Source organism: Candidatus Taylorbacteria bacterium (assembly GCA_039934295.1).
Lineage (GTDB): Bacteria > Patescibacteriota > Minisyncoccia > Phycocordibacterales > HO2-43-120 > HO2-43-120.
Genome location: JBDTMN010000004.1, coordinates 1 through 56,500, shown reverse-complemented (window position 1 = coordinate 56,500; position 56,500 = coordinate 1). Strand labels below are relative to the sequence as shown.

64 protein-coding genes, 2 tRNA genes and 1 pseudogene (1 of these 67 cut by a window edge) are annotated in these 56,500 nt (G+C 44.4%); 60 read left to right on the top strand and 7 right to left on the bottom strand.

All coding sequences use genetic code 11. The annotated features are described in order from the left end of the window. A protein-coding gene (locus ABI430_01880; GenBank protein MEO8637630.1) for a PD-(D/E)XK nuclease family protein crosses the window boundary here: on the top strand, positions 1-681 show its 3' portion. It extends 171 nt beyond the left edge of the window; only the last 681 of its 852 coding nucleotides appear in the window; its start codon lies off the left edge, out of view; the stop codon is at positions 679-681. A gap of 117 nt (positions 682-798) precedes the next feature. After that, positions 799-1,431 (top strand): uracil-DNA glycosylase, encoded by a 633-nt coding sequence (locus ABI430_01875; protein ID MEO8637629.1) that lies wholly within the window; start codon positions 799-801, stop codon positions 1,429-1,431. Positions 1,432-1,676: 245 nt separating this feature from the next. On the opposite strand, the gene ABI430_01870 is transcribed toward ABI430_01875, so the two are convergent. Together ABI430_01870 and ABI430_01865 are read right to left on the bottom strand one after the other, a co-directional pair. Beyond that, positions 1,677-2,045 carry a hypothetical protein gene (locus ABI430_01870; GenBank protein ID MEO8637628.1) on the bottom strand — a complete coding sequence of 123 codons (369 nt, stop codon included), beginning with the start codon at positions 2,043-2,045 and terminating at the stop codon, positions 1,677-1,679. Between the two features lie 220 nt (positions 2,046-2,265). Continuing rightward, entirely contained in the window at positions 2,266-2,685 is a 420-nt protein-coding gene (locus ABI430_01865; protein MEO8637627.1) for a hypothetical protein, read from the bottom strand. A 287-nt stretch (positions 2,686-2,972) separates the two neighbouring features. Between ABI430_01865 and ABI430_01860 the strand changes: the two genes are divergently transcribed. The 17 genes and pseudogenes from ABI430_01860 to atpC all read left to right on the top strand — a co-directional run bounded on the left by ABI430_01860 (position 2,973) and on the right by atpC (position 13,132). After that, positions 2,973-3,269: an AtpZ/AtpI family protein gene (locus ABI430_01860; protein ID MEO8637626.1), complete on the top strand. Its 297-nt coding sequence runs from the start codon at positions 2,973-2,975 to the stop codon at positions 3,267-3,269. Next, on the top strand, positions 3,229-4,140 hold the full coding sequence (locus tag ABI430_01855) for a FoF1 ATP synthase subunit a (GenBank protein ID MEO8637625.1): 912 nt from the start codon (positions 3,229-3,231) through the stop codon (positions 4,138-4,140). Before ABI430_01860 ends, ABI430_01855 begins: the two co-directional genes overlap by 41 nt. 205 nt (positions 4,141-4,345) lie before the next feature. After that, positions 4,346-4,555: an ATP synthase F0 subunit C gene (gene atpE / locus ABI430_01850; GenBank protein MEO8637624.1), complete on the top strand. Its 210-nt coding sequence runs from the start codon at positions 4,346-4,348 to the stop codon at positions 4,553-4,555. 181 nt (positions 4,556-4,736) lie between these two features. Continuing rightward, entirely contained in the window at positions 4,737-5,204 is a 468-nt protein-coding gene (gene atpF / locus ABI430_01845; GenBank protein ID MEO8637623.1) for a F0F1 ATP synthase subunit B, read from the top strand. 9 nt (positions 5,205-5,213) lie between these two features. Beyond that, positions 5,214-5,618 carry an ATP synthase F1 subunit delta gene (atpH, locus tag ABI430_01840; GenBank protein ID MEO8637622.1) on the top strand — a complete coding sequence of 135 codons (405 nt, stop codon included), beginning with the start codon at positions 5,214-5,216 and terminating at the stop codon, positions 5,616-5,618. Continuing rightward, positions 5,615-7,114, top strand: a complete 1,500-nt coding sequence (gene atpA, locus ABI430_01835) for a F0F1 ATP synthase subunit alpha (GenBank protein MEO8637621.1) — start codon at positions 5,615-5,617, stop codon at positions 7,112-7,114. Before atpH ends, atpA begins: the two co-directional genes overlap by 4 nt. Positions 7,115-7,154: 40 nt before the next feature. Continuing rightward, positions 7,155-7,871, top strand: a complete 717-nt coding sequence (locus tag ABI430_01830; GenBank protein MEO8637620.1) for a hypothetical protein — start codon at positions 7,155-7,157, stop codon at positions 7,869-7,871. A gap of 86 nt (positions 7,872-7,957) precedes the next feature. Beyond that, a pseudogene (locus tag ABI430_01825) lies at positions 7,958-8,044 on the top strand (F0F1 ATP synthase subunit gamma). 43 nt (positions 8,045-8,087) lie between these two features. Next, complete coding sequence (locus tag ABI430_01820; protein MEO8637619.1) at positions 8,088-8,321, top strand: type II toxin-antitoxin system HicB family antitoxin; 234 nt, start codon at positions 8,088-8,090, stop codon at positions 8,319-8,321. A gap of 6 nt (positions 8,322-8,327) precedes the next feature. After that, the gene (locus ABI430_01815; protein MEO8637618.1) at positions 8,328-8,558 is read left to right on the top strand and encodes a type II toxin-antitoxin system HicA family toxin; all 231 of its coding nucleotides are present in this window, start codon (positions 8,328-8,330) and stop codon (positions 8,556-8,558) included. Positions 8,559-8,672: 114 nt separating this feature from the next. Continuing rightward, positions 8,673-9,323 carry a PsbP-related protein gene (locus ABI430_01810; protein ID MEO8637617.1) on the top strand — a complete coding sequence of 217 codons (651 nt, stop codon included), beginning with the start codon at positions 8,673-8,675 and terminating at the stop codon, positions 9,321-9,323. Between the two features lie 86 nt (positions 9,324-9,409). Further along, the gene (gene atpG / locus ABI430_01805) at positions 9,410-10,366 is read left to right on the top strand and encodes an ATP synthase F1 subunit gamma (GenBank protein ID MEO8637616.1); all 957 of its coding nucleotides are present in this window, start codon (positions 9,410-9,412) and stop codon (positions 10,364-10,366) included. A gap of 58 nt (positions 10,367-10,424) precedes the next feature. Then, positions 10,425-11,771: a F0F1 ATP synthase subunit beta gene (gene atpD / locus ABI430_01800; protein ID MEO8637615.1), complete on the top strand. Its 1,347-nt coding sequence runs from the start codon at positions 10,425-10,427 to the stop codon at positions 11,769-11,771. Between the two features lie 96 nt (positions 11,772-11,867). Beyond that, positions 11,868-12,080, top strand: a complete 213-nt coding sequence (locus tag ABI430_01795) for a hypothetical protein (GenBank protein MEO8637614.1) — start codon at positions 11,868-11,870, stop codon at positions 12,078-12,080. A gap of 139 nt (positions 12,081-12,219) precedes the next feature. After that, entirely contained in the window at positions 12,220-12,438 is a 219-nt protein-coding gene (locus tag ABI430_01790; protein ID MEO8637613.1) for a type II toxin-antitoxin system HicB family antitoxin, read from the top strand. Then, entirely contained in the window at positions 12,431-12,643 is a 213-nt protein-coding gene (locus ABI430_01785) for a type II toxin-antitoxin system HicA family toxin (protein MEO8637612.1), read from the top strand. Before ABI430_01790 ends, ABI430_01785 begins: the two co-directional genes overlap by 8 nt. A 45-nt stretch (positions 12,644-12,688) precedes the next feature. Beyond that, complete coding sequence (gene atpC, locus ABI430_01780; protein MEO8637611.1) at positions 12,689-13,132, top strand: ATP synthase F1 subunit epsilon; 444 nt, start codon at positions 12,689-12,691, stop codon at positions 13,130-13,132. 183 nt (positions 13,133-13,315) lie between these two features. Here the strand turns inward: atpC and ABI430_01775 are convergent, their stop codons facing one another. Beyond that, the gene (locus ABI430_01775; protein MEO8637610.1) at positions 13,316-13,732 is read right to left on the bottom strand and encodes a hypothetical protein; all 417 of its coding nucleotides are present in this window, start codon (positions 13,730-13,732) and stop codon (positions 13,316-13,318) included. A 78-nt stretch (positions 13,733-13,810) separates the two neighbouring features. Here ABI430_01775 and ABI430_01770 point away from each other — a divergent pair, with 78 nt between their 5' ends. From ABI430_01770 to ABI430_01620, 31 genes are all read left to right on the top strand, one after another. Beyond that, positions 13,811-15,625, top strand: coding sequence for an alanine--tRNA ligase (locus ABI430_01770; GenBank protein MEO8637609.1), 1,815 nt, complete (start codon positions 13,811-13,813; stop codon positions 15,623-15,625). 92 nt (positions 15,626-15,717) lie between these two features. Next, positions 15,718-16,920 carry a hypothetical protein gene (locus ABI430_01765; protein MEO8637608.1) on the top strand — a complete coding sequence of 401 codons (1,203 nt, stop codon included), beginning with the start codon at positions 15,718-15,720 and terminating at the stop codon, positions 16,918-16,920. 75 nt (positions 16,921-16,995) lie between these two features. Beyond that, positions 16,996-18,327: a hypothetical protein gene (locus tag ABI430_01760; GenBank protein MEO8637607.1), complete on the top strand. Its 1,332-nt coding sequence runs from the start codon at positions 16,996-16,998 to the stop codon at positions 18,325-18,327. Positions 18,328-18,409: 82 nt separating this feature from the next. Then, positions 18,410-18,631: a translation initiation factor IF-1 gene (gene infA, locus ABI430_01755; GenBank protein ID MEO8637606.1), complete on the top strand. Its 222-nt coding sequence runs from the start codon at positions 18,410-18,412 to the stop codon at positions 18,629-18,631. Positions 18,632-18,687: 56 nt separating this feature from the next. Then, positions 18,688-18,804 (top strand): 50S ribosomal protein L36, encoded by a 117-nt coding sequence (gene rpmJ / locus ABI430_01750; protein MEO8637605.1) that lies wholly within the window; start codon positions 18,688-18,690, stop codon positions 18,802-18,804. Between the two features lie 88 nt (positions 18,805-18,892). Continuing rightward, complete coding sequence (gene rpsM, locus ABI430_01745; protein MEO8637604.1) at positions 18,893-19,273, top strand: 30S ribosomal protein S13; 381 nt, start codon at positions 18,893-18,895, stop codon at positions 19,271-19,273. 86 nt (positions 19,274-19,359) lie between these two features. Then, positions 19,360-19,794 carry a 30S ribosomal protein S11 gene (gene rpsK, locus ABI430_01740; protein MEO8637603.1) on the top strand — a complete coding sequence of 145 codons (435 nt, stop codon included), beginning with the start codon at positions 19,360-19,362 and terminating at the stop codon, positions 19,792-19,794. A 90-nt stretch (positions 19,795-19,884) separates the two neighbouring features. Beyond that, the gene (rpsD, locus tag ABI430_01735) at positions 19,885-20,496 is read left to right on the top strand and encodes a 30S ribosomal protein S4 (GenBank protein MEO8637602.1); all 612 of its coding nucleotides are present in this window, start codon (positions 19,885-19,887) and stop codon (positions 20,494-20,496) included. A 93-nt stretch (positions 20,497-20,589) separates the two neighbouring features. After that, positions 20,590-21,561 (top strand): DNA-directed RNA polymerase subunit alpha, encoded by a 972-nt coding sequence (locus ABI430_01730; protein MEO8637601.1) that lies wholly within the window; start codon positions 20,590-20,592, stop codon positions 21,559-21,561. A gap of 82 nt (positions 21,562-21,643) precedes the next feature. Continuing rightward, positions 21,644-21,991, top strand: a complete 348-nt coding sequence (gene rplQ, locus ABI430_01725) for a 50S ribosomal protein L17 (protein ID MEO8637600.1) — start codon at positions 21,644-21,646, stop codon at positions 21,989-21,991. Between the two features lie 91 nt (positions 21,992-22,082). Next, the gene (locus ABI430_01720; GenBank protein MEO8637599.1) at positions 22,083-22,430 is read left to right on the top strand and encodes an uL13 family ribosomal protein; all 348 of its coding nucleotides are present in this window, start codon (positions 22,083-22,085) and stop codon (positions 22,428-22,430) included. Positions 22,431-22,557: 127 nt separating this feature from the next. After that, the gene (gene rpsI, locus ABI430_01715; protein ID MEO8637598.1) at positions 22,558-22,998 is read left to right on the top strand and encodes a 30S ribosomal protein S9; all 441 of its coding nucleotides are present in this window, start codon (positions 22,558-22,560) and stop codon (positions 22,996-22,998) included. A 69-nt stretch (positions 22,999-23,067) separates the two neighbouring features. Beyond that, positions 23,068-23,706, top strand: coding sequence for a nucleotide exchange factor GrpE (locus tag ABI430_01710; protein ID MEO8637597.1), 639 nt, complete (start codon positions 23,068-23,070; stop codon positions 23,704-23,706). A gap of 36 nt (positions 23,707-23,742) precedes the next feature. Then, a complete protein-coding gene (locus ABI430_01705) occupies positions 23,743-24,087 on the top strand; it encodes a hypothetical protein (GenBank protein ID MEO8637596.1) in 345 nt (114 codons plus the stop codon). 106 nt (positions 24,088-24,193) lie between these two features. Continuing rightward, on the top strand, positions 24,194-26,101 hold the full coding sequence (dnaK, locus tag ABI430_01700) for a molecular chaperone DnaK (protein MEO8637595.1): 1,908 nt from the start codon (positions 24,194-24,196) through the stop codon (positions 26,099-26,101). Between the two features lie 105 nt (positions 26,102-26,206). Beyond that, a complete protein-coding gene (locus ABI430_01695) occupies positions 26,207-26,950 on the top strand; it encodes a cytochrome c biogenesis protein CcdA (GenBank protein MEO8637594.1) in 744 nt (247 codons plus the stop codon). Between the two features lie 76 nt (positions 26,951-27,026). Continuing rightward, positions 27,027-28,208, top strand: a complete 1,182-nt coding sequence (locus ABI430_01690) for a redoxin family protein (protein MEO8637593.1) — start codon at positions 27,027-27,029, stop codon at positions 28,206-28,208. A gap of 19 nt (positions 28,209-28,227) precedes the next feature. Next, on the top strand, positions 28,228-28,779 hold the full coding sequence (gene msrA / locus ABI430_01685) for a peptide-methionine (S)-S-oxide reductase MsrA (GenBank protein MEO8637592.1): 552 nt from the start codon (positions 28,228-28,230) through the stop codon (positions 28,777-28,779). Between the two features lie 10 nt (positions 28,780-28,789). Further along, a complete protein-coding gene (locus ABI430_01680) occupies positions 28,790-29,248 on the top strand; it encodes a hypothetical protein (protein ID MEO8637591.1) in 459 nt (152 codons plus the stop codon). Between the two features lie 4 nt (positions 29,249-29,252). Then, on the top strand, positions 29,253-29,663 hold the full coding sequence (msrB, locus tag ABI430_01675; protein ID MEO8637590.1) for a peptide-methionine (R)-S-oxide reductase MsrB: 411 nt from the start codon (positions 29,253-29,255) through the stop codon (positions 29,661-29,663). Between the two features lie 16 nt (positions 29,664-29,679). Continuing rightward, positions 29,680-30,231, top strand: a complete 552-nt coding sequence (locus ABI430_01670; protein ID MEO8637589.1) for an alpha/beta fold hydrolase — start codon at positions 29,680-29,682, stop codon at positions 30,229-30,231. Positions 30,232-30,235: 4 nt separating this feature from the next. Beyond that, the gene (locus tag ABI430_01665; protein MEO8637588.1) at positions 30,236-30,679 is read left to right on the top strand and encodes an NUDIX domain-containing protein; all 444 of its coding nucleotides are present in this window, start codon (positions 30,236-30,238) and stop codon (positions 30,677-30,679) included. Between the two features lie 763 nt (positions 30,680-31,442). Then, complete coding sequence (locus ABI430_01660) at positions 31,443-31,835, top strand: nucleoside 2-deoxyribosyltransferase (protein ID MEO8637587.1); 393 nt, start codon at positions 31,443-31,445, stop codon at positions 31,833-31,835. A gap of 147 nt (positions 31,836-31,982) precedes the next feature. Beyond that, complete coding sequence (pyrH, locus tag ABI430_01655) at positions 31,983-32,693, top strand: UMP kinase (protein ID MEO8637586.1); 711 nt, start codon at positions 31,983-31,985, stop codon at positions 32,691-32,693. Positions 32,694-33,153: 460 nt separating this feature from the next. Next, a complete protein-coding gene (locus ABI430_01650; GenBank protein MEO8637585.1) occupies positions 33,154-33,516 on the top strand; it encodes a hypothetical protein in 363 nt (120 codons plus the stop codon). A 27-nt stretch (positions 33,517-33,543) separates the two neighbouring features. Further along, complete coding sequence (locus tag ABI430_01645; protein MEO8637584.1) at positions 33,544-33,810, top strand: hypothetical protein; 267 nt, start codon at positions 33,544-33,546, stop codon at positions 33,808-33,810. 53 nt (positions 33,811-33,863) lie between these two features. Continuing rightward, a complete protein-coding gene (locus tag ABI430_01640; GenBank protein MEO8637583.1) occupies positions 33,864-34,211 on the top strand; it encodes a hypothetical protein in 348 nt (115 codons plus the stop codon). 135 nt (positions 34,212-34,346) lie between these two features. Then, positions 34,347-34,583, top strand: a complete 237-nt coding sequence (locus ABI430_01635; GenBank protein MEO8637582.1) for a glutaredoxin family protein — start codon at positions 34,347-34,349, stop codon at positions 34,581-34,583. Between the two features lie 66 nt (positions 34,584-34,649). Further along, positions 34,650-34,721: transfer RNA gene (locus ABI430_01630), tRNA-Arg, on the top strand. A 5-nt stretch (positions 34,722-34,726) separates the two neighbouring features. Beyond that, positions 34,727-35,290, top strand: coding sequence for a hypothetical protein (locus ABI430_01625; GenBank protein ID MEO8637581.1), 564 nt, complete (start codon positions 34,727-34,729; stop codon positions 35,288-35,290). Next, a complete protein-coding gene (locus ABI430_01620) occupies positions 35,287-37,926 on the top strand; it encodes an HAD-IC family P-type ATPase (GenBank protein MEO8637580.1) in 2,640 nt (879 codons plus the stop codon). Before ABI430_01625 ends, ABI430_01620 begins: the two co-directional genes overlap by 4 nt. Positions 37,927-37,943: 17 nt before the next feature. Here ABI430_01620 and ABI430_01615 read toward each other — a convergent pair whose 3' ends face one another. Then, positions 37,944-38,735, bottom strand: coding sequence for a hypothetical protein (locus ABI430_01615; protein MEO8637579.1), 792 nt, complete (start codon positions 38,733-38,735; stop codon positions 37,944-37,946). A gap of 143 nt (positions 38,736-38,878) precedes the next feature. Here ABI430_01615 and ABI430_01610 point away from each other — a divergent pair, with 143 nt between their 5' ends. The 8 genes from ABI430_01610 to ABI430_01575 all read left to right on the top strand — a co-directional run bounded on the left by ABI430_01610 (position 38,879) and on the right by ABI430_01575 (position 50,018). Continuing rightward, a complete protein-coding gene (locus tag ABI430_01610) occupies positions 38,879-42,580 on the top strand; it encodes a CotH kinase family protein (GenBank protein MEO8637578.1) in 3,702 nt (1,233 codons plus the stop codon). A 592-nt stretch (positions 42,581-43,172) separates the two neighbouring features. Further along, positions 43,173-43,790, top strand: coding sequence for a sigma factor-like helix-turn-helix DNA-binding protein (locus tag ABI430_01605; protein MEO8637577.1), 618 nt, complete (start codon positions 43,173-43,175; stop codon positions 43,788-43,790). A 12-nt stretch (positions 43,791-43,802) separates the two neighbouring features. Beyond that, positions 43,803-44,069 carry a hypothetical protein gene (locus tag ABI430_01600; GenBank protein ID MEO8637576.1) on the top strand — a complete coding sequence of 89 codons (267 nt, stop codon included), beginning with the start codon at positions 43,803-43,805 and terminating at the stop codon, positions 44,067-44,069. Positions 44,070-44,187: 118 nt separating this feature from the next. Further along, positions 44,188-44,260: transfer RNA gene (locus tag ABI430_01595), tRNA-Phe, on the top strand. A gap of 487 nt (positions 44,261-44,747) precedes the next feature. Further along, entirely contained in the window at positions 44,748-46,289 is a 1,542-nt protein-coding gene (locus ABI430_01590; GenBank protein ID MEO8637575.1) for an ice-binding family protein, read from the top strand. Positions 46,290-46,422: 133 nt separating this feature from the next. Continuing rightward, the gene (locus tag ABI430_01585) at positions 46,423-46,818 is read left to right on the top strand and encodes a cupin domain-containing protein (protein ID MEO8637574.1); all 396 of its coding nucleotides are present in this window, start codon (positions 46,423-46,425) and stop codon (positions 46,816-46,818) included. A 4-nt stretch (positions 46,819-46,822) separates the two neighbouring features. After that, positions 46,823-49,327, top strand: coding sequence for an ice-binding family protein (locus ABI430_01580; protein MEO8637573.1), 2,505 nt, complete (start codon positions 46,823-46,825; stop codon positions 49,325-49,327). Between the two features lie 112 nt (positions 49,328-49,439). Continuing rightward, positions 49,440-50,018: a class F sortase gene (locus tag ABI430_01575; GenBank protein ID MEO8637572.1), complete on the top strand. Its 579-nt coding sequence runs from the start codon at positions 49,440-49,442 to the stop codon at positions 50,016-50,018. 106 nt (positions 50,019-50,124) lie between these two features. On the opposite strand, the gene ABI430_01570 is transcribed toward ABI430_01575, so the two are convergent. The 3 genes from ABI430_01570 to ABI430_01560 form a co-directional block, all read right to left on the bottom strand. Continuing rightward, complete coding sequence (locus tag ABI430_01570; protein ID MEO8637571.1) at positions 50,125-50,586, bottom strand: Hsp20/alpha crystallin family protein; 462 nt, start codon at positions 50,584-50,586, stop codon at positions 50,125-50,127. A 13-nt stretch (positions 50,587-50,599) separates the two neighbouring features. After that, positions 50,600-51,400 carry a PrsW family glutamic-type intramembrane protease gene (locus ABI430_01565; protein ID MEO8637570.1) on the bottom strand — a complete coding sequence of 267 codons (801 nt, stop codon included), beginning with the start codon at positions 51,398-51,400 and terminating at the stop codon, positions 50,600-50,602. Positions 51,401-51,500: 100 nt separating this feature from the next. Further along, positions 51,501-53,666, bottom strand: coding sequence for a valine--tRNA ligase (locus tag ABI430_01560; GenBank protein MEO8637569.1), 2,166 nt, complete (start codon positions 53,664-53,666; stop codon positions 51,501-51,503). Positions 53,667-53,930: 264 nt separating this feature from the next. On the opposite strand from ABI430_01560, the gene ABI430_01555 reads away from it, so the two are divergent. Beyond that, positions 53,931-54,983, top strand: a complete 1,053-nt coding sequence (locus tag ABI430_01555; GenBank protein ID MEO8637568.1) for a hypothetical protein — start codon at positions 53,931-53,933, stop codon at positions 54,981-54,983. Positions 54,984-55,134: 151 nt separating this feature from the next. After that, complete coding sequence (locus tag ABI430_01550) at positions 55,135-56,184, top strand: peptidoglycan-binding domain-containing protein (GenBank protein ID MEO8637567.1); 1,050 nt, start codon at positions 55,135-55,137, stop codon at positions 56,182-56,184. Positions 56,185-56,500: the final 316 nt, after the last annotated feature.

Here is a 56,500-nt window from a genome sequence, read left to right as displayed (position 1 = left end):
GCGGTGGACAAACTTTTGAAAAAAGAGTTTGACATCCATCGGGCAAAAAAGACGGCGCATCCTTTGATGAAGCAATACAAAATTGACGCAGTTCCCTTCAGCCATCCACAGATGGAAGACTGGAGAGATTCTTTGCGACACGGCGTGAGTATTCTTCATAAGCCAACCAATCTTTTTGTGCGCGGGGGAGTTGATGACGTTTGGGTCAAGCCTTCCGGAGAACTCATCGTTGTCGACTACAAAGCCACGAGCAAGGACGGTGAAGTGAGTTTGGATGCTCTCTGGCAGGACGGATACAAACGCCAGATGGAAGTGTATCAATGGCTCTTTCGACAGAATGGTTTCAAAGTTGATGATCTCGGTTATTTTGTCTATGCAAACGGAAAAACGGATAGAGTTGCTTTTGACGGAAAGCTTGAATTCGATGTGTCCGTCATTCCCTATACTGGAAGCGATAAATGGGTTGAAAAAACGTTGGGAGATATTAAAAAGTGTTTAGTAAGCGACATCTTGCCCAAGGAGAGCACGGACTGTGATTATTGCAGTTACCGCCAGTCGGCGGGTGTTGCCATCGAGATAGTATTCGAAAAAAATTCGTCTGAAGCAAAATCAGCGGAGAGAGACATTCCAAAAACAAAAAAAGTTAAACCAGACGATCACCAAGAGAGCACTTTGTTTTAAGTTCATGTCAAAGACCGACGAAATGAAAAAATGACAGAATTCATATTCTGTCATCCCCGCGAAGGCGGGGAACCAGATTAATTTCTAGAGTCCCTCATCCGCGGGAGTAACAATACTATGTCAAAGATCGACGAAATGAAAAAAATCAAAGACGAGGTTTTGGACTTGAAAGAGTCGCCTCTCTTTGCCTATCGCACCGAAAACAACTATTTTCCGGTAATCGGAGAGGGGAGCCATGAGTCAAAAATAATGTTTGTGGGCGAAGCGCCCGGCCGAAACGAAGCAAAGACGGGAAAACCTTTCTGTGGAGCGGCAGGTAAGATTTTAGACTCTCTTTTGTTATCTGCGGGAATTCCACGAGCTGAAGTGTACATCACAAACATTGTTAAAGATCGTCCCCAAGAAAATCGTGATCCTCTGCCAAATGAAATTGAATTGTACGGGCCATTTTTGGATAGACAGATAAATATCATTCAGCCTGAAATCATTGCCACGCTTGGCCGATATTCAATGGGCTATATCATGAAAAAATTCGACAAGGAACTTGAGCTTGAACCCATTTCCCAAGCTCACGGCAAAGCATACGAAGCAGAAGCGTCCTACGGCGCAATCAAAATCGTCGCCCTCTACCACCCTGCCGCCGCAATCTACAATCAGCATCTTTTGGAAACTCTCAAAAAAGATTTCTCAGTTCTTGGCGACCAATATAAAAAATTTGCGAAGAAAACTATTTACCCTTTTAAAGGGTAGAAAGGGCACTATTCTATCAAGTTCCTTTTTTGATTTTGGCTCCTCGAACTCTGTGAATAAGGTTTATTTTTTGAATATGATATAGCGAAATCATCTCGCGTACCGTCCGCTAGGCGAGATTCATTTTAAAAAAGTTTTACCATATCATGGTAAGTAACAAGCAACGTGAGTAATATCACAATACTGAAGGTAACCATGTTGGCAGTATTAATTTTAGCAAGGATTTAAGTAAGAAGTATTCTTGGTTATTTTAGAAAACTACCATCTTCCATACTCCTGATTTTCGCAACCAATTCTCGTGATTTACTACCAGCTCCGAAACTACCACGACTGTCCAGAGAAGCCTGCAAAGACATTATGTCTCCTTTAAGTTGTAAATCCACCCCATATGTAACCTCAAACTCTTTTACTCGCCTAAGCATTACCTTAGTATTCTCTATACCGTTTGTAACAAGATCCGAGTTAATAGATCCACTATCATAGAGAGGACCAGTAGCATTAAGAATATATAATGCATCAACATCGTCTTTGGCAGACTTAAAAATTTCCTTAAATTCTTTTATAGCTTGTTCCTTATCAATTTGTTTTTCTACTTGTGGTTGATCAAAATTCATAAATTTAAAATAAAATTAATTACAAAACCATAATAATATCTCTATCGTGACATAACCTATGTCGCAATACAAACATTCTAACACGGTTACTCAACTTTTATTTGCTGGAACAAATAAAAGTAGGATAGATTTACGTCCAATCAATTTCACGACCATCCACGTTGCTTCGATTCAATAAAAAACCCACCGAAGCGGGTCTCGCGTTTGGCAGGTTGAAAATTCATTCCGAATTGCTTTGCGGACCCTGCTTATTCTTTTTTGATAGCAAGTCCGTTAGCAAGGATAATAAAGAGGCTAAGGCCACTGTTCCTCCGAAAGCTAAAGTGACTATTGCGAAACTTTTCCATGGCTGCCTGATCCCAATTGACCAAATTGCTGCACCCAAAATGGCCAATAATGAACCCCTGACCAAAATTGAGATTAAGTTCCGTCTGTTCACCTCGAAACTTTTAAAGGAGACCCTTGCCCCATAGAGCAACATGGAACCCAAATAGGTGGCGAAAAATCCAATCACCCTCCACTCTTCGGTCTTTCCGAAAATCGTAGCGTTGATTCCTGCGATAAATATCAAGGCCGAGGACAGCGTAAGTAAAAGAAAAAGTGGTCCAACTGCACTCATCCGGCTAATCAGTTTTTTCATTCTGGTTGTGATTTTGAGGTTGAAATTTGTTGAATCAAGTTCCATCGTCAAAGAACGACTTCACTTTTTTTATAGTACCACTCTAGACAGAGCGTGTCTATGTATGACTGAAATTAGATAGATGTTGTTGGAGAAGTTTATTCCACCATTCGCGCGAATGGTGGAATAAACAGGATTCTCTGGTTCTCTAATTTTCTGTGCCAAGTTAACCATTTTCGCGCACAAGAGCCAATTCTTGCGAAAAAACGATTTTTTTTCTATACTTTAGTCTAATCGGGAGCACAATCATGGAAGAAAAAGGCAATAAAAACAACCTATGGTGGGGACCTGCTTTAGAGGTATTCGGTCAGGTGTCAGCGTGGGTGGTTGTGCCAATTGTGGGAGCTTTGATTATAGGCAAAATTCTGGACGCGAAGTTCGGGACGAAACCATGGATTTTTCTCTCACTTACGGGAATTGGATTTTTAATTTCGTCATTTGGCATTGTGCGCACCGTAACAAAGTATATTCGGAAAATTAACAAAGAGCTTTCAGAGAAAAAAGATGGCAACAACAACACAAACGGAGATTCCACAAACACTTGAATCCACAGAAGTAGCTATTGATTCCACGGGAATGGAAGTCAAGCACGAGGTCACGCTTTTTGCGGAGCCTATCGGACATATTGGTACTTTTCCAATCACGAACGCTCTTCTCACGAGCTTTGTAGCAGTTCTTTTGATTACATTTCTTGCGGTCGCTTTACGAAGAACGCTTCGGGAAGTGCCGAGAGGCCTGCAGAATGTTTTCGAGGCAATTTTGGAAGGAGCACTCTCGCTTTGCGACCAGGTTACAAACAGCCGAAAAATTTCTCTCAAGATTTTTCCTCTTGCTTTTTCCGCCTTTCTTTTTATTCTCGTCAATAACTGGCTAGGACTTCTGCCTCTCGGAGGGTTTGGCATTCTGGAAAAAGGCTCTCATGGGCTGGCATTTATTCCGTTTCTTCGGAGCGGGACAGCCGATATCAATACCACTATTGCCCTCGCCATTATGGCGGTTTTCGGCGCCAACGTATTCGGCATTGTATCGATTGGAATATGGAAAACTTTCAATAAATATGTTAACCTGAAATCGCTTGGACAGATTTTCGTAAAGGTTCGCAAAGAGCCGTCTGTCTTGGTTGTGGCTCCGGTCACATTTTTTGTCGGTCTTCTCGAGCTTATCGGCGAATTTGCCAAGGTCGCGTCGCTCTCATTCCGTCTTTTTGGAAATATATTTGCCGGAGAAGTGCTCCTTATGGCAATGGGCGCGATACTCGCATACGTGTTGCCGATTCCATTTCTTTTTTTGGAAATTTTCGTAGGTCTGATTCAGGCACTCATTTTTTCGATTCTTCTCCTTGTGTATTTCACTATTGCCTCTCAAGATCACGAGGAACACGAGAGTCCTGCAGAAAAGGAGGCTCTCCAAACGTAGTTTGAAATGTGTCTTTCGGAATTTTTATGTTAAAGATGCCGGAAGACAAAGGTCAAATAATTATTAATAAAAAATAATAGAACTTTCAGATTTGAGAATAATTTGAGGCGCGAGTGAGGCTCGTGACCAAGCTGTAGTTACCTACAGCACGGGAGCGAACGAACGAAGCAACGATAAATTAGGCCAAATATGAAAGTTATATAATATGGATTTAGACTCACTTGCCAAAGCACTAGCAATCGGACTCGGCGCCCTCGGTCCAGGTATTGGAATCGGACTCATCGGGGCAAAAGCTATGGAATCTATCGGCAGAAACCCTGAAGCAACGGGAAAAATTCTGGTGCCGATGCTTATTGCGTCAGCGTTCGCTGAAGCCATTGCGATATACGCGCTCGTCATCGCATTCTCAATATAAAACCGATAAAATCACCTCATCTGCTTCGTTGCCAGCTCCGTTTGTTCCCGCAATGTAGTATCTAAACTACATTTAAGTCACAATACTCACTGGCGCCTCGCATCTGAAGTAATTTAATCGGTTTCCGGTTGCCTTCCGGTTTTATTCGTACTTTCGTACCTATTCGTAGTTTGATTAACTCATGGACTCAATCATTTCCACATTTCACATAGACTGGAAAATCATCATCGCTCAGGCGGTCAACTTCGCCATCGTACTTGCGGTTCTCTACTTTTTTGCGCTCAAACCTCTGAACAAACTTATGGCGGAACGGTCCTTAAAAATTGGAAAGGGTATTGAAGATGCGAAATCGAATGCCGAGATGATGACGCGAACGACGAAAGAATATGAAGACTCGATGATAAAAGCCCGTGGAGAAGCCCAGGCCATCTTTCAAAAAGGAAAAAAAGATGCCGAAGCCAAGAAAAATGAGATGATGGAAAGCGCCAAAACAGAAGTGGCAAGCATGATTTCATCCGGAAAGAAATCACTCGAAGCGGAAAAGACAAAAATGGTCGAAGAGGCAAGGAGGGAGATTGTTGAGCTCGCGATGGAGGCAACAAAGAAACTTCTGGCCTCGGACGTAAAAGAAATAGAAAATGTGAAATGATGTAATATGATGAAGCTATCTCCAAAAAATGTGGCACAGGCGATATACGAATCCGCGAAGGGCAAAAGCGGGGAAGAGCTCGACCACGCACTTTTCAATGCCCGAAATTTTTTATCGATAAACAATTTGATTTCGAAATCGTCCGAAATTTTACATTTTATTCAAAAATTTGAAGACGAAGATACTGGGGTCGTGCGGGCAAAAGTTGCAAGTTCCGTTGCTCTTTCCCAAAAAATGAGCCACGAATTAGAGGAAGTGCTCAAAAAACGCTATGGAGCGGAGCACATCCTCCTCGATCTCGAGGAAGACCCGTCGCTCCTCGGGGGATTGAAAATAGAGGCGGAAGATGAAGTGATAGACCTTTCAATAAAAAATAAAATGAGCCAGCTTTCGAATTATCTTTTACAAGCATGAAAAATACAATAGTAGAAAACTTAAAACAGCAAATAGAGAAATTTCAATCTGAAATCAAGGCGGAAAAGATTGGGCACGTCCTCGAGGTTTTTGACGGTATCGCAAAAGTTTCGGGTCTCTCCGATGTAAAAGCATCCGAGATGGTGACATTTCCAAATGGGGAAACTGGGGTGGTACTGAATCTCGAAGAAGACGCGGTTGGTGTGATTATTCTTGGAGAATTTTCAAAAATAAAAGAAGGGGATGAGGTCAAGGCCACGGGGAAAATATTGGAAGTGCCTGTCGGGAACGCGCAGATAGGAAGGGTGCTCAATGCTTTGGGAGAACCTATTGACGGCAAGGGCGCGGTCAAAACAGAGAAGTCGAATCCAATAGAGAAAGTAGCACCCGGGGTTGTGACCAGACAAGGTGTTTCAGAGCCGGTCCAAACCGGAATCAAAGCCATTGACGCCTTAATTCCAATCGGTCGTGGCCAGCGGGAGCTTTTAATCGGAGACCGCCAAACGGGAAAAACCGCGATTGCAATTGACACTATTTTGAATCAAAAAGGACAGAACCTAATTTGCGTTTACGTTTCCATCGGTCAGAAAGATTCAAAACTTCGAAAACTTGTTGCTCGACTCGAGGCAGGCGGAGCGATGAACTATACGATTGTTGTTAGTGCCGGCTCATCGGAGCCCGCTCCACTTTCTTATATCGCGCCTTATTCCGGAGTGGCCATCGCAGAATATTTCATGGAGCAGGGAAAAGATGTGCTCATTATTTACGATGACCTTTCAAAGCACGCCGTGAGCTACCGCGAAATTTCACTTTTGCTCCGCCGACCGCCGGGTCGAGAAGCATATCCGGGAGATGTTTTTTACCTTCACTCTCGCTTGCTTGAGCGAGCTTGCCGAAGAAATGCGAAATACGGAGGCGGTTCTATCACCGCGCTTCCGATTATCGAAACCCAAGCGGGAGATATTTCTGCGTACATACCAACGAACGTAATTTCAATCACCGACGGGCAGATTTTCTTGGAAACAGACCTTTTTTACAAAGGAATTCGGCCAGCGGTGAACGTCGGAGCCTCGGTTTCCAGAGTGGGCTCTTCCGCGCAAATCAAAGCCATGAAGAAAATTGCGGGAACTTTGAAGCTAGACTTGGCGCAATTCCGTGAGCTCGAAGCATTTGCTCAATTTGGCTCGGACCTCGATGAGTCAACAAAGAAACAGCTTGAACGAGGCAAGCGCGCGGTGGAAGTTTTGAAACAGCCACAGTATGCTCCCGTCAAAGTCGAGCATCAAATAGTAACGCTCTACGCTCTCACCAAGGGCTTCATGGACGAAGTTCCGGTGGCGAAAATAAAGGAATTTGAGGGAGGGTTGATTGACTACACCGAAACTCACGCAAAAAAATTCTTCAAAGACATTCGCGAAACCAAAATGTGGACGGACGCGGGAGAGGCGGAGTTGAAGAAAGCGATTGGGGAATTTAAGGGAAGTTTTAAGATGTAAATTAGTATATTAGTAAGTTAGAGAAGATAAGAAAAAGATTATGAATAAAAAGATTATTTGGGGGGTTGTTATAGCGGTGGCCGTTGTGATTGTAGGAATATACGGTCTAAAGACGGTCGCTTTTATCACTTGTTACAATGATAGAGTCGCGGAAAACTGTTATGTTGATAAGTTTCCTTATTTCAGTAAAACTGATAAGAATCTTGTCACTTCGGTAGATATGGCTGATTGGAAAATATATAAAAATGAAAAATATGGATTTGAATTTCAATATCCGTCCGAATATCAATTAGACGATAAGATCGAAAAACAGGGTTTTTACGAATATCAGATTACAAAAATTTCCGATGTGGGAGCAAAGGAAAATTATATTGATGATTCATCTTTTGAAGTAAATGCGGACAATACCCCTTATAATTTGAGCGTTTGTCTAACTAAAGATTATGGAGACCAACCGCACACGAGCACTCTCACAAAAGTAATCAATGGCAATACATTTTCAATTTTCAGCGATAAGGTAGGAGATGCTGCGATGGGTGGAGTGAGAGGTGTGGAAAGTCAGTATCGCGCGATTCACGATAACTATTGTTACATCGTCAATTCCCATGTCCATTGGCACGAAGTCGGCTATGAGGGTTATATAAATACCGGGAAAAACGATGCAACTCCTGCGCAAACTCAAGCTCAACATGACGCAATAAGTAAACATGAGCAAATATTGGATCAAATTCTTTCAACCTTCAAATTCACAAAGTAATTTTTCCCACTTTTAACTGGATCCCCGCATTCGCGGGGATGACAGAATAGGAATTCTGTCACTTTCCACTTTATAACTTTAACTTCATGCAGGGTACCAAAGAAATCAAACGCCGAATAAAATCGGTCAAAAGCACCAAGAAGATCACCAAGGCGATGGAATTGGTGGCGGCTAAAATAGTTTGATTTTCTGTAAATAATGAGTCATAATGGGAAAATGAAAAAGAAGATCTACAATTTTACTGCTGTTTTTGAGCGAAATGAGCATGATGGTTATACGGTAGTAGTGCCTTCGCTTCCCGGCCTTGTAACCGAAGGCAAAAATCTTGACGATGCAAAAAAGATGGCAACAGAAGCCATTCAATGCTATTTGGAGGGATTAAAAGTAGATCGCCAAAAAGTGCCGGTTGAAGGAGATATTGCGAGTTTACGGCTATCAGTTTCATTTTAAATTTCTATGCCCCGGCTGAAGCGATTGACTGCCAAACAAATTATTCCGATTTTGCTGGAAGCCGGGTTTTATTTGCATCACACCAGGGGAAGCCATGTTCATTTGCGCCATTCAATCAAAACTCATTTACGTGTTGTCATTCCGCAACATAATAGAGTTTTAGCTCCAAAAACAATAAAATCGATTATTTTTCAAGCCGAGTTGGACACTGAAGCACTTCTGCAATTTTTTAATTAAATAAATTATTCACAAAAATGTGAACAGATGTAGGAGAGGCGGAGTTGAAAAAGGCGATTGGAGAATTTAAAAGTAGTTTTAAAATGTAGGTTTATAAGTTTTAAATAGTAAAATATGAATTATAAAAAAGGGATCGCTCCTCTTATCATTGCTCTCATTGTCGCCGTTATTCTAGGTGGAGGTTTTATGGCGTATAAAATTTCTCAAAAAACAGATGTAACACCTTCTCCAACTCAGAATGTCATTGCTGATCAAAATCAAACTGATAACGAAACTAAAGACTGGAAAACATACAAAAATGAACAATATGGATTTGAATTTAAATATCCCAAAGATTGGATTATAGAAAATAATGATATATATGATGGGGGTGTTGCGGTTTGGAGTTCAAAAGCGGAAAAACAAGCGCAAAAAGAGTTAAAAGAAAGTGGATTATTGGGCGGACCTAACGGTGCTGACTTTGGAGTGCATTATTGCGATGATGTTTGCATACAAGGAATACGCGATGACTGGAAAGATTCAGGTTTTGGGGATGCTAATGCTGGGGTAGAGGATATTTTTAGGGATCGATATGGAGGAAGTTTTGAGGAAATTAAAGTTGATGGTAGAAAAGTATATAAATGGACAGAAGTCAGTTCGATAGACAGGTATATAACATATATTCCATTGCCACAAGGAGGATATTTTTTGTCAGCACCAGAAAATGATCCAAAAACTATATCAATAGTTCAGGAAATAATTTCAACCTTCAAATTCACAAAGTAATTTTTCCCACTTTTAACTGGATCCCCGCATTCGCGGGGATGACAGAATAGGAATTCTGTCACTTTCCACTTTATAACTTTAACTTCATGCAGGGTACCAAAGAAATCAAACGCCGAATAAAATCGGTCAAAAGCACCAAGAAGATCACCAAGGCGATGGAATTGGTGGCGGCTTCGAAGATGAAGAGAGCGGTGGCATCGACATTGGCATCGCGTCTTTACGCAGAATATTCATGGGAGGTTTTGACTTCGATTTCAAAAAATGTCGAGGAAATTAACCATCCGCTTTTCGCTTCGCCACGCCGTAGCTCGAGCGAAGGCGGGTTGAAAAACTCGGGAAAAATTCTTTTGATTCTCATCTCCTCAAACCGCGGTTTATGTGGCTCATACAATGCTCAAGTGATTAAAAAAACTCTCGCTCTTCTTAAGAGTGAGAACGGGGTAGCTAAAATAGACATTGTATCAGTCGGAAAAAAGGGTGATGTCGCCATGCGTCGGATTGGTCAAAACATTATTGCGACTTTTACCGATTTACCTGCGAACATTTCACTTTCGGATATTTCGGCAATTTCCAAGCTCGCACTCGACGAATACAGCGCGGGGCATTATGATAGAGTTCTCGTGGCATATACCGATTTTGTCTCCGCCATGACCCAGAGAGCGAACGTGAAGCAGATTCTTCCGGTATCGAAGGCCGAACTTAGGGAAACTATTGACAATCTGACTTTGACACTTGACCAGAGTCAAAAGTCAAAAGTCAATGGTCAAATGTCAATTGTTCCCAAAATTGATTACCTTATCGAAGGCGACAGAAACGCACTCTTAGGCTCGCTCGCTGAAAAAATTTCGAGAATGCAAATTTATCAGATGCTTCTTGAGTCGAACGCTTCAGAGCAGTCTTCAAGAATGGTTGCCATGAAAAACGCAAGCGAAGCCGCGGGAGAGATGATTGATGATCTGACTCTCGTATTCAACAAGGCACGGCAGTCGGGAATCACGCAGGAGATTTCAGAAATTAGTGCGGGAATGGCCAGCATAAGTTGAAAGTGTAAAGTATAAAGTGTAAAGTTAAAAGCCGAGAAACATAATTATTCAATAATTTATGAAAGGAACTATCAAGCGAGTAATCGGACCAGTGGTGGATGTCCAATTTGAGGATCACGTGCCGGATATTTATAGCGCGCTTACCGTGATGAACGGGAGCAAGATGCTCACTCTTGAGACCGAACAGCATATCGGGGGAAATACTGTGCGAGCGATTGCAATGGACACTACTGACGGGCTGTCCCGTGGAATGGAAGTTACCGATACAAAAGCGCCTATCTCCGTGCCGGTTGGGAAGCATACTCTAGGGAGGATTTTTGATGTTCTAGGACAGACGATTGATGACGGCATTGCAGTCACTGGTACAATTTCTCCTATCCATCGAAAAGCTCCAGCGTATGTAGCGCAGGCCACGAAGGTGGAAATTCTTGAAACTGGAATCAAAGTTATTGACCTCATTTGTCCGGTGTTGAAAGGTGGAAAGGTGGGACTTTTTGGAGGAGCGGGAGTGGGGAAGACTGTGGTTATTCAGGAATTGATTCATAACATTGCATCAAATCACGGAGGGTATTCTGTGTTCGCCGGAGTCGGAGAAAGAACTCGAGAAGGCAACGACCTCTACCATGAAATGAAAGAGTCTAAAGTCTTGGACAAAGTGGCCATGGTTTTTGGTCAGATGAATGAGCCACCCGGAGCACGTATGCGCGTGGCTCTTTCGGGACTAACGATGGCGGAACATTTTCGTGATGTGGAGGGCAAGGATGTGCTTTTCTTTATCGACAACATTTTTCGATTTACCCAAGCTGGCTCGGAAGTGTCCGCGCTTCTGGGCAGAATTCCTTCTGCGGTGGGATATCAGCCGACATTGGCGACAGAAATGGGAAACATGCAGGAGCGAATTACTTCGACCGATAAAGGTTCTGTCACTTCTGTGCAGGCGGTGTACGTGCCAGCAGACGACTTAACCGACCCGGCTCCAGCCACGACATTTTCACACTTGGACTCAACTGTTGTCTTGAACCGTTCGCTTACTGAGATGGGAATTTACCCTGCTGTGGACCCTCTCGACTCCTCATCCACTATTTTGGACCCAAATATCGTAGGAATTGAGCACTATACTGTCGCCAGGGAAGTTCAGCGCGTGCTTCAGAGATACAAAGACTTGCAGGACATCATTGCAATCCTCGGCATGGAGGAACTTTCCGAAGACGATCGCGCGCTTGTTACACGTGCGCGCAAACTCCAAAAATTCCTCTCCCAGCCATTCTTCGTGGCGGAACAATTTACCGGCTCAAAAGGAACGTATGTTCCCCTAGCCGAAACCATCCGCTCGTTCAAAGAAATTTTGGACGGCAAGCATGACGACAAGGCGGAAGGGGAGTTTTATATGCGCGGCGCGTTGTAATCAATACCCGCGTCCTGACGAGTCCGCGACGGACGAGGAATGGAAAGGAGCTCTTAAGGCAGGTGTTAGCTGTGAGGTTTTAGGTGTTAGGAAGACATGAATTACAAAGGCGTGATTATTGAAGAAAGTCTTTCCGATAAATCTGTATGCGCACAGGTTTTTGTAATTGGTACAAGGGTATCAAAAGTCGTAGAAAAACACAAAACACCGTGGCTAAAACAATGGACATTGCATACGGTCCATATTCCTGAAGAAAAAGCTGAAGAGATTGCAAAAAAATTGAGCTCCGATTTTTTTACTTACACCTAATAGCTAACAGCTATCTTCAAATGCCTCAACTCAACTTAAAAATCATCACTCCTGAACGCCTCATTTTGGAAGAAATGGTGGATCAGGATATCTCTTTGGGTCGCTTGATTTGCCGACACTTTTTTTGTAGTATTGAAATATGAAAACAGTCCGACTAAAAAATGTCGTTTGGAAAGAAGGAAAGTTTTATGTTGCCCAGTGCCTTAACGTTGATATTTCAAGTTTTGGCAAGACGCGCAAAGAAGCTCTCGCTAATATCAAAGAAGCTATCGAGCTTTATTTTGAAGACATAAAAACTCCTTCAATCCCCGAGGTTACCTCGCTTTCTCTCGCGGAAACCTCTTTTCAGCATGCCTAAACTGTTTTCATCACGTGAAATCGTAAAAGTTCTTGAGAATAAAGGCTTTGCGTTTGTGTCACAAAAAGGAAGTCACGCGAAATTTTTTCACATTGTAAGAAAGCTCACTGTTATCGTACCCGCAAATAGAAAACAAATTCCGTCTGGCACATTTAGCTCTATTTTGCGGCAGTCAAAACTTTCCCGAGAGAATTTTGAAAAGTAAATTTTCAAACTAACACCTAACACCTAACACCTAACAGCTATCCCAATGCCCCAACTCAATCTCAAAATCATCACTCCTGAAAAGCTCATTTTGGAAGAAATGGTGGATCAGGTTACTTTGCCTGCATCCGAAGGTGAAATAACCATTTTGCCGAATCACATTCCGATTATCGTCGGACTGTCCTCGGGAGATATCGTGGCGGTTGCAAACGGGGAGCCGGTGCCTTTTGCAGTTGCAGGGGGATTTGTGGAGGTCAAAAATGGGGAAGACAACACGACTCAAGTTGCAGTTCTTGCGGATTTTGCCGAACATGTATCGTCTATATCTCTCGTCGAAATTGAAAAAGCAAAAGCACGTGCCTCGGAACTCAAAAAGAAAATGGAAAATAAAGAACACGTTGACTATGAACACTTTGAGTCCGAACTAGAACGAAGTCTGACTCGAGTAAGAATTGCTGATAAATGGAAATCAAAAAAGTATAGAAGATAGGCATTGCCGACTTGTCCCGCCGACTGCGTCTGGCCAAAGGCTGACTTCGTCGAGCCGACGGCCGAAGCCATGCGAAGGAGGACAAGTGGCACTCGAAAAAATAAAGGAAATAAATTGCATCACACTGGAATGATTACCATCCAGTGTTAATCAATTATAGATATAAAAAAACAGCCGGATCGTTCAGGCTGTTTGCGGAGGGGGCTTTGGAAGAACTTGGAGATAGATTCCATCCAGCATCACTCTCACATCTTCGAGAGTTGTAGACCAGTCGATTCTGATTGCATGCACCCTTGAGTCAGGATGTTCGCTCTGGAATATTCCGACTTGCCATTCAGAGCTTTTGACATCGATCCGTATCGTGAAAAACGATTTGCCTTCTCCGTTTTCTTTGATGGCTTTGATTTTGAAATCCGTACCCTCGTACAAATCTTCATTAGGATTTGCTCTATCGAGGCGAGCTATCCATGGCAAAAGTCGTCCTCCCGCCATGAGCTCTCTCGTCAGCTTTTCAAAAAGACTCTCCATTCTCCGACCCTTAATGTTGCTCTCCAGATGACTGCGTCGTTTTGGCGACGAACTTTTCATAATGGCGTTCATAAGCTAAATGTACTATATCACAGTATTTACTCTCATGCAAATCGTTGAAATGTCGCGCATTTCTGCTACACTTTCTGTATGAACTCCTCCGAAATCCGCGAGAGATTCCTCGAATTTTTTCGCAAGCGCGGGCATGCGATTATTTCTTCTGCTTCCCTTGTCACAACTGATGAAAAGGGTATTACAAATCCTACTCTTTTTAATACTGCAGGAATGCAGCCTCTTATTCCGTATTTGTTGGGCAAACCTCATCCGAAAGGAAGACGGATCGCAGGTGTTCAGAAATGCCTGCGCACGATTGATATTGATGATGTTGGAGATAAGACGCACGGGACTTTTTTTGAGATGCTCGGCAACTGGTCACTTGGCGACTATTTCAAAAAAGAAGCAATCACTTGGAGCTATGAATTTTTGACGGAAAAAAAAGAAGGACTTGGACTTGATCCGAAACGCCTGTATATTACCGTTTTTGCGGGCGACAAAAATGCTGAAAAGGATATTGAATCGGCAAAAATCTGGGAGGAAGCTGGAATTCCAAAAAATAGGATTTATTTCAAAGATGCATCGAGTAATTGGTGGCCGGCCGTGAAAGGTAAAGATGACTGGACAGGTCCAAGCGGTCCCTGCTCGGAAATGTTTTATGACATAACAGAGGAAGGATTGGGCGACTTGTCTCCGGAAGCGTTTGCGAAAGCTGACGAAGAACAGAAAGTTGTTGAAATTTGGAACGACGTCTTCATGGAATTTGAAAAGGTTGAAGGTAAGATTGTCGGCAAACTCAAGCAGAAGAATGTGGACACCGGGGCGGGATTTGAGCGGTTGGCGATGGTTATGCAAAGGAAAGACAACATATTTGACACAGATCTTCTGTTGCCAGTTTTAGATCTCATGAAAAAAGCGGACAATACTCTACGCAATAAAAGAATTATTGCAGACCATCTTCGAGCGAGCGTTTTTCTCATTGCTGACGGGGTAATCCCATCGAACACCGACCGAGGGTATATTCTCCGCAGATTAATTCGAAGAGCAATAATAAACACGAGCGACAGAAAACTTGATGAAAAAAGAATTTCTGCTTACGTTGATGCGCTTACAACGATGTATGAACAGGCATATCCTGAACTAGTTTCGATGAAAGAAAGAATACAGAATGTTTTGGTGGAAGAATCATCCAAATTTGCTGAAGCAGTACTCCTGGGAATAAAAGAATTTGAAAAGATTTCGGAGAAAGGAGATGTGATCTCGGGAACACACGCATTCAATCTTTTTTCTTCATATGGTTTGCCTATCGATATGACCATCGAGCTCGCCAAAGAAAAAAAGAAAAAAGTTGACGTTAAGGGATTTGAGGAAGCTTTTAAGAAACATCAAGAACTTTCACGAGCTGGCGCGGAAAAAAAGTTTAAAGGAGGGTTAGCTGACCATAACGAGCATACTGTCCGGCTTCACACGGCTCACCATCTTTTGCTCGCGGCATTGCAAAGCGTTCTAGGGAAAAATGTAAAACAGCGGGGAAGCAATATCACAGAGGAGCGACTTCGGATTGATTTTTCATTTGAAAGAAAACTTAGCGATGAGGAGAAGAAAAAAGTCGAGGAAACGGTAAACAACTGGATTCAAAGGAGACTTGCTGTCGTCCGAAGGGAAATGTCTCTCGATGAGGCAAAAAAACTTGGAGCTGAAATGGAGTTTGGAGCAAAATATCCCGACAAGGTTTCTGTCTACTTCATCGAAGATGAAAAGGGGAATCCAATTTCAAAAGAATTCTGCGGAGGACCACATGTCAAGAACACGAGCGAACTCGCTGGGGCAGAGGGAAAGTGGAAATTCAAAATCGTTAAAGAAGAGGCGGTATCGCAGGGGGTGAGACGCATCAAAGCCGTCATTATATAGCATGTAACACACAACATGTAACATAAGAGAGGGTGCGTCCTTCTGTTACACGCTTTTCCCAGTGTGGTATACTTATTTGCATGTTTTCCTTCATGAATAAATCCTCCGATGAAATATCAATTATTCTCGACCTCAGTTCCGGGTATGTTGAGGGCGCGTTGCTCCAAATCTCAAAAACGGAAAACCCGTATGTAATTTTCAACCATAGAGTATCTCTCCCCGCTGGAGAAGAAAAAGATATTGAAAGAACCAAAGTCCTCATGTGGTCAGCTCTCCAGGAAGTTTTGAAATCGCTTGAAGACGAGGGCTTATCACATCTCAAGTTTACAAAGCATGGACGCGAGACGATACAGCACGTATATTGCGTGCTCTCTTCTCCGTGGTATATATCCCAGACAAAGATAATCAAAATCGAAAAAGAAAAGCCGGTCACGATCACCTCCGCGCTTTTGAATAGGATTGTCGAAGACGAAAAAAATGTCTTTAAAGAGTCGCTCCTTAAGGGCGAGTATTCCCAAAACTTCAAAGAGAGCGTCGAGGTTCTCGAGAGCAAAATAATACGGATGAAATTGAACGGCTACGAGACCTGGCAGCCAACAGGACAATCCGTTAAAAATATTGAAGTCTCGATTTATCTGAGCTTTGCGGGGGTGGAACTTACGGAAAAAATCAAAGAGACCATCAGAAGAAATTTCAACGTCAAGTCTATTCAGTTCCACTCTTTCCCGCTCGTGCTGTTTTCTGGGGTCAGGGATTTGAAGGACACCCCCCCGGATTTTCTTCTTGTGGATGTCCGGGAGGAAGTAACCGATGTCAGTCTTATAAAAAAAGGGCTATTGCTCGAGACGGTGACGATTCCCATCGGTTCCAGTTTTTATATCAGGGAGATTGGCCAGTCCCTAAACACAGTCCCCCAAGTGGCGCTTTCGTTTCTCCGCCTCTACCAAGCTCAAAAGGCGGAGCCGAATGTAACCGAAAAAATTCGGGAAATCTTAAACTCGAAGAAAGACTGGGTCACGCATTTTCACGAATCTCTTCGGAGTTTTTTCGAAGAATTTTTCTTGCCAAAGACGCTCTTTATAACGGCGGATTCCGATTTTATAGCGCTCTTTTCCAAGATGATTGAAGACGAAATATTCGAACAGTTTGCAGGAGACCGCGAGCCGTTTAAAATAGTGCCGATTCAGGATTCTCTCATTAAGGATTCCTACAAAATCGGTGAATTTGCCGAAAACGCCTCACTTCTTGCAATGGAGAGTGTGTTTATACAGAAGCTCGGCGAGCGCGCGATATAACTTCCTATTTAATGGATTTTATGATACAATAACCTTCATTAGAGCGCGAAATCCAAATTTCGAGTTTATTCAATTATGGCAAAAAATATTTTACAAGATGTTCTTCCTCCCGAGAAAAGGTCAATAAGAGATATTCCCCTGCCATCCGATAGGAGAAAAAGGATCTCGGATATTCCTCTTGAGGTTGATCTGCCACGCCGATCACCTTATAACCAGGAACAGTATGAACCTCCATCTCCGCATACCTTTGAGGAAAAGCGTGTCTCCGAATTTGTTGAGCCTCCGAGGAGGAGGCATTCCCGACTTTTTCTTTGGTTGAGCATTCTTGTAGCTTTGCTTATACTCGGTTTCTCATTTTTTACCGTATTCGGAAGCGCGACAGTGGAAGTTACTCCAAAGAAAGTGGAAGCTTCGCTTGATTCGAATTTCAAGGCGGTAAAAGTCAAGACCGACACCTCACTTTTCTATGATGTTATAACGTTGACAAAAACTGGGTCAAAAGTGATAGAAGCGAAAGAAGAAAAACAGGTAGATTCTAAGGCAAGCGGAAAAATAATTATTTCCAGCAATGAGTCTAAGCCACAGACTCTGGTCAAGAACACTCGCTTTGAAACTTCCGGGGGGTTGATTTATCGCATCGCTGAACCGATTACCGTACCCGCTAAAAAAGGCGAAACTCCCGGAAGCATCGAGGTTACGGTATTTGCCGATGCAATCGGAGCAAAGTACAATATCGCGATCACTTATTTTACCATTCCCGGCTTTAAGGGAGATCCCCGATTCAAGACAATCGTTGCTCGTTCAAAAACTGCGATGACACAGGGTTCTTCCGGACTCTCAAAGATTGCAGCGGAGGCAGATTTGACTCAAGCAAAAAAAGATATTCATACAGAACTGCAAAAAGAACTTTTTCAAGAGGCTCAAAGCGAGATGCCGGAAAATTTCATTCTTTTTGATAACGCCGTTTCCATAGAATTTGAATCTTTGCCGAATGATCCAGTTGCTCCAAATTCGATACGGGTGAATGAGCAAGCTCACTTTCAAGGAATTATATTTAACAAGACCGCTCTCGAAAAAAGTATCGCAAAAGAGGTTATTCCCGATTTTGATGGGAAAGCAATAGAAATACCGAACATCCAAGCGTTGGTGTTTTCCTCTCTTTCGCCGGACAATCTCATCGAAAAAGACGAAATTGTTTTCAACTTAAAAGGGAATCCAAGTATCGTCTGGAGCTATGAAGAACTGGAGCTCCGAAAAATGATTTCCGGAAAGTCTTTGGATGAAATCGAGGAAATTCTTAAGACTCAGTTCTCTTTTGACAAAACTGAAATCACATTGAAGCCATTTTGGGTAAAGAAACTTCCGAGAGAACTTGATAAAATTAAAATTGTAGAAAGTAAGGGCTAATGGGAAGCCTTGGGGGATTTGGGCTATCCTATATTGACGAAATTAGGGTTACTTGATATGCTAGGAAATCGTTACAAATTTGATGCATAATGCGAAGGAAAAAGACACAAGCCTCGATGGAGTGGTTCGCGAGGCCTTGCCTAATACCCTGTTTAAAGTTATATTAGAAGGCCAAGAAAATGAGACGCTCGCTTATCTTTCGGGAAAGATGAGAATGAATCGAATCCGAGTTTTAATAGGAGATAGGGTAAAAGTACAGATTGACCCTTATGGAGGCAAGGGAAGAATTGTGAAGCGTCTTTAATTAAATAAGGGAAACCAAGAATTAGGATTGACAACACCTAGTTTTTAATTCATGGCATGAGGGTAAAAGCTTCCGTAAAAACAGTATGCGCCAGTTGCAAACTTGTCCGACGCAAAGGATATGTGTATGTGATATGCAAGGCGAACCCGAGGCATAAGCAGAGACAGGGTTGAACAGGTGTAAGGTGACAGGTGTAAGGTTTTAGTAAAACCGAATGCTTACACCTAACACCTAACACCTAACACCTAACACCTATTCACTATGAGAATTGCTGGAATAACATTGCCGGATGAAAAAAGATTGGAGATAGCCTTGACCGCAATTTATGGCGTGGGGCGTTCTCGCGCGCTGTCGATATTGAAAAAGACAAACATCGCGCCGGGGAAAAAGGCAAAGGAACTCACTCCTGCGGAAGAAAACGATATTCGAAAGGCAATGGAAGAACACAAAATCGAAGGAGACTTGAAAAGAGAGGTGTCGGGAAATATTAAAAGGCTGAAAGACATTAAAGCATATCGAGGAATCAGGCATTTGCGGAAATTACCCGTCAAAGGACAGAGGACGAAGACCAATTCACGCACTGTCAGGGGAAATACAAGGAAGACCATGGGTTCGGGAAGGAAAGCGGTTGAAAAGAAATAATAGGTGTAAGCTGTTAGCTATTAGCTTTTAGGAAATTAAAGATTTTAAGCTAACACCTGACAGCTAATAGCTAAAAGCTGATTACTATGGGAAAGAAAAGAATCGTAAAAACAGAGGGAGAAAAGACGGAAGGCGGTAAAGTTGCCGCGCCTCAAGCCCGTGGTGCCAAACGTAAAGTGGACTCGGCGGTCCTGTATGTTCAGTCAACATACAACAATACCAAGCTCATTTTGACGGACAAAAAAGGAGGCGCATTGGCCTGGTCTTCGAGCGGCTCATTGGGCTTTAAGGGGGCAAAAAAAGGCACTCCGTTTGCCGCCGCAAAAGTCGGGGAGACACTGGCTTTGAAGGCACAAGACCTTGGCGTAAAGGAAATTGACGTGGTCGTAAAAGGGGTGGGCTCGGGACGAGAGTCGGGTATTCGCGGGTTCATATCGAAAGGCATAAACATTTCAAAAATTACCGATATGACGCCGGTTCCGTATAACGGTCCGAAAGCGAAGAAGCCACGGCGGGTATAAATAGCTGTCAGCTGTTAGGTGTTAGCTTTTAGGAAAAATTCCAAAAAAGCTAATAGCTAATAGCTAATAGCTAATAGCTTTAAGCTAATTATGAAAATTGGTCCAAAATACAAAATAGCAAGGCGGTTGGGGGCGAACATTTTTGATAAGACTCAGACTCCCAAATTTGCTGCCCGTATGGCAAGCAGGGGAAAAGGCGGAGAAAGAAAAGGACGCCCTAAAACTGACTATGGAATACAGATGATCGAGAAACAAAAAGCTCGATATATGTATGGCATCAATGAGCGCCAATTCAGCACCTACGTCAAACGCTCGCTCGCAAAAAAGAGTACCCCAGCTGTGGATACGCTTTATGAAATGCTGGAGTCAAGATTGGATAACGTGATTTATCGGATGGGGCTTGCGTCGACTCGCCAAATGGCGCGACAGATGGTTTCCCACGGGCACATTTTGGTTGATGGGGTAAAGGTGACTGTTCCCTCGTATCAAGTTTCTCCAAAGGAGATAATTGCTATTCGCGATGCAAGTGCAAAAAAGAAGCTGTTTGAGGGCGTCGGAGAGAAGTTCAAAGAAGTTGCTGTGCCTCCATGGATCAAATTGGATTTGGAAAAAAGACAGGCGGTCATCGAGGCGAAACCGGCTTATCGGACGGGGGAAACGGTATTCGATATCAATGCAATTATTCAATTTTATCAACGATAGTAGCTATGAGCTGTTAGCTATTAGCTTTTAGGATAATCATCTTGAAGCTAACAGCTAGTAGCTGAAAGCTAAAAGCTTAATTAAAAAAATACTATGCCTGATTATAGCGTTTTATTGCCTTCCAAGCCAAAAGTCTTGCGTGAGGAAAATTTCACGGGACTGTATGAGATTGACGGCCTTTACCCCGGCTACGGTCACACTCTGGGCAACTCCTTGCGCAGGATTATTCTGTCCTCTATCCCGGGGTCTGCGGTAACCTCCGTTAAAATCCAAGGGGTTAGCCATGAATTCTCGACTCTGGAAGGAGTGAAGGAAGATGTCATTACCATTCTCCTCAAAATAAAAAAGTTGAGGATAGCCATGCATACCGATGAACCCCAGACGCTCTCGCTCAAAGTGAAAGGCGTCAAAGAAGTAACCGGAAAAGACATAAAGGTGCCTGGACAGGTGACAATGCTTACTCCCGATCTGCATCTTTTTTCCATTACCGAAAAAAATACGGAAGTCGACATCGAGATGACCGTGGAGAGAGGCTTGGGATATATTTCCAAAGAACTTCTGCAAAAGGATAGGGTGGAGATCGGCGCAATCAGTCTTGATGCTATTTTCACGCCGATACGAAGGGTGAACTACGAAGTAGAAAATATGCGGGTGGGTAATCGCACTGATTTCAATAAATTGAAAATTTTTCTTGAGACGGATGGCACCATTTCACCAAAAGAGGCATTTGAAAAATCCGTGGAAATCATGATAAATCAGCTGAAGGCCATCATCGGTTTTAAAGAAGATGAAGTAATCATTCCTTTGGAGACGGAAAGAACGAAAGAGACAGAGGAGGCCTCGGCAGATAAGAAAGAGATTGATCCGGAATTTCTTAAAACGAGGCTTGAATCGCTGGAGTTGACACAAAGAACATTGAACGCGCTTCTGAATGCCAATATCCGGACCTTGGGAGGGTTGGTAAGAAAAAAAGAAGAGGATATTCTGGATATTGACGGCTTAGGGGGAAAAGGCGTTCAGGAGATAAAAAAAATGTTGAATAAATTTGGAGTCACGTTGAAGTAGCTTTTAGCTATTAGCTGCTAGCTTATAGGAAATTAAATTCCCTAAGCTAAAAGCTAATAGCTAATAGCTAATAGCTATAATGATGCATCACAAGAAAAACAGAAAATTCGGGCGAGAAAGAGGGCAGAGGCGAGCCCTTTTACAGTCGCTTGCTTCTTCTTTGATTGAAGAGGGGAAAATCACCACTTCGGAGGCAAAAGCGAAGGAGCTCCGGCCATATGTTGAAAAATTGATTACGAAGTCGAAAAATGCTACTCTTTCCAACCGACGGCTTGTTGCCTCTCGTCTTGGTCATCCTCCGCTTGTTAAAAAATTATTCGAAACGACGGGACCGAAATATAAAGATAGGAAGGGCGGATATACCCGGATTACGAAACTGCCTTCGAGAGTAAGCGATGGGAGCAAAATGGCGATGATAGAACTCATATGACACGGAAGCCACACGGACGAAGCACACGGAAAAGCACAGAAGTTCGGCTTTAGTTCCGAGTGAATGTTCCGAGTCAGTTCAGTGAAAAAAAATGAAGTATATACTCGACGCAAAAAAGAAAAAAGTGGGAAGAGTGGCAAGCGAGGCCGCGAGTATTCTCATGGGAAAAAACACTTCTTCTTATGTTCGCAACTCGTTTCCGGCGGACGTAATGGTGGAAATTGTGAATGTGTCTCAATCTGAAATCTCTCCGAAAAAAGTCTCGAAAAAAACTTATGCAAAATATTCGGGCTATCCGGGAGGATTGAGGCATGAGAAAATGGAAACGGTCATCGAAAAAAAGGGAAAATCTGAAGTTTTTAAATTGGCTGTGTATGGCATGCTTCCGTCAAACAAATTGAGGCCGAGGATGATGAAGAGGCTGGTCATTAAGGATTAATGACCGTGTAACGCAAAACGTGCAACTTGTAACGTAAGAAAAAGAAAGATCTTTCTCAGACGTTACAGGTTACCCTAGTCCGACCAAACGGGTTAGGACAAGCTACACGTTACACGATTAAAAAAATATGATAAAAGAAATCAAAAAAACAGAAGAAGAGGCGCAGGTGAAAAAATCGAGATACCTCGAGGCTGTTGGGCGACGCAAAACTTCAATGGCCAGGGTTCGTATGACTGTGGGTGTCCCCCAATCTTCGTATCTCATTAATGGCAAGGATATGGCTACCTATTTTCCAACGCCCGAGCTCCAAAGGATCATTTTAGATCCCCTGAATAAAACAAAAATTAATTCAAAATTTGAAATTACTGTTCAGACGAAAGGTGGCGGAATTCACTCTCAGGCGGAGGCGGTGCGACATGGTATTGCAAGGTCGCTTCTCCTCTTTGATATTGAACTCCGAAAGAAACTCAAGAAAGCGGGATATTTGAAACGCGACCCCCGCATGAAAGAACGCCGAAAGTTCGGACTTAAAAAGGCTAGGAAAGCACCGCAGTGGTCTAAGAGATAAAGGCAAACAAAACACCTCACTTGGGGGTGTTTTGCTATGATATTAGAAATTAATATATAATGAGAAGTAATGTCAGATGATAATTCAAAAAATCAAAACGCTGAAGCCGATGATATTATTGCAACAGATGAAGAAGGGAATCCTTTAAAGAAAACTCCGCAATCGAAGAAGTCTGATGATGGAGATGTAGTCGCGGAGGAAGAACGAGGGGAAGAGACCATAGGAAAACTTCGCGAGAAGCTCAAAATTTGCGTGGAAGAAAAACAAAAGTATCTCGACGGCTGGCAGAGGGATAAAGCCGATTTCATCAATTCTCGAAAACGGGATAAGGATGCAAATGCCGAATTTGTGAGATTCGCGAATGAGGGCTTATTGGCGGAACTTATTCCTGTTCTCGACAGTTTTGGGATGGCGATGGGAAACAAAGAACTCTGGGAGAAGGCGGACAAAAACTGGCGGACTGGAGTGGAATATATTGCGAGTCAACTTAAGAAAATTTTAGATGACAATGGGCTCAAAGAGATTGACCCCTCCAATTCGAAATTTGACCCTATGCGGGACGAGGCGATAGAATATGTAAAAGTGGATGAAAAAGAGATGGATCAGGTGGTGACATCTGTCATACAAAAAGGGTATTCGTTGAATGGAAGAGTATTGAAGGCGCCGAAAGTGAGAGTGGGGGAATTTAAAGAGCAGGTGTTAGGTTAAAGGTGTAAGGTGTAAGGTAAAGATGAGGAGAAAGATATGATAGAAATATCGAGAAAAAAGAATATTAGATTTGTAACTGTCGAAAGGGGAGCGGTGCAGATGGTCCTTGCTTTTATTGTGCAAGAAGAAGGGGGGGAAATTGTGAAAATTTCGAATCCTCGAATTGTAAGAATTATCTCCAAAAAAACTGCTCTTCTTTCAGGAACTGCAGAAAATTCTCCGGAAATTCTTCTTCTCTCTGCTCCAAAAGGTAAAGCTCAAAAGCACGAGTTTATTATTTCTCCATACATTTCGGAGTTTGTTTCTTCGCTTGATTTTTTCATAAGTCAAATGACTAGGGCACCCGCGGGAAGCTTTAAGCTATTAGCTACTAGCTATTAGCTTTTTAAGAAAAAAGACACAGAATGTCGCGTCTTTTTTTAATTCGAATTAAAACGTAACTCTTAAGCTAATAGCTAAAACCTAAAAGCTAAAAGCTAAAAAATCTATGTCAAAAATAATTGGAATCGACTTAGGAACAACCAACTCGGCGGTCGCGGTCATGGAAGCTGGCGAGCCGAAAATTTTGGAAAACGCCGAGGGAGCGCGGACTACGCCTTCCATCGTCGCCGAATCAAAAACGAAAGAGCGTCTTTTCGGCGTTCTCGCCAAGAGGCAGGGGGTGACAAATCCGAAAAATACCATTTATCAGATTAAGAGATTCATCGGACACAACTTCGATGAGCCCGCCGTGCAGAAGGACAAAGCGTCCGTGCCTTTTGAAGTGAGGAAATCCGCAAACGGAGGCATTGAGGTGAAGATGGGCGAAAACTGGTATCGGCCGGAAGAAATTTCGGCCATGATACTTCAGAAACTCAAAACCGACGCGGAGGCCCGTCTTGGAGAAAAAGTGACTGAAGCAGTGATTACCGTGCCTGCCTATTTCAACGACTCTCAAAGGCAGGCTACAAAAGACGCGGGAAAAATTGCGGGCTTGGATGTGAAGCGTATCATAAACGAACCGACCGCGGCGGCTTTGGCCTATGGCTTCAACAAGAAGAAAGATGAAAAAATTGTGGTATTCGATTTCGGAGGAGGAACTTTCGATATCTCTGTATTGGAAGTCGGAGACGATGTCGTTGAAGTAAAGTCAACCGATGGCGACGCACACCTCGGAGGCAAAGATATTGACCAGAAAATATTAAATTGGATAGGAGAAGAATTCAAAAAGGAGTCGGGGATAGACGTGAGGAAAGATACCCTTGCGCTCCAACGACTCGACGAAGCAGCGGAAAAAGCGAAAATCGAGCTTTCAAACGCGGTCGAGACTGAAATCAACATCCCGTTCATTACTTCCGATGCGTCCGGTCCTCGACACCTTCTTATCAAAATGACTCGTGCGAAACTCGAGGAACTCTGTCAGGAATTTATCGACCGCGCGATGGAGATAACGAAGAGGGCAATGGAGGCGTCGCCTTTCAAGAAGCCCGAAATTAACGAAGTGATTTTGGTCGGAGGACAGACGAGAATGCCCGCGATGCAGAGAGCGGTGAAAGATTTCTTTGGCAAGGAGCCTCACATGGGAGTGAATCCCGATGAGGTAGTGGCAGTTGGCGCGGCTATCCAGGGAGGAATCATCAGGGGAGATGTGAAGGATATCCTTCTTCTCGACGTCATTCCGCTTTCTCTTGGAATTGAAACGTTGGGAGGGGTGAACACCAAGCTCATCGAAAAAAATACGACTATCCCGGCATCTAAATCTCAAGTGTTTTCCACTGCCGCGGATAATCAAACTTCGGTTGAGATAAGTATCGTGCAGGGAGAGCGGGCGATGGCGAAAGACAACAAGTCGCTCGGGAGATTTATCTTGGATGGAATTCCACCTTCCCCCCGGGGCATGCCACAGGTTGAAGTGACCTTCGATGTTGATGCGAACGGCATATTGAATGTTAAGGCAAAAGATAAATCATCGGGCAAGGAGCAGTCAATCAGGATTGAAGCGCGCTCGGGGCTTTCCAAAGAAGAAATTGACCGAATGGCAAAAGATGCGGAGGCTCATGCGGGAGAAGATGCGAAAAAGCGCGAGGAGGCGGAAGCGAGAAACATCGCCGAGCAAATGATTTACACGGCCGAGAAAGCTCTCAAAGATAATGGGGATAAAGTGTCGGCTGACATAAAAGCGAGTGTCCAAGAAAAAATTGACGCTACGAAAAAAGTTAAAGACGGGCCGGATATCGGAGCGACGAAAAGCGCGACTGACGCTCTTTCAACGGAGCTTTCTAAAATTGGAGAGGCGATGAGCAAAGCGCAGGGAGCGCCCGGCGCGGCGCCGGGCGCTGAAGGCGGTGCTACTCCCGAAGGCAACGTTAGAGATGCCGACGTAAAGGAGGAAAAGAAAGACGAGGATAAGAAGTGACAAAATTCGTATTTTGTCATCCCGGCGGAGGCTGGGATCCAGGTAAAAAACGTATACCTTCAGAGCGCTGTTTTTTAGAAGTATTTTTTCCTGTATAATGCAATCATGACCCTACTTATCATCACATTCATCGCGGGAGTTTTGACTGTTCTTGCGCCCTGTATCTTGCCACTTCTTCCTGTTATTTTGGGCGGTACGCTTTCAGGCAGTGACGCGGGTGAGGAAATAAGAAAAAGGCGCGCAATCACGGTTACCATCTCGCTCGGCCTTTCGGTCATTGCGTTCACACTACTTCTAAAAGCCAGTTCAGTATTTATTGGAGTTCCAGAATCCGCGTGGAAATGGATATCTGGGGGCATCATCCTCGTCCTCGGCGTTATCACCGTGTTTCCGTCTCTTTGGGAAAAATTGAGCTTTACGAATGTATTGAATCGCGAGTCGAATAAGCTTCTTGGAGTCGGGTACGAAAAGAAAAATTTTTGGGGAGACGTCATAATCGGCGCCGCCCTGGGTCCCGTTTTTTCAACCTGCAGTCCCACTTACTTTGTAGTTCTTGCCACAGTTCTTCCTGAAAAGCCGGTTCTCGGTATTATTTACCTCTTGGCGTACACGCTCGGACTTTGCCTCATGCTTCTTCTCGTTGCTCTTTTGGGGCAAAGAATCATGATTCGACTTGGTGTTGCCGCGGACCCAAGAGGTTGGTTTAAAAGGATTTTAGGGGTGATTTTCATCCTAGTCGGCATTGCAATCGTCACAGGGTACGACAAAATTCTCGAAGCTAAAATTTTGAGTATGAATTTTTTTGACATCACGAAGGTCGAGCAAAAACTTTTAGAGCTAAAAAGATGACAGAATTCTGATTCTGTCATCCCCGCGGAGGCGGGATCCAGATTCCCGCTTCCGCGGGAATAACACCCAAAAAAATATGAAACTTGAATATAAAATCGCAATAATTATAGGTGGCGCGCTCGTCGTTGGAGGCGCTATTTATCTGTTTTCTCCTAAACAAGATTCCTCTTCCTATTATCCGGTTGGAATACCGAAAGGAATACCGAATGAAGGTATTGCTACGGAAATAATAAGTGGAGAATCCACATCTACTTCCACAAAAGGCGCCGATTCGAATCAAAAAAATACGGTAGCAGAGAAAAAAATAATTTCTGATTTTAAAAATGCCCACTTTGCTCTGGCTCCCGAGTTGAGCACCATAGACGGGTATATAAACACCGGAGGAAAACCGATTACACTTACTGAACTTCGGGGGAAAAAAGTGGTGCTTTTGGACATCTGGACCTATAGCTGTATCAACTGTCAGAGGACACTGCCTTTTATTGAAGAGTGGTATGACAAATATAAGGACCAAGGCCTCGAAATTATTGGTCTTCATACTCCCGAATTTTCATTTGAAAAAGTCGAGGACAACGTGACGGAGGCGGTGAAAAAACTCGGCATTATCTATCCGGTTGTTTTGGACAACGATTTTTCAACATGGAAGGCGTACGGCAATCAGTATTGGCCAAGGAAATACCTCATTGATATTGACGGATACATAGTCTATGACCATATCGGAGAAGGCGGGTATGAAGAGACGGAGATGGCGATCCGCTCCGCGCTTCTCGAAAGGGCGAATCGCCTGGGGGTAAATATGGATGTAGTACCCAGTGAGGGGAGTGCTAAAGAATCTACCGCTATTTCCGACCTTCACAAGGTGGGAAGTCCTGAAACGTATTTTGGCTCCGAGAGAAACCAGTACTTGGCAAATGGGACGCAGGGGAGAGTCGGTCTTCAGACGCTCTCAATCCCTTCTATAGTAAACGCAAATACCCTTTACCTTTCAGGCACTTGGAATTTCACGCCGGAGTTTGCGGAGAACGAAAGTGAGGCAAAAATCATTTTCAAATATTCGGCAAAAAATGTATACATGGTGGCGGGTTCTGATACGGGAGTCGACGTCGAAATATTTTTGGACGGCGTACTTTCAAAGACAATATTGATAAAAGGAGTGGAGTTGTATACTCTCTTTGAAGGGTCAGACTACGGAGTACATACGCTTGAGATTCGTATTAAAAAATCCCGTTTGAAAGCATTCACCTTTACCTTTGGCTAAATATCGTTAAAATGTATTTATGGAGAATACTGAAGTTGCAATATTCGGGGGAGGGTGTTTCTGGTGCACTGAAGCCGTATTTAAGATGCTTAAGGGAGTGATAAGGGTTGTCCCGGGTTATTCAGGTGGCACGAAGAAGAATCCGACCTACGACGATGTTAGTGGCGGGAAATCTGGCCATGCAGAGGTTATCAAGATTGAATATGACCCGACGAAGGTTGCCTTTCGCAGTCTTCTCACTGTTTTTTTTGGCTCCCATGACCCGACTTCTGTCAATCGGCAGGGCAATGACGTGGGCACACAGTATCGGTCGGTCATTTTCTATACCACGCCAGAGCAGAAATTGGAATCCGAACAGTTTATACAAGAGCTCAATGATTCAAACAAGGAGGGAAAACCGATAGCGACTGAAATTACTCCGCTCGACGTGTTTTATGAAGCGGAGAATTACCACAAAGATTACTACGCTAAAAACAAAAATCAACCTTACTGCGAGCTCATCATTAATCCAAAGCTTGAAAAAGTTCAGAAAGAATTTGTGGATTTGATGGAAAATTCAAAAAGTCATTAACGCGAAAAATATGTCAGAAAGCGGAAAATCCAATATAGAATATGATCAATCCCAGCTTCCTCTTGATTCCGATTCCTTCGCAAGAGTTTTAGAAAATGTGCGGGAGGGGGTGTTCATGGCCATCACAGAATTAGAGTATTTTGAAGAAGCAATGGCAAGGCGGAATGATTCTGAAATGCAGAAGCACAGCATGATTTGTCTAGAGGACTTTAGCGAATTATTGGAGAAAATTGATACAGACATTCACCATCCGTCTGATTTGGATAAACTGTTCAAAGACCATGCGTTCAGAGAAGAATTTTTTATTGTTGTTAAGGGCATCAAAAAGTATAATTTTATCGGCATTCTTGAAGATGTTGTGAAAAAAGAAGACTTAGGTAGTCCGGATAACAATATAATCTTGGGCGTGCTTAGGAATCATTTGAAAAGAGCGGAGTATTATCGAGCGGCCTATGGTAAGTCTAATTAATACAATGAATAAAAACCCCATGCCAAAAAATGAAGACGAATGGAAGGAGAAACTTTCGGAAGAGCAGTATCGAATTTTGCGAGAGAAAGGAACGGAAGCGCCTTTTAGCGGGAAACTTTTGCATGAAAAAGGCGAAGGAACATACAATTGTTCCGCATGTGGAAATGCCCTGTTTTCATCTGAATCTAAGTTTGATTCCGGAACGGGTTGGCCTTCATTTGACGAAGCTTTACCGGGCGCAGTCACTCTACACCAGGACACTTCGCTTGGAATGGCGCGCACCGAGGTCGTCTGTTCAAAATGCGGGTCGCATTTGGGACACATATTTCCCGACGGACCAACCAAAACAGGGAAACGGTACTGTTTGAATTCGGTCTGTCTTGATTTGGACGCCAACAAGGAAGACGACAAATAATAATTTTCTTTCTCAAATGTCTCATGACTTCCAAGCAATAATTATTCCTGGCAACGGTGATTCCGAACCAAACGAAAATTGGTACCCCTATGTTAAAAATGAGCTCGAAAAAATGGGCATTGCCACAGTCAACGAGAAGTTTCCGGACGCAATGCTCGCGCGAAGCGCATATTGGCTCCCATTCATAAAGGAGCTTGGAGCAGATGAAAATACTATTCTTATCGGGCACTCATCGGGAGCGATTGCCTCGATGAGATACGCCGAGAAAAATAAAATACTCGGCTCCGTTTTGGTTGGCGCTTACCACACAAACCTCGATAACGAAATGGAGAAAAAAAGCGGGTATTTTGATGCTCCCTGGAACTGGGAAGCCATTAAAAAAAATCAAAAATGGATAGTCCAGTTTGCCTCGAGAGACGATGCCTTCATCCCTATCCATGAGGCGCGTTTTGTTCATGAGAATCTGAATTCGGAATATTACGAATATGCGGATCAAGGGCACTTCAGTCACGACAAAGAAAGAACAGAATTTCCCGAGTTGATACATGCAGTCGGAGCAAAATTATAATTTGATGAATGAAAAATTTCCAAAAGGAATAGAAATTGTTGGGTCCGCAGTGATTGAAAATGATGTCGGCAAGATTCTTATCGTGGAATCGCCAAAGTGGCCCGGCAAATGGACTCTTCCGGGAGGACATGTAGAACCCGGCGAAACTATAATTGAAGGAATTGTTCGAGAGGGCGAAGAAGAAACTGGGCTTAGACTTCGGGGCAAATATGTTTTTGACTGGGGCGAACTTATCGGCTCAACTGATTTTCATCGCTCGGCGCATTTTGTCTGGTTTCATGTTTGGTGCGAGATTGTCGGCGGGGAATTGAATCTTGATGGGGTCGAGCTTATTTCTTCTCGTTGGGTTTCTCCGGAAGAGGCGTTCACATTTCCTCTTGCCGAGGGCTATAAAAAGAGTGTTCAAAAATTCATCGCTTTCAAAAAATCTCAAAGTGTTGACTTTTGAACTCGATAGGTATACATTACAAGCCAGTTGAAGCTTACATATAAAAACATCCGCTAGTTCCTCGGTCCGCATAAAGCGGTCGGGGGTTGGGGCTAGTAGTCCAGAAATGGACAGGATGGTCTTTGCAAACCGAAAGGTGCGTGAAGACCCGGTTTACCCAGACAGTTTTCTGTCATGGGGATTCCTCCGTAACAAGGATAATTGATGTCGTTCCTAGTGAAAGCTGGGAAGTCTGAGTCAATGAGTATAATTTCTGAATCTTGAATTTAGATTCATGAATCTATTTAATTAAGGTGGCACCACGGCTTGCCCGAACCTCGGAGGTTTTAGGGGAAGAATCCCGTCCTTATTATGCAACTTTGCGTTGTGTAATGAGGATGGGATTTTTTGTTGCTCAAAAAGCTTCGAACGGTCTTTAACAAATCAACCACGGAGAGTGAAATGAAAGATAACGAAAAACGAATGGAAGACGCACGGAAACCTGATTGGTGCCCAAACCATAGGTTCAGGACTAGCGGGGTAGTGAAAGAAGGAAAGTTGATCTGCGTTGTCTGCTCCACCCCTCTTACAGTTGTTCCAGAGGAGGTAAGAAAAGAGCGCGCCACCTCTACTCGCCCCTGGTCATAGTTCATTCAGTCGCTACAATCAATCAAATAGCGACACAAGCCCTGCGTGGATTCCACTGGGGCTTTTTTTTAATTTCGTTTGCCCGAACGCATTATTCAGACGGGCATTTTTTCCAAGTTCGTAGTAACATAGGTGCATGAAATCAGTAGTAATCTGCGGAAGTAATAGATTTGCCAAGGAAGCGATGGAGTTCGCAAAAAAGCTCGAAGCTTTAGGCGTGGAAGTTTTGACTCCGCATTTTTACACTGCAAACTATGGCGATTTGAACAAAGTTCCCGAGCACCATAAGAAATTCATAGCTATGGGCTTAACCCATGATCAATTTCAGAAAATAAGAGTTGCCGATGCGGTATTTGTCTTCAATAAGGACGGATATAGCGGATATAGTGTAAGCATGGAGATCGGTTTTGCCACCGCGCTTGCGAAACCGATTTATGCATTTTCTGAAAACGACCCGGAAATATGCCGAAATATTCTTTTTCAAGCGATTGTGAAGACTCCAAAGCAGTTGGCGAATAAACTAAAGTGATATATTAAAAAAATTTTTGACTACGAAAGCGCTACAAACTCCCAAGGGTTACCCTTGGCGCGAAATACCCATATTCCTACGTTCCAAGGGTAACCCTTGGGAAATCAAAGGTGGATTTTTTTTAAAAAATAAGGTAGGCTTCTAGGAATGCAAAAAAAAGCTGTAAGTAAAAAAAATGGCCTACCAATCATCGTTTCGGTCGGAGGTTCTCTTATTGTTCCGGATGGCATTGATACCCATTTTCTTTCGACTTTCAAGGATATAATCGTAAAGCATATCAAAAGGGGACATCGCTTTATCATTATCTCCGGTGGCGGAAAAACCGCGAGAAACTACCAGGATGCCGTGCGAGCCGTCACGTCACTCACTATCGAGGACGTGGATTGGATTGGGATTCACAGCACAAGATTAAACGCGCACCTCATGCGTTCTATTTTTCATACATATTCTCATCCGCGGGTGATAAAAAATCCCCACGAAGACTTGCTTTTTCGAGAGAAAATATTGGTCGCCGGTGGTTGGAAGCCCGGATTTTCCACGGACTATGACGCGGTCTTACTGGCCCGAAATATCGGAGCCAAGAAAATCATAAACCTTTCAAACATTGACTACGTTTACAACAAAGACCCTCGAAAATACAAAAATGCTATACCACTTCCCACCCTCACATGGGGAGAATTCAGAAAGCTGATTCCGAAAAAGTGGAGCCCGGGACTTTCTTCCCCCTTTGACCCCGTCGCCTCAAAACTCGCTCAAGAGCTTGGGATAGAAGTGGCGATTGTAAATGGTCAAAAAATACATGAGCTTGATAACTATCTTTCGGGAAAGAAGTTTATGGGAACCAAGATATCTGACTAGAAGCAAGATTCATGATTCAAGAAAAGACCTGAAATTGACCTACTCATGAATCATGAATCTGGATTCCCCGCCCGTACCGAAATAGTACGTTCGGGCGAGTAGAATCTAGCTAAGGGGATAACCCCGTAGTAGATTTTGGCATCGTTACTACGTGTGCTTCAGGCGCAATGCCAAAATTCACTACGGGGGATAACTCCACTTGCTATCAAATCTGCCATCGCTTATAATTAGAACCAGTCTCAAAAATAATGGCTTGACGAGACAGTTTCCGTTCGAGCGAGACGAAGTTGTGGAGGACGAGGCATATAGATATATGTCGAGTCCGAACAGCAAGTCGTAGCCGAACGGAGACTGTCGCAGTAGCCAAGTTTCTACATCTTCATTTATTAGATTGCGATTATTTTTGAGACTGGTTCTCACATTAAAAGTGGTCTATAATTATTAGGTTAAATAAAAATTAATGAAAAAATTTCTTATATTTGCGGGCGTTTTATTAACTCCGTCTCTAGCGTTCGCGCAACAATTAGGTCAGTTAGATTCCCTTGTCACATCATTTGGACGTATTGTAAATAATATGGTCCCTATTGTGTTTATCATCGCTCTTCTAGTTTTCTTTTGGGGTTTAGCAAAATACATTCTTGCCGCAGGAAGTGAGGAATCTAAGGCAGAAGGCAGAAGAATAATGGTCGGTGGAATTATCGCTCTTTTCGTTATGGCATCCGTGTGGGGGATTGTGCGTTGGGCGCAGGTAGCTATTGGTATTGACCCAACCAAGACTGATATCACAGTACCGACAATTGGTGGAAGGAGTCCAACACGATAAGGGATCTTTCTGCATATTTGGATTTAAATGTCGATCAAAATTCTCTTAGACAGGGTCAATGAATTCATATTGAACCCTCTCATTATACTCATGTTCGGCGTGGCGCTCCTTGTTTTCTTTTGGGGAATTTTCCAGTTCATTGCGGGTGCGGCAAATGAAGAAGCAAGAAGCAAAGGCAAAACCTCAATGCTCTGGGGAGTGAGAGGGCTGTTTATCATGATGGCTGTATATGGAATTTTAAGGATATTGCTTACTACTTTTGGAATTAAGGGACCCGGGTATCTTGGACTTTAGGGAGATTAAGGATTTTGGAGTTTTTCAGTCATTTCCTTATTGGCAACATATTTATGATAAGAATTTTACTGCTTACACTTGGAGCTTTCATGTTGCCTACTCTCGCTCGAGCAGTAGATATTGGGAGTGTAGGCACGACTCTCGAGGCTTTTAACAAGTTACTGGGGACTATTACGGTAATCACTTTTACGGCGGCGCTCGCGGTATTCTTTTGGGGTTTGGCAAAGTACATGTGGAGTGCGGGGAGCGAAGAGGCAAAGGCGCAAGGGAGAAGAGTAATGGTTGGTGGTGTCATCGCGCTTTTCGTCATGTCTTCGGTGTGGGGAATCATTACCTTCTTTGCTAAAGATTTAGGACTGGAGGATATTAAAACAATAAAAACGCCTTTGATTGGTAGATAATATTTTAAATTTTTGCTATACTACGAAATGCCAATGACCTGTAATTCCCGCGGAAGCGGGAATCTAGGATATTGCATTATAATTTAATCTGGATCCTCGCTTGCGAGGATAACAGAGAAAGACTCTGTTAATTTTATGAAAAAAGTAACAATTTACTCAACCCCGACCTGCCACTATTGCGCAATGGCTAAAGCATTTTTCAAAGAATATGCTGTAGCTTACGAGGAGCACAATGTTGCCACTGACCTCGCGAAAAGAAAAGAAATGGTAGATAAGTCGGGCCAGCTCGGCGTGCCTGTTATCACTATAGACGATGAAATTATCGTCGGATTTGATGAGGACAGGATTAGAGAACTTTTGGAAATAAAGTAAAAAACAACCCCCCCACAAGGGGTTTTTGTTTTGGAGCGCGGAAATATGCTATAGTCTTTTTTAACCGCTCCCGTAGTTCAACGGATAGAACAGCCCCGTCCTAAGGGGTAGATGTCAGTTCAATTCTGGCCGGGGGCACAAAAATGTTCGCACGTAACGAAAAAAATTCATTTTTTCTCCACGATATCGCGATAATTGTTTTGAGTATTTTTATTGCGATATTGCTGGTGCAAAATAATGTTATAATAAATTTTCTCTCCTCTACGCAGGAATTGAAATTGTTCGGTACATTTGTCGCGGGATTCTTTTTCACTTCGGTTTTTACGACAGCGCCTGCCATAGCCACCTTGGGAGAAATCGCGAAGGGAAACTCTCTGCTTACGACGGCGCTTTTGGGCGCCACGGGAGCGGTGTTGGGAGACTTAATTATCTTCTATTTCATTCGGGACAAATTTTCATCGCATTTGGTGGAGCTTTTGAGGCATCGAAGAGGAGGGAGGAGAATAGGGGCAATTCTCAAGCTTAAATTATTCAGGTGGGTAAGCTTTTTTATCGGAGGACTGATTATTGCTTCGCCTTTACCTGACGAGCTTGGAATAAGCCTACTAGGCTTCTCAAAAATGAAAATGTCCTGGTTTATTCCTCTTTCCTTTGTATTCAACTTTATTGGCATCGTGTTTATCGGTCTAGTCGCAAGAGCACTATGATACAAAAAGAACTTACACCCGAAATTCAGAAAAGCCCTTTTTGGTTTTTATCTATTAAAGATGCTCGCGAAATGCTTCAAACGGATACCCAGAATGGGGTTAGTGAAGATGACGCGCTTAAGCGACTGGAAATCTTTGGCTTAAATATTATCGAAAAATCGGGGAGCGCCAGCGGTTTTATTATCTTTTTGAGTCAATTTAAAAGTCCGCTCATCTTGATTTTGCTTTTTGCGAGCATCATCACGTTTTTCATAGCTCATTATCGGGACGCGCTTTTTATACTTGCGGCAGTGGTAGTCAATGTCGTTTTGGGATTTTATCAAGAATACAAAGCGGAGAAAGCATTATCGGAGCTCAAATCATATTTGAAACAACGGTCGCGAGTTATTCGCGGTGGCGAGGAGTACGAAATTGATGCTGCCAATTTAGTGCCGGGAGATATTATTCGACTGGCGCAGGGAGACCGTGTTCCCGCAGACGGGCGCGTCATTTTTGTGAATGATTTCCAGATTGACGAAGCGATTCTCACCGGAGAATCTTTGCCCGCATCGAAATCAACTGAACCGGTGAGCGTAAATGCGGTTCTTGGAGACCAGCACTCAATGGTTTTTGCCGGAACTCTTGTTACTCAAGGAGTCGCGACCGCGGTGGTTTGCCGCACCGATTTTGCCACCGAGTTGGGTAAAATTGCGGCTCTTGTTGCCGAGTCGAAAAGAGAGGAGACGCCACTGCAGTACGCAATCAGGCGCTTCAGCATGCAAGCGGGCATTTTTTTAGGAATCCTTACGTTGATTGTTTTTGTGACCGGTATTGCTTTAGGGCATTCACGTGTTGAAATGTTTTTGATATCTATCGCGATTGCAGTTTCCGCGGTGCCGGAAGGTCTGCCTGTGGCGATGACGGTAATTTTGGCAATAGGAGTGCAACGCATGTCTCGACGCAAGGGTGTCATTAGAAAATTGGTTGCCGCAGAAGCGTTGGGAAGCACCACCATAATTTTGACCGACAAGACGGGGACTTTGACAATGGCAAAGATGGAATTGAGCAAGGTATTGCCAACTGAAGGCATTCTCGAGAACAAACTGCTTGAACTGGCGCTTCTGAATACGAATGTTCTCATTGAAAATCGAAAAGATCCGGTATTGGATTGGCGAATGAACGGAAGAGTGATTGAAGTGGCACTAGTGCGGTCTGCTGGGCTTCGGGGCATAGCGGTTCAAGAGGTGAAAAATAAAACTGAAATTGTAAATTCTCTGCCTTTCAACGCGGTCAACAAATTTTCCGTTTCGCTCGTGCGAGACCGCGAAAAACATTCGCTCGTTTTTTTTGGGGCACCTGATATTTTAATACGCCACTCGACACTTCGATTGGAGGAACGAAAGGGTGTGCTGGAGAAAATTGATTCATTAGCAGGATCGGGAGAGCTCGTCCTCGGGGTTGCAAGCAAGAACATAGAGCCGAAGGAAGATTTCACATTTCAAAGAGACTTGGAGTCAGAACTCGATAGTCTTGTATTTAATGGGGTAATAACGCTTCATGATCCGGTCAGGCCGGGCGTCAAAGACGCTATGCGTCGTGTTGAGGAGGCGGGAATAAAAACAATAGTTATGTCCGGAGATCATCGAGGCACAGCGGAGGCGATTGCCAAAGAAGTGGGAATGCGAATTGAAAAGGGAAGCGTCCTTGATGCCACAGAACTTCGGGAACTCAATGACGAGGGCTTGAAGGAGCGTCTGCCACATGTGCGCGTTATCTCTCGAGTGTCTCCGCTTGATAAAATGAGAGTGGTCAAGGCTTTTCAAGAGATGGGAGAAGTGGTCGCTATGACCGGCGACGGGGTAAATGACGCGCCAAGCATCAAGCAGGCGGATATCGGCATCGCTATGGGAACAGGCACTGAAGTGGCTCGCGACGTAGCGGATCTTGTACTCCTGGACGATAATTTCGAGACCATTGTTGCCGCCATAGAAGAAGGTCGCCAGATTATGAACAACATTCGGAAGGTGCTCGTGTATCTGCTTTCTTCCGTTGCCGACGAACTTCTTTTGATTGGCGGGGCACTTATTGCCGGATTGGCATTGCCTTTAAATGCGCTTCAAATTCTTTATGTCAATTTTTTTTCAGATAGTTTTCCGGCTATTGCATTCGCATTTGAGAAAGATATTGACGGATTGCAAGCTCGTCCACGAGGAGTTAAGAGTGGTCTTTTCGACCCCTTGATGAAGTTTTTGATCTTATTCACCGGATTTTTAACAAGTTTGATTCTGTTCACGCTGTATTGGTATCTTTTGCGGGCAGGTTTTCCTGAAGATGAAGTAAGAACTTTTATTTTTGCGGCATTTGGAAGCTACACTTTGTTTTTGACGTTTTCTCTAAGAAGTCTGGAGAAAAGCATCTTTGAATATCCGATATTTTCCAATCGTTACTTGTGCGCGGGGGTAGGCATCGGCGTTGCCTTGATGGCCGCCGCAATTTACGTTCCATTCTTGCAGACTCTCCTCGGCACAGTTTCCTTGCCATTGTATTGGGTGCTCGGGGTTGCGCTCATTGCGACTTTAAATATTGTCGCGGTTGAATTTGGGAAATGGATATTTCGACTAAAGAGGCAAAAGAATATTCTGGATAAGCGAGATTGAATTTGAAATTGAAGCAACTACTTCTCAAACTCTGGCAATTCGTCCGAATAGTAAAATTCAAAAGCAAGTCCGCCGAAGCTGTACTCTTTTCCGGCAAACCTAATTTCCGCTCCGCCAACCGAGGGGTTTGGATGCGGGCGAGAATTGGAAAATCCAATGTTGAAAAGTGTGAAAACAATTTCCGGCCTGTCATGAATGGGGATTCCGGCTTTGTCCCATTGCGCAATCAGTTGCTTTTCGTAGAGTCCCGCATAGAGATAGGAATAGTAACGGCTCGCATCATCTGTGAGTCTCTGAAAGCGCTCCGAATCGGGACTGTCTGATGTAAAATCGAGAATGTGCTCGTACGCGGGTCCCAAGTAGAAAGGTGAATTCGCGTTTTTCAAATTTTGCTCAATCTGCCTTGCGCTCTCCTCTTTAATCCCCATTACTCCCCACGAGAACTGATTTTGGCTCCCCAGCATTTTCAAGGGCGAAAAAAATTCTTTAAATAACTCTCGATTGCTTTCGTAGAGTCGAAGTTGCTCGACGACGAGGGGCGCGATAATGAGCCTTGTTCCGACTCCGCTCGACTCCGATGCTTTCAAAATATCCTCCTTATCCTTCAAAATTGCCACCTTGAGAGCTTTCCACTCTTCGCTTTTTTCCCACTCGAGATTCTTCGCGATTTTTTCCTTGAAGTAGTCGTGTTGTGCGTCAACCACTCCCTCTGTCTTGGTCCATCGGAGCTGAATTGCAACAAATCCAACGACCATGACAAGTCCGATGAAAGCAAAGATACACATCAGTCCAAAAAACAATTTTTTCATCACATTTAGGATTCTATCATGAAACGAGAAGCGGAAATCTATAACCTATGATCCATATTCTTCTATGCGCTGGGGATAAACTCCTCTTTCAATGATTTTAAAAAAGTGTAATAATTGTATTGATTAACTCTAAGATAAACGTAATGAAAAAACGATACATTGTTTTCTCATCGGTCGCATTACTTGTGGCCACGGGTTTTGTTGCACCCTCTTTCTCTTATGCGCAGACACCTCTCTATCCGATTCGAAATCTCACACTAGATACCCAAGGAAAGACATTGTCACTTGATGAATTCGCTCCGAATCGTGATGGAAAATTAGTTGAGTACACCAGTCTTGGAATAAAAATCAAAGATTGGAAAATAAAATATGAGAAGAAAGGTCACATGAGAGGAGTATGCGACCCGCCCATGCTTAATTTGAGTTTTGATAAATTCAACAGCCAGGGGGTTCCAAAGGAACTTTTTACGGGTGTGAGCACCTATCCGGGGTCCGCACAATTGCAGTATCAAAAATTCCGCATGATTCCGGAATGTGACGCGGGAAACGACTACTATCTCGGAGGAGGAGATTACGGCTTCAGCGGGAAACTTAATGTCAACTTGAGAGAATATATTATTCATAAAATTTTCAGAAAATATGGAGTTCCAACTGCCGATATTATCGGCTTCGCGAATGTGACATTCATAACGCCGGATTCCGGATATAACGGAAGAACATATCGATACATGATCATTCAGAGACCGGCAGAGCTTGATGATCAGATACCATTTACCACGGAGTTCAACATGAACCCAATGCTGTATGAATCGGAAGGCTCGAACGGGTGGTACGCAAGTTCGTTTGACCGTTTGATATCCGCTCTCGTCACGAATAATACGACCCAAGTTTCTACAACGGTCTATTTTGACAGGGATTCAACTCTAAAATTCATGCTGTTTACGGATTTTCTGGCTGTGTATGATATGGGGGCTTTACATAATGAGGAGTGGGGAGTGGATAAAACAACCGACAAGACGAAGGTTATTCCTCATGGATTTGACTTGTCTCTCGGTTGTTATTCGATGGACTCGGATCCCTCATCAAGCGAAACGGAGCGACTACTAGACGACTTGCCCGCAAGTACGCAACCTTCTTATAGGCAAGCGTATTATCAAATTGCCCGAAATATATTTCTACAGCCTTCATCGTTGAATGATATGTTTGCGATGATAGACGACTTTCCTTATTTGAACGTGAATAAAGAAATACTGCGCGAATATCTCCGAATCAAATTTTATCAATATGCCAAATACGCAAACTCGAGCGACTTCGCTCAAAAAATGGGTCAGACATTTGTACCCGTGAACATCACATTACCCTTCGCTTCAGACAGTGAATATGCCACTCATCTTTCAAGTTTTAAGGGCGCTTGCGGACGCGTTCCAATACCGCTTACCGGAGTTACCGTTTCGGTCGCGAGCTCTTCATTGAGCGCGACAGAAGCTACATTTACGGTTGACGTCACGACGACCGAGTCCGCTTTAGAGCTTTTCAAATCTCGCTACAGCTCATCGTTCGCAGTCTCTTTGGTAGGAACTATCTTGGTTCAGTCGGGAACAAATAATAATCAAGATTTGGGGATTCAATACGTGCCCCTTTATGGAGTCGAAGATTTTGCCGGGCCCTATTACATTATTCCTCCAAATACGACTGCTCGCTTTGTTATTTCAGGCTCCTTCAATGAGGAAAATCTTCTCAGGGATACTTATTTTGCCAAGTTGCTTACATTTCGACCAAATAACGATATAGAGCAGTTTGTAATCAACGACGCAAAAACCAATTCTTTGCATATGGGTGTGCTCGATCCTATAGTTGTCACTTTACCGCAGAAGGGGGACACTGTTCTTGCTGGCTCGACAACCACTATTTCTTGGACCGGCACTCCGGGGAGAGCAACAGGTATCTCAATATCTGGCACTGACGGGCAAAATTGGCCAATATCAAATCCTGAAGTCTGGGACCAAACTTATATTGGAAATCGATTCGTGTGGACTGCAGGAAGAGTCTACTCATATAATCAGGTTATTGGTGGATGGACATTTACGATGCTGAATTCCGGTCAATATAAGATTTCAATACGGGACGTGAATTCAGGCATTACCGGCGAGACAGGATATTTCAATTTGGTGGATTCACCTGACACCGTCCTACCGTCCGCAGGGATTGTAGGTGCCTCAACCATCTCACTATTATACGACCCTTCAGACGGAGGCGAAGCGGGACTCACCACTCGATTTAAAGTTTCGATATCGGCCGGAAGCCGTGACCAGCTCATATCAAAACGGGATGCGTTTTCTTCCTATGCGGTATCAGTTGACGGACAAAATTATATGGGCGGAGTAGAGACATATTCATCGGTGGGAACAACGGACCAAGGCGATTTCTATCTAATTCCTGCCGGCACTACTGCAGAATTTACTGTGACAGTCGTGTTCGAGCCGAAAAAAATGTTTGCCGGAGCATATCGCGGAATTCTAACCCAAGTTACTTTGGGCGGTTTCCAGAATTCCAGAGTAATTGGGGTTCTGCCTCCGAACACCACAAACGCTCTCATTATTGTCGGCGAAGTCTCACCCTATCTCACATCAGTCTCTCCGGAGAGATCTGCTCCCTCAAACGCGACCGTCACTATTGCGGGCGTCCGCTTTGCGCCAGCTGGGAATATTCTTACTCTTACCAACCAATCGTCCGGCGTATCAGTCGTTCAAACACTTCCAAGCACCGATGGAGGAAAAACAATCCAATTTGTTCCCAACGTCCCGGTGGGCAATTATTCCATCCAAGTCACTCACCCTACGACGGGAAAGAGCAACCGTCTGTATTTGACCATAACTCCAGGCGTATTCTCTCTCACCATCACAAATCAAGGAACCGGCTTAGGTCAAGTTCTCTGTAACAAAGAAGTATGCGATGTTTTGTTCCCTCAAAATGCGCCTATCACCCTCACGGCGGTTCCTTTTGCCGGCTCCACCTTCTCGGGATGGACAGGTGCATGCTCGGGAATCGGCTCCTGCTTTCTCAAGATGGATGCAGGCAAAGCGGTGATAGCGACATTTACCAAAGACACTCCACCAGACCAGAATATTTTCTCCGTCTCCCTCTCCATCTCCCCAAGCACCATCACAACCACAGAAGCGGCAACTGTTTCGTGGACTTCCAATAAGGCTACTTCATGCGCTGTTACAGGATTGCGGGCTAATGGAGCAACAAGCGGAACTAAGTCAGTTCGTTTTACCGTTCCGACCACCATCACCTATACTGTAACGTGTGAAGGTGAGGGCGGGAGCAAAACTGCGTCCGCTAATCTTATAGTGACAAAAGCTAGTTCAGTAACTCCGAACAATCCGACTACCCCATCTTCCCCTTCAGGTAGTTCAACTCCGCCTCCCACCATCTCGCTATCTACCAAGCCAGAGCCAGAAGGTGTTGCAACAGGCCCTACCATTCTTCCGGGTGAATCGGTAGATATTAGCTGGACATCTACAAATGCCAGCATCTGCACAGGGTCAGTTTCTGGCGGAGCGGAAGCAGGCAGTTGGGCAGGAAATCAAGCGACATCAGGAACGCTTTCCACCGGCCCTATTCAAAGCCAAGCCACTTTCACTCTTTCGTGTAGTGGAGCAGGAGGAACGAGCGCAAAGAGTGTCACCGTCGCTGTTCCTCCAGTCGTAGACCCACCTGATCCCACTAAAGGCTCAACAGACAGCTCCTTTGTTCCGCCAAAATCAAATCTAAGTTTCTTTGAATTCCTCACCCTGCCTTTCAAATATTTGTTGGGGGCGGTGAGTGAAGCGTGGAGGTAGAGCGAATGTGATAGGACTTACGCGTTTGGCGCATTTCCTCGTTGCTTCGGTCGTTTGCTCCTGAGCAGTAGCATCAAACTACAGCTCAGTCGCAAGCCTCCCTCGCGCCTCGAACTGCATCCAAACGCGTAAGTCCTATGTGATATAATCTTAGGTATACTTTTATGCATGCCACTGTCGCTCAATCGTCAAAAATTAGAAATCTCTTCCTTGCGTTCATCCCTTTTTGGATATCTATCGATTCAGCAATTCCGAGGACCATACTGTTTCGCTGTTCGATATACCTAAAAAGCCGCATCGTCAAAGATACAGGGTGTAGTAAAGTGAGGAATAAGGATTTTGCCCGCCCGACCGAGTCATTCGGGCAGGTCCCCAAGAAGCCACATCGTCAAAGGCACAGGGTGTAGAAAATGGGAAATAGTGACTACAGATTACAGATTATGATTATAGAATCAGAAAGATCAGTCTTATTTAATTATTCCAGAATCTGTAATCTAAAATCTATATTCCGTTTTTTTATACTGTAAACTTCATACTAAATGCTGTATACTCTTATCATGATGTGAATAGTCGTGTTAAAAATTGTCCATATATGGAAAAATTTGAGCGTATAAAGAAAGAAGATGCCGTATCTGCTACAGAAAGAGAAGCTTTTGTTGAAATGCTACAGGACGCTGAATTAGGAAAAAAATTCACTCCCTCCGATCCGCAATTACGGGATGACATTGAACAACTTATCGAGACATTGCCGGACGAAAGATCAAAAGAAATAATCAGGCGAAGATTTCTTCAAGGAGAAACTTTAGAAGAAATTGGAGAGCATTTCGCAGTTGGACCTTCCCGCATACAACAAATAGTAGCAAAATCAATACGACTATTGAGACATCCTAAAAGAATGCTGTACATTCCTCCAGTTGAATTAGAAAGTCGGGATAGAGATACTTACTCTGAAAGATTGCACCGTATTCTTCAACAGTATCCTCCGCAATTTGAAAAAAACAAAAAAGTAAGGGAAATTTTGCACAAACTTGACTCTTTTACTTGGGGTGATAAACGAGAAAAATTAGGACAATTAGATTCGCTTACTTTCAATCAAATCTGCGACGATCTAAATGCTTTAATTTCAAAGGAAAACTTTGCGGGGAAAGATGTAATAACTTTAAAAACAATTTCAGAAAAATTAGCGCTAGAAATTGCGAAAGTGAAATAATAAAAAATTATTATGCTACCAGAAGAAAAAGAATTGCTCGAGAAGACGTATAAACTCTCGGAAGAGAATAATGAAATTTTGAAAGGTATGAGGCGTTCGCAAAGACGTTCGAACATTATGCGCGCTTCATACTGGATTCTTATTATTTTCCTGTCGATTGGAGGCGTCTATTTTGCCCAAATGTATATTTCAAGTTTGCTTGGCGCGTTTGGAGATGAAAGTCCATCTGCGAAAAGTTCAAATATTATTGACCAGTACAAAGAATTACTCAATCAGTAAAATAGAGCCTCCTGCTCCGACATTCTTTCGTATTCACTGAAAATGTGCTAACTTAAAAGAGTTAGTTTGTTGATGTTGGGATATGCCCTAGGGCGAACATCCGTTGCGGATGTTTTAGGCCGAGGTAGCTCAGTCGGTAGAGCGCTTCCCTGAAGAGGAATAGGTCCCCAGTTCGATTCTGGGCCTCGGCACAAAATGAACAGCCTTTTTGGGCTGTTTTCATTTGTGCCGAGGTAGCGAAACAACTGCTTGTTTCGCGTCCAGAATCGAAAAGCGGAGCGTTATTTCGGCAGTAGCCGAAATCGCGAGCTGGGGTCGCGACCGAGGCGAGTGACGACGAGCCGAGAGTCGTGACCGATCCGATAGGGCATCTGGGCCTCGGCACAAATAAAAACTACCCCAGCTTTCGGGGTTATTTTTATTTGCTAAGTAGTACCCAGAATCGAACTGCAGGCTAAGCGCGAAATTTGGCTTATTTGGCTAGAAAATTGGAAAATTTGGTTATCCACAGACCTGCTCTTTTTCATTTTGTATGAACGAGTATAATGAATCATACAGATGTGCTACAATTGATTGAAAGCGACGCTGTTGAATCGCTCGCTTAATAATTTCTATAATTCAATAAGAACGAATATTGATGTCCAAATATAGTAAAATAAATATTTATAGTAAAAAACTATGAAAAAATTTAAGAAAGTGGGTGTAGTCCTGTTAGCGCTCGCCTTTTTCTCGGCTGGGTCAGCCATTCCGGCTTTTGCGGCGACCACGCCAAATCTTGGGGCGACCAATTCGTTTGGTATTCTTTCTGATACTTTTAGCAACCTCGGCGGAAACAGTATTTTTGGAGATCTTGGTTATACAACAGGAACGGCGGCGACGGTTAGCGGTTCTACGCATGTGGCAGACACCGTCTACAGCAATGCAGGAACGGCCCAAGGAGTTGCTCTAGTCAATCTAAATAATCAAACCCCATGCGACTTAACTTTTTCTGGACCAATTGATCTTGCATCTGAAACTACGCACGTTCCCACATTCGGCGCAACTACTACCGAGTACACACCCGGAATTTATTGTTTTGACAACGCTGTCAACATCGGTGGAGGATCAACTATCACTCTAAACGGCGCAGGAACATACATCTTCAGGATGGACGGAGCACTTGATTCAACAGCAAACTCTATTGTTCTATTAACGGGTGGTGCTTCAGCTTGCGATGTCTTCTGGATTCCTACATCGGCCACGACGCTTGGGGCAAACTCAACATTTGTCGGAACTGTTATTGATGCCGCGGGTATTACCATAGGTGATACTGTGGGCTGGACAGGAAGGGCTCTGGCATTTGGAGGAACTGTCACTGCGTCTAATGACACGATTACAGTGCCTGTTTGCGCTTCAAGTCCGCTTCTTACTCTCACAAAGACTGTCACGAATGACGATGGTGGAAATGCATCTCCTACCGATTGGACTCTCCAAGCGACCGGCACCGGTGGCAGTCCGACAAATTTGAGCGGAACCACTCCTTTGGTTAACGGCGGAGTTTTCAATGCCGACACCTATACGCTTTCCGAATCAGGTCCTTCAGGATATAGTGCGTCAGAATTCAGCTGTGTCAATAATGGAGGTTCTGCGGTAGATGGCAGTACTATCACCCTTGCCGGAGGTGATGTAGCAATATGTACGGTAAATAACAATGACATCCCACCTCCACGAAGTGGTGGTTCAAGCGGAGGAGGAAGGTCTGTTTCCTCACCTCGTATCAATGTGGAAAAATTTCCGACTCCTTCGGCACTGCCTGCAGGACCCGGACTGGTTACATATACCTACACGGTTACCAATCCCGGCCCACTCTCGTTGAGTACTGTGACAGTCGTTGACGATAAATGCGTTTCGGTGAGCTTTGTTTCTGGTGACGCAGATGAGGACTCATTGCTTGATAACGACGAAACTTGGATTTATCGCTGTGCAACTACACTCAATCAAACTACCACGAACATTGTTACCGCCACTGGTGAAGCGAACGGCCGAACAGTTTCTGATACGGCAGAGGTGACTGTTCCTGTGGGTGCTCTAGTAGTGGACTTGCCAACTAGTGGCACACCTACCCTGCCAAATACTGGAATTGCTCCTGATGATACTGTCCCTTGGAATATCATTATCTCGGTTGGTCTCGTTGCGATTTTGCTCCTGCTCAACACTACTCGAAAGAAGAAATCAATTTAGCTCCGCATAAATTCTTAAGGGATGAATCCTCGGTCCGTCTCTGTGCGAGGCTACATTGTCCCTATTTCAGTTGCCGTTTGAGGCATATAAGTTGCGCGCTTGCTTTCACGAGTTCTTCATCTTACCTTCCACAATGTCACACTCCGGAAATATAATAAAAGAAACGCTGGACAACACGGCTTTTAGAAGAGTCATTTTCACAGGAAAGAATAGCCAGCTTGTTGTGATGGACATAAAGCCCGGAGAAGATATCGGAGAGGAGACTCATCCTCACACCGAACAAACTCTTTTTCTTTTCCAAGGATATGGCGTGTCACTATTGGACGGAGTGAGGAAACCCTTCGAATCGGGAGATGTGGTAGTGGTAACTCCGGGAACAAAGCATAACTTCGTAAATACCGGAGGCGAATCTTTAAAAATCTACACGATGTACTCACCACCTAACCACATCGACGGGCGTGTTCAGATGACAAAGCGCGATGCAGAATTGGATGTGGCTGACGAAGAGTTTGGAAATAAGGTTGAATAAAAAAATGAGAAAATATTTTGACGCACGCCTCATACTTTCGCTACTCGTTTTTTTGATGAGCGGAACTGTGGCGTCTGCAGACTATAGAGCTCCGGTAAATCTGGAAACAGCCGACAATTTTGCGGTGTTAGCGGGCATTTCAATTACAAATACGGGCGACTCTGTAATAAATGGTGATGTCGGCGTTGGTCCCGGAACTGTGCTCTCCGGATTCGGGCACGGATCCGTTATCGGGACTTTGCATGTGGCAGATGTTCCGGTCGCCTCTGCAAAAGCGGACTTGGCGAGAGCGGCGAGAGACATCCTTGGGCGAACGCAAGGCGCAACCGTGCCTTCAGAGCTTGGCGGAACAATTCAAACTCCCGGAATATATGCATCCGCAGACGGCACTTTTGCGATAAATGGTAAGCTCACGCTCGATGCCAAAGGCGACCCCAACGCAGTTTTTATATTTAAAACTACTTCGACTCTCGCAACCGCGCGGAGAAGCGAGGTGGTTCTTGCGGGCGGGGCCCAAGCTTGCAACGTTTTTTGGGCTGTCGGCGATTCGGTGAACCTCGGAGAACAATCAATCTTAAGAGGAAATATTTTAGCTTTGACCACTGCTTCACTTTCAACTGGAGCAGTCGTGGAGGGACGGGTCCTTGCGGAAAAGGGGACGGTTAGTTTGAATGGCAACATCATTACCAGAGCGACGTGCGCGCCTCCTCCTACGTCAAGTCAACCGGCAGACACTATTGCTACCCCTCCGCTTATTTCCATTTTGCAAGTGCCAAGCCCTCTCTCCTTGCCCGAGGGTCCTGGATCGGTCACCTACACGTACACAGTTTTGAATGTCGGGAAAGTTGCGATTGGGAATGTTACGGTAGGTGATGACAAGTGCGCCTCGGTCAATCTCATTTCCGGCGACACGAATAGCGATTCTAAACTTGATATCAAGGAGAAATGGACGTACCGATGCACTGCGAGAGTTACGCAGACCACCACAAATATTGGGACTGCAGTCGGTTTTTCCAATGGTTTGTCCGCGATTGATTCGGCGGTTGCAAAAGTCACCGTCGGCGTTTCATTTCCGGCTCCATTAATTAGCGTTATAAAAACTCCGGACAGGTTTGTTTTGCCTATTGGCGGAGGGGATGTTACCTATACGTATGTTGCAACTAATCCTGGCACGGTTGCGCTTTCAAACGTAAGCGTTGCAGATAACACGTGCAATACTCTCTCTGTCCCTTCCGGCGATTTCAATGAAAACAGCTTGCTCGACACCGGGGAAAGCTGGGTCTACACCTGCACAATGCATGTTTCCGACAACAGCGTGAGCACGGTCACGGCCACAGCGGACGGCAGTGGAAACGGTTTGACTGCCATTGATTACGCCCTTACGACGGTTGTCGTCGCGTCTCCCAATTTGGTGAAATTTCCTCATTTTGCAAATAATGACGATAAGACAGCGCCTGTGCTGTTTGACGTAGCAATAAATCCAGCTTCCAACAATAATTCGGATGCCCCTCTGGTCATCCTCATTGCGTTTGTCTTACTCGCGACTCTCTTCGCGATTTGGGCGATAAGGAAAAAGGAAAAAAGATTGCTTCAGTTCATCTTTTTGGGCTCGGCGCTCTTTCTCCTTCTGTTTTTTTTTACTATAGGTAATCAGCCACCGGTTAGCGAACCGGCTCCGTCACTGCCTTCCACCGGTAGTACCCTTCCTACTATAGGACGTCTCAAGATTCCGAATCTCAATATTGATGCTCCAATTGTGCCGGTTGGCTTGACGACGGGAGGTTTGATGGATGTGCCATCGGGCTATGGTGAGGTTGGATGGTTCAATCTAGGCGCACGCATTGGGGGAGTTGGTAGCGCCGTTATTGACGGTCACACCGGTTTCCTTTTGGACGGGAAAGCGGAAGTTTTCAACAAATTGATTCAAATGGTGGAAGGGGACAAGCTCACTGTTGTAGATGAAAAAGGAAAAACACTTACTTTTGCGGTCAGAGAAATTCGCATCTATAAATCAGATGCTGATGCGAGCGATGTTTTTTCTTCTTCCGACGGTGGCATCCACCTCAACATCATCACCTGTCTTCTTGGTTCTTGGGACGAATCCATACAAGACTTCACAAAACGATTGGTGATATTTACCGACCTTGTGCCGAATTCAGTTGCCATAGTCCCACCGGCCATAAGCCCCGTGGGGATAGCTCCGCAAGGGGTAAGCCTAGGGTCGCCGTTCACGTTCACACGAAGCCTTACAATCGGGAGTACTGGAGACGATGTTGTGGCCCTCCAAAAATTTCTTATCGCCAATCATTTTCTCAACATTCCCACTCCGACCGGCTATTTTGGCCCCATTACAAGGTCTGCGGTTGTCTCTTGGCAAACGGCGAACGCTATTTTGCCCCCGACAGGATTTTTTGGGCCTATTTCGTTAGGCAGGTTGAACAGTATTCTCTCAAAGCAGTCGGGTGTGCAGTTTCCAATTACTGGAAATGAGGACGCGTCGCCAAATTAGGGGGGGGGTGGAAACAGGTCTCTCGACGTCGGAGTCCTCAAATCGAATAGGAAGGTAAATAAACAGGTTCCGCCATTTTTTGGGACCGGATTTTTGGAGTATAATGAAGAAAATGATTGCAATGAATACAGCCACAGGAAAAAAAATATTTTCAATAATTCTAATTGCAGTGTCCGCGCTTTTCCTAGTTCCATTTCTGCATCAGGAGAGCAAAGTTGACAGTAACGAAAAAACCGTTCAGTCAACTTTAATCAAACCTACGCGCCTGAAGATTCCAAGCATCAATGTTGATGTTGAAGTCGGAACTGTCGGTCTTACGCCGGATGGCGCTATGGAGGCGCCTGACGACCCTCTTCACGTTGCCTGGTTTTCTCTAGGAACACTCCCAGGGGAGAAAGGTAGTGCCGTCATCGCGGGTCATTGGGGCTGGAAAAACGGTATTGCGGCGATATTCGATAATTTAGACAGATTGCGCAAAGGAGACAAAATATACGTTGAAGACGGCGAGGGCAAGGTTGTCTCCTTTGAAGTGAAAGAAAGTCGAGAGTATGATAAAGACGCCTATGCGCCGGAGGTTTTTAAGTCCGAAGTTGGCGTGCATCTTAATCTTGTTACCTGCGTGGGCGATTGGGATAAATCAAAAAAAAGCTACAGTAAACGGCTGGTAGTGTTCGCCGATATGGTACCGTAATTTATTGTTTACCGACGTTCGGTAAACTTTTCGGCTCGGGCATACTGGATCCCCGCATCCGCGGGGATGACAAAATGAGAATTTTGTCACTTTTTACTTTCTCCCTTTACGTATTCGACTTCACCTTGAGCTTCGTTTGCTTCTCTTTATTTATTTTCGGCAATCGCAGTGTCAAGAGTCCAAATTTCTCCGTGGCTTCCGCATCCTCAACTTCCACTTCTTGAGGAAGGAGAATCGTTCTCGAAAATGTTCCCCAATAGAGCTCTTTGAAAAAATAATCCTGCTCGGATATCTCTCGGCCGGATTCCCGTTTTCCCTTGATTGTCACCATTTCTCGCGTTATGGAAATATCCAAATCTTCCGGTCGCACTCCTGCCACCATCGTTCTAATGATGATGTCGGTTGGATTTTGGTACACATCAACGGTAAGCTGACCGTCGCTATCCGCTTCGGTCTCTTCTTTCCAGTCACTGCGGGGCACCTTTCGCGTTTCCAGAGCCTCTTCTTCCATTTCGTCAACATGGACAGAGCCGGTTAGACGTTCGAAAAATGATCTTCTATCTTTCATTTTTTTAGGTAACTCATTGCGAAGATGCTTTTTCGCTATGAGCCGCATTTATGTTAATGACGCTTTTAATTTTTTCAAAAAAGAGAAGGAGAATAATAATCGAGAGCCAGACAAAATAGAAGACTGCGAAGTTGATCTCATCCTTGCTGTTTATTATAAATAAATTAAAGGAAGTATGCAAGGCGAGAGCCACGGCAAATCCGCCTAACAGGTGGAGGAACTTTGATAAACGGCTCTTGTAGAAGGCAAGGCCGAGTGCAACTCCAATTGAGGCAGAACAGATAGTGTGCAAGAGGGTAGCTCCCACGAAGCGCAGGTTGCTGGTAATAAAACTCAAACTATAATTGCCGTCAAAGAGGGGATTGAATATGAAAAGGGCGTTTTCGAGCGCGGAGAAGCCCAAGGCCACTGTTATAAGATAAATAATTTTGTCCACCGGCTCATTGTCGTCTTTTCTCCTCAAGACGACAAAATAGGCCGCAATAAATTTGAAAAGCTCTTCGAGTCCCGCCCACAAAATGATAAGCCAAACTTGCATAGGAAATAGGCGTGTGAGAAGGGGAACGAAGGGAGTGAAGACAGTTGGTCCGTGAAAAAGACTCGGAGACGAGATATCTCCGGGAAAAATCGTGGCCTGCACATATTGCTGAAATGGAATAACCAAGGGCACCATGAGCATGCCCGCGAGGAATGCGTAGATGATGAGGCGTTTGGGCTCGGGATGATGGTCTTCCTTAAGCCAAAACCAAAGCCAAATCAAGGCGGGAATGATGCCACCTATCAAACTATATGCAATTGTGTTTGCGATAGCCATTGAATAAAATGTAACACGTAGCTTGTAACATTTAGCATGTAACATCCAAAAAAATCAAAATCCTCTTTCTCATTGCATGTTACATGTTGCGTGTTACATGTCATATGTTATCTGTCGGCCACTTTTCTATCATCAATAACTTTTTGCTGTCTTCCGTGTGGAGCACTCCGCTCCATAGCTCCTCCGTGACAAAAGGCATGAAGGGGTGCAAGGCGATTAAGAGCTTGTCGAGCGTTTGCAAGAGGAATTGCCGGCGTTCTCGCATAGCTGACGGCGAGCCTTTTTCAAAAATTACTTTGCTTTCTTCCAGAATCTTGTCGGCAAAAGTGTGCCATGCATAGTGATATAATTTTTCCGCGGCAAGGTAAAAGCGATAACTGTCCATGTCTCTCGTCACATCTTCGAGAAGCACCTGGAGTTCATCCTGAAGTTTTGCGTCGCCTGCGCCTCCTTCCAATACGTTATTGTCTTCCTTCTTGCCCCCGGTATTTTCCATAACAAATCGAGTAATGTTCCAGAGCTTGTTCGCGAAATTTTTGTAGCCCCTGATTTTGTCTTCCGACAGGGCGAGGTCAGTTCCGGGCGTGTTGCCCACAACAAGTCCGATGCGCAGAGCATCGGTTCCAAATTTATCGGTTAAATCTTTGGGATTTATCACATTGCCCTTGCTCTTTGACATTTTTTTGCCCTTGGCGTCATTCACGAGTCCATGAAGGTAGACTGTCCTGAAAGGCACATCGTGAGCGAGATACAACCCGAAGATAACCATTCGGGGTACCCACTTGAAGATAAGATCGGAGCCGGTTTCCATGACATCGGTCGGATAAAATGTTTTGAAGTCTTTGCCGTCGGGGAATCCCAACATTATAAGAGGCCACTGTCCCGAGGAGAACCATGTGTCGAACGTGTCCGTGTCGGCGCGCACATTTCCTTCGCACTTCGGGCATTTTACAATCTCGTCTTCGAGATCAGGCACTCCATGCCCGCACGTCTCGCAGATTTTGGCCGGTATCGATATGCCCCAGACGATTTGTCTCGAGATGTTCCAGTCAATCGAGTTTTTCATCCAGTACTCAAATATTTTCCGGTAATTGTCAGGATAAAAAACAATCTTTCCCTCCTCGACGGCTTTCAAAGCCATGTCCGCAAGCGGTTTCATTTTGACGAACCATTGAGGCAGTATCTGGGGCTCAATCGGCGTTTCGCATTTATAGCAAACAGGCACATTGTGGACATAATTTTCTTCCACTTTAACAAGCAGGCCCTTTTCTTTCAGCTTCTCGACAATTTTTGGTCTCGCTGCGGCGATTTTCATCCCCGCAAATTCACCCGCAATCGGAAGAAGCTTCCCGAACTTGTCGATAATCTGCTCTTTGTCGAGGTTGTGCCTCTCCGCGATTGCAAAGTCCACAGCGTCGTGCCAAGGGGTGATTGTCATTACTCCCGTTCCGAATTCCATATCTATGGCTTCGTCCTTTATTACGGTCGCAGTAATCGGACCATTTATCCATTCGAGGGGAATCTTCTCGCCATCTTTGTAGTTTGCGTACCTCATATCGCTTGGATGCATCACGACGTACTTGTCTCCAAATTTTGTCTCGGGTCTCGCGGTGGCAATTGTGAAGGGGCCGTATTTCAAATAGTAGAAAGAATCTTTTTTCTCAACGTTTTCAGTTTCGACATCGGACAGCGATGTGACATGCTTTGAGCACCAATTGACGATTCGCTCCCCCCGATACACGAGTCCATCGTCGTACATTTTTTTGAAAGTCTTGTGGACTTCTTTGATTACCGAGTCGTCCAGGGTGAATTTTTCCCGCGACCAGTCGCAGGAGGCCCCCATCGCTCGAACTTCAGCTTCCATGAATTTCTTGTTTTCCAGGGTGAAGGCCATGATCTCTTGGTAGAGCTCCTTGGGGTCCATTTTGAAACGGGAGTGACCTTCTTTTTCGAGCTTAAGCTCATAGACAATCTGGGTTTCAAATCCGGCGTGGTCTGCTCCGGGAGCCCACAGCGTTCTGTATCCGCGGAGTCTCTTGTATCGGGTCATGATGTCCTCGAGGGTAATGAAGAGGGCGTGACCAGCGTGAAGATGGCCGTTCGCGTTCGGCGGAGGCATGATGATGGAAAAAGGTTTAGCGTTTGAGTCAAAACGGTCGACAGGGAGATTATCGGGATTAAAAAAACCGCTCTCTTCCCAGAGCTTGTAAATTCGGCTTTCCGTTTCTTTCGGGTCGTACGGTTTTAGGAGTTTTTCCGGAATCACCTTTAAATCATAGCAAAAAAAAAAATTTTACTCTATAGAGAGCGTCCATTATCTTTTTGATGGCAATTTCCAAAAAAATGGGAACTTTTGTCGAGAATGGTGGAGCTATGAAAAAAATTTTTCCAAACAGTTGCTGGAACTTTTCATCGGTGTATTATTGTATAGGGAATATGAAATAATATCGCCGAGGACAATAGCTAAGTCCTTGACACTTGTTGCATATTGTACAAAGGGGAAACAAAACGTCGAACAGTTAAGTTGCTCATGAAAAATAAATTGCGGTATCTCACGGCCCTGCTAGTGGCAGGGATTTCCTACAATTCCACTGCGGGTGCGGGCATTGCTTTGCGAACCCTCGACGAGGGGGTGCCGACAAAGCCCGTTCGGAGCTCGCTTCCGCCACCTGCGCGGTTGCTTCCGGGCAATATCCTGGGGACTGAAAAGGTGGTGATTGCGTCGCTCTGCGCTCTGACTTCATCAAATGTTGTTCAATCGAGAGCTTACGGAATGGCTGGAATGTTGGGGCAACAGGTCCCGTCTGTCCGGGAAAACAATCCGGCGGCGTGGTATCTGCCGGAGACGAACTCCCTCCAGTCGTTTGATTACACATCGACATCATTTCATTCGTGGATGGGTGCCGTTAATTTTTCGTCGGCAACCCTGGGAGAGTTTGGGCACAGAATCGTGGTGCACGCCGCCGGATTCTTTCCGGTGAATGCATACTCGACCCGAGTATCATCATCAGACACAAATCTTGGGAGCGGGACATTCAATGTTGCCACCAACACGACCGACGGTCAGGAACTCACCTGTTCCTCCACGTTTGCATGCGTCAACTTCGGGCCGGACGGACACTTCGACTCCGTATTCAATCCGTTAACAAGAGTCTGGGATGTGCATGGAGACGACATCGTTTACTCGAACGGCGAGCGGCCAAGTCAAATCGCCTACACCGCCTGGTTTCGGTTCGGCGGGACTGTTGTGGTGACAATCACGGAGCCTGAAGGCTTCGCCGCAACCATTAACCAGTTCATAGCTGGACATAGTCTCACAGCTGAACTCATCCGGAATGGCGAACCAGTGGACACACAGACGGTTACGGACGCGCGTCCCAGTCTCACTATCTCGGTTGAGAATCCTTCTCAAGTCAGATGCACTGTCGCTGGCGGTCAGGTGAGGGTTCCGTACCGTCCGCAGAGCAGGCCGGATGTTGCCGGCTCGGTATGGACGGATATGCCATTCATCGTAAGTTTCGCCGAGTCTTTTTTGGTCTCCATGGATGGTGCGATGCAGTTTTACCGCCTTCGGACGAACTGATCAGTCTCGACACACACAGCTCTTCCCGATGTTACTGGGAAGAGTTTTTTTTTACTTTTTTATAGTTGGCAAGAATTTACCCACATGATAGAATTATTGCATACAAGTAAATTATTAACAGTCTATAGAAAAAAATAATAACGAATAAAATATGAAAAAAATGGGAATTACTAAAATCTTGCCTTATGCATTGGCGATTGTCCTTGCTTCGAGCTTGGCACTAGTATCCAATGTGTTTGCATTCACAAATGGAGAAGACGATGGGGGAGTAGCAAATCCGCCCCAATCAATCACAGTGCCTGACCCCGATATTTCTAACGGGCAAGATGATAGTTCCGGTGGTCCCAACACTGGTGTTCCCGGAACGGTTGTTGGAGATATCAGGAATGGTGACGATGATTCTCCGTTTGTTCCCGTTCCTCCCGACAATCCGGGAGACATAGATGGAGAAATTACAAATGGAGATGATGATACTTCAGTTGCTACGACTCCTCCCGGCGAGGATGGAAATCCGGAAATCATCGACAACGGAGTTATCAGACGTGGAGGGGGAGGAGGCTCTCGGCCGTCGTTTTCCAACGGAACTCCTGGGACTAGTATAAATGTGGGACTGCCTTCTGCTGGAAGCGTGGGAGACTGCATTCACATGGATAAGTACTTGAGGCAGGGCGCAGACAATGACCCCTCAGAAGTTCGAAAACTTCAGATGTTCTTGCATGACAATCAAGGATTCAATGTAGATGTGACCGGTGATTTTGACGATCAGACCCTTGCGGCTGTGAACGCATTTCAAGGAACGTATCTCGAAGAGGTAATGGGACCCTGGGGCGAAGTCGTTCCTTCTGGACAGGTCTACATCTCGACCGTAAAAAAAATCAACGAGCTCTCTTGCAAGATAGTTCTTACTTTTACGGCAGAGGATTATGCTATCTTTGCCGCATACAAGAAAGCGGTTGCGGAAGGCGTAGCTGTTCCAGCAGAAACTCCTGCTTCAGGCTCCTTCTTTGGAGGAGGGGAATCAATTCCGACTGCAGAAACAATTCCATCAACTATTGACACAAACGGAAACGGAGTCACCGGTGAAATCGGAAAAATCAATCTGGAAGATAACAAAGCATCCGCGTCATCCGCATCAGTCGGATTTGGAACAAGAATTGCAAATTTCTTCAGGGGAATCTTCAATTTTTTCCTTGGTAGGTAGGCAATGATGGAATCTGGATTATAGAATCTGGAATTAGAGAATACAAACAGCAAAAAACTCCGCCTCTGCGGAGTTTTTTGCTGCGCTGGGTATTGAGGCGAAAATTTTTCTTTGGCTCCGCTTCTGCACGCGCCCTCGTTTGGCGCCGAATGCTCCCACTGGGGTATTCATGAGGGCAGAATGAGTGGCAAGGACGAGCGGAGTTATGAAAGCTTGGAATCGACAAAATAGCCATAGAAGGCATCATATGTCAATCAAGTAGTGCATAAGGCCAGATACATATTGCACTCTTTGGTCTCTCCAAAGCAGTGAGAAT

Bases quoted from the DNA above. Each gene is read 5' to 3' on its own strand.
- ABI430_01875 (MEO8637629.1), top strand. From the start codon at position 799: ATGTCAAAGATCGACGAAATGAAAAAAATCAAAGACGAGGTTTTGGAC.
- ABI430_01870 (MEO8637628.1), bottom strand. From the start codon at position 2,045: ATGAATTTTGATCAACCACAAGTAGAAAAACAAATTGATAAGGAACAA.
- ABI430_01865 (MEO8637627.1), bottom strand. From the start codon at position 2,685: ATGAAAAAACTGATTAGCCGGATGAGTGCAGTTGGACCACTTTTTCTT.
- ABI430_01860 (MEO8637626.1), top strand. From the start codon at position 2,973: ATGGAAGAAAAAGGCAATAAAAACAACCTATGGTGGGGACCTGCTTTA.
- ABI430_01855 (MEO8637625.1), top strand. From the start codon at position 3,229: ATGGCAACAACAACACAAACGGAGATTCCACAAACACTTGAATCCACA.
- atpE (MEO8637624.1), top strand. From the start codon at position 4,346: ATGGATTTAGACTCACTTGCCAAAGCACTAGCAATCGGACTCGGCGCC.
- atpF (MEO8637623.1), top strand. From the start codon at position 4,737: ATGGACTCAATCATTTCCACATTTCACATAGACTGGAAAATCATCATC.
- atpH (MEO8637622.1), top strand. From the start codon at position 5,214: ATGAAGCTATCTCCAAAAAATGTGGCACAGGCGATATACGAATCCGCG.
- atpA (MEO8637621.1), top strand. From the start codon at position 5,615: ATGAAAAATACAATAGTAGAAAACTTAAAACAGCAAATAGAGAAATTT.
- ABI430_01830 (MEO8637620.1), top strand. From the start codon at position 7,155: ATGAATAAAAAGATTATTTGGGGGGTTGTTATAGCGGTGGCCGTTGTG.
- ABI430_01820 (MEO8637619.1), top strand. From the start codon at position 8,088: ATGAAAAAGAAGATCTACAATTTTACTGCTGTTTTTGAGCGAAATGAG.
- ABI430_01815 (MEO8637618.1), top strand. From the start codon at position 8,328: ATGCCCCGGCTGAAGCGATTGACTGCCAAACAAATTATTCCGATTTTG.
- ABI430_01810 (MEO8637617.1), top strand. From the start codon at position 8,673: ATGAATTATAAAAAAGGGATCGCTCCTCTTATCATTGCTCTCATTGTC.
- atpG (MEO8637616.1), top strand. From the start codon at position 9,410: ATGCAGGGTACCAAAGAAATCAAACGCCGAATAAAATCGGTCAAAAGC.
- atpD (MEO8637615.1), top strand. From the start codon at position 10,425: ATGAAAGGAACTATCAAGCGAGTAATCGGACCAGTGGTGGATGTCCAA.
- ABI430_01795 (MEO8637614.1), top strand. From the start codon at position 11,868: ATGAATTACAAAGGCGTGATTATTGAAGAAAGTCTTTCCGATAAATCT.
- ABI430_01790 (MEO8637613.1), top strand. From the start codon at position 12,220: ATGAAAACAGTCCGACTAAAAAATGTCGTTTGGAAAGAAGGAAAGTTT.
- ABI430_01785 (MEO8637612.1), top strand. From the start codon at position 12,431: ATGCCTAAACTGTTTTCATCACGTGAAATCGTAAAAGTTCTTGAGAAT.
- atpC (MEO8637611.1), top strand. From the start codon at position 12,689: ATGCCCCAACTCAATCTCAAAATCATCACTCCTGAAAAGCTCATTTTG.
- ABI430_01775 (MEO8637610.1), bottom strand. From the start codon at position 13,732: ATGAACGCCATTATGAAAAGTTCGTCGCCAAAACGACGCAGTCATCTG.
- ABI430_01770 (MEO8637609.1), top strand. From the start codon at position 13,811: ATGAACTCCTCCGAAATCCGCGAGAGATTCCTCGAATTTTTTCGCAAG.
- ABI430_01765 (MEO8637608.1), top strand. From the start codon at position 15,718: ATGAATAAATCCTCCGATGAAATATCAATTATTCTCGACCTCAGTTCC.
- ABI430_01760 (MEO8637607.1), top strand. From the start codon at position 16,996: ATGGCAAAAAATATTTTACAAGATGTTCTTCCTCCCGAGAAAAGGTCA.
- infA (MEO8637606.1), top strand. From the start codon at position 18,410: ATGCATAATGCGAAGGAAAAAGACACAAGCCTCGATGGAGTGGTTCGC.
- rpmJ (MEO8637605.1), top strand. From the start codon at position 18,688: ATGAGGGTAAAAGCTTCCGTAAAAACAGTATGCGCCAGTTGCAAACTT.
- rpsM (MEO8637604.1), top strand. From the start codon at position 18,893: ATGAGAATTGCTGGAATAACATTGCCGGATGAAAAAAGATTGGAGATA.
- rpsK (MEO8637603.1), top strand. From the start codon at position 19,360: ATGGGAAAGAAAAGAATCGTAAAAACAGAGGGAGAAAAGACGGAAGGC.
- rpsD (MEO8637602.1), top strand. From the start codon at position 19,885: ATGAAAATTGGTCCAAAATACAAAATAGCAAGGCGGTTGGGGGCGAAC.
- ABI430_01730 (MEO8637601.1), top strand. From the start codon at position 20,590: ATGCCTGATTATAGCGTTTTATTGCCTTCCAAGCCAAAAGTCTTGCGT.
- rplQ (MEO8637600.1), top strand. From the start codon at position 21,644: ATGCATCACAAGAAAAACAGAAAATTCGGGCGAGAAAGAGGGCAGAGG.
- ABI430_01720 (MEO8637599.1), top strand. From the start codon at position 22,083: ATGAAGTATATACTCGACGCAAAAAAGAAAAAAGTGGGAAGAGTGGCA.
- rpsI (MEO8637598.1), top strand. From the start codon at position 22,558: ATGATAAAAGAAATCAAAAAAACAGAAGAAGAGGCGCAGGTGAAAAAA.
- ABI430_01710 (MEO8637597.1), top strand. From the start codon at position 23,068: ATGTCAGATGATAATTCAAAAAATCAAAACGCTGAAGCCGATGATATT.
- ABI430_01705 (MEO8637596.1), top strand. From the start codon at position 23,743: ATGATAGAAATATCGAGAAAAAAGAATATTAGATTTGTAACTGTCGAA.
- dnaK (MEO8637595.1), top strand. From the start codon at position 24,194: ATGTCAAAAATAATTGGAATCGACTTAGGAACAACCAACTCGGCGGTC.
- ABI430_01695 (MEO8637594.1), top strand. From the start codon at position 26,207: ATGACCCTACTTATCATCACATTCATCGCGGGAGTTTTGACTGTTCTT.
- ABI430_01690 (MEO8637593.1), top strand. From the start codon at position 27,027: ATGAAACTTGAATATAAAATCGCAATAATTATAGGTGGCGCGCTCGTC.
- msrA (MEO8637592.1), top strand. From the start codon at position 28,228: ATGGAGAATACTGAAGTTGCAATATTCGGGGGAGGGTGTTTCTGGTGC.
- ABI430_01680 (MEO8637591.1), top strand. From the start codon at position 28,790: ATGTCAGAAAGCGGAAAATCCAATATAGAATATGATCAATCCCAGCTT.
- msrB (MEO8637590.1), top strand. From the start codon at position 29,253: ATGAATAAAAACCCCATGCCAAAAAATGAAGACGAATGGAAGGAGAAA.
- ABI430_01670 (MEO8637589.1), top strand. From the start codon at position 29,680: ATGTCTCATGACTTCCAAGCAATAATTATTCCTGGCAACGGTGATTCC.
- ABI430_01665 (MEO8637588.1), top strand. From the start codon at position 30,236: ATGAATGAAAAATTTCCAAAAGGAATAGAAATTGTTGGGTCCGCAGTG.
- ABI430_01660 (MEO8637587.1), top strand. From the start codon at position 31,443: ATGAAATCAGTAGTAATCTGCGGAAGTAATAGATTTGCCAAGGAAGCG.
- pyrH (MEO8637586.1), top strand. From the start codon at position 31,983: ATGCAAAAAAAAGCTGTAAGTAAAAAAAATGGCCTACCAATCATCGTT.
- ABI430_01650 (MEO8637585.1), top strand. From the start codon at position 33,154: ATGAAAAAATTTCTTATATTTGCGGGCGTTTTATTAACTCCGTCTCTA.
- ABI430_01645 (MEO8637584.1), top strand. From the start codon at position 33,544: ATGTCGATCAAAATTCTCTTAGACAGGGTCAATGAATTCATATTGAAC.
- ABI430_01640 (MEO8637583.1), top strand. From the start codon at position 33,864: ATGATAAGAATTTTACTGCTTACACTTGGAGCTTTCATGTTGCCTACT.
- ABI430_01635 (MEO8637582.1), top strand. From the start codon at position 34,347: ATGAAAAAAGTAACAATTTACTCAACCCCGACCTGCCACTATTGCGCA.
- ABI430_01625 (MEO8637581.1), top strand. From the start codon at position 34,727: ATGTTCGCACGTAACGAAAAAAATTCATTTTTTCTCCACGATATCGCG.
- ABI430_01620 (MEO8637580.1), top strand. From the start codon at position 35,287: ATGATACAAAAAGAACTTACACCCGAAATTCAGAAAAGCCCTTTTTGG.
- ABI430_01615 (MEO8637579.1), bottom strand. From the start codon at position 38,735: ATGAAAAAATTGTTTTTTGGACTGATGTGTATCTTTGCTTTCATCGGA.
- ABI430_01610 (MEO8637578.1), top strand. From the start codon at position 38,879: ATGAAAAAACGATACATTGTTTTCTCATCGGTCGCATTACTTGTGGCC.
- ABI430_01605 (MEO8637577.1), top strand. From the start codon at position 43,173: ATGGAAAAATTTGAGCGTATAAAGAAAGAAGATGCCGTATCTGCTACA.
- ABI430_01600 (MEO8637576.1), top strand. From the start codon at position 43,803: ATGCTACCAGAAGAAAAAGAATTGCTCGAGAAGACGTATAAACTCTCG.
- ABI430_01590 (MEO8637575.1), top strand. From the start codon at position 44,748: ATGAAAAAATTTAAGAAAGTGGGTGTAGTCCTGTTAGCGCTCGCCTTT.
- ABI430_01585 (MEO8637574.1), top strand. From the start codon at position 46,423: ATGTCACACTCCGGAAATATAATAAAAGAAACGCTGGACAACACGGCT.
- ABI430_01580 (MEO8637573.1), top strand. From the start codon at position 46,823: ATGAGAAAATATTTTGACGCACGCCTCATACTTTCGCTACTCGTTTTT.
- ABI430_01575 (MEO8637572.1), top strand. From the start codon at position 49,440: ATGATTGCAATGAATACAGCCACAGGAAAAAAAATATTTTCAATAATT.
- ABI430_01570 (MEO8637571.1), bottom strand. From the start codon at position 50,586: ATGAAAGATAGAAGATCATTTTTCGAACGTCTAACCGGCTCTGTCCAT.
- ABI430_01565 (MEO8637570.1), bottom strand. From the start codon at position 51,400: ATGGCTATCGCAAACACAATTGCATATAGTTTGATAGGTGGCATCATT.
- ABI430_01555 (MEO8637568.1), top strand. From the start codon at position 53,931: ATGAAAAATAAATTGCGGTATCTCACGGCCCTGCTAGTGGCAGGGATT.
- ABI430_01550 (MEO8637567.1), top strand. From the start codon at position 55,135: ATGAAAAAAATGGGAATTACTAAAATCTTGCCTTATGCATTGGCGATT.